This is a genomic window from Thalassospira lohafexi, assembly GCF_002844275.1.
Taxonomy (GTDB): Bacteria; Pseudomonadota; Alphaproteobacteria; order Rhodospirillales; family Thalassospiraceae; genus Thalassospira; species Thalassospira lohafexi.
The window spans coordinates 1-49,695 of the sequence record NZ_NXGX01000013.1 but is presented as its reverse complement, the minus strand read 5'-3'; the positions used below and the strand labels follow the sequence as shown (position 1 = coordinate 49,695).

General features: G+C 53.1%; 42 protein-coding genes and 1 tRNA gene. 16 read left to right on the top strand and 27 right to left on the bottom strand.

Annotated features, from left to right (window positions below):
- Nucleotide 1: 1 nt before the first annotated feature.
- A tRNA-Val gene (locus tag COO92_RS21060) sits at nucleotides 2-78 on the bottom strand.
- A gap of 234 nt (nucleotides 79-312) precedes the next feature.
- On the opposite strand from COO92_RS21060, the gene COO92_RS21055 reads away from it, so the two are divergent.
- From COO92_RS21055 to COO92_RS21045, 3 genes are all read left to right on the top strand, one after another.
- A complete protein-coding gene (locus tag COO92_RS21055; RefSeq protein ID WP_028791210.1) occupies nucleotides 313-1,179 on the top strand; it encodes an N-formylglutamate amidohydrolase in 867 nt (288 codons plus the stop codon).
- Nucleotides 1,179-1,763, top strand: coding sequence for a GNAT family N-acetyltransferase (locus tag COO92_RS21050; RefSeq protein WP_101304901.1), 585 nt, complete (start codon nucleotides 1,179-1,181; stop codon nucleotides 1,761-1,763). Before COO92_RS21055 ends, COO92_RS21050 begins: the two co-directional genes overlap by 1 nt.
- Nucleotides 1,764-1,945: 182 nt before the next feature.
- Complete coding sequence (locus tag COO92_RS21045) at nucleotides 1,946-2,215, top strand: hypothetical protein (RefSeq protein WP_133125104.1); 270 nt, start codon at nucleotides 1,946-1,948, stop codon at nucleotides 2,213-2,215.
- 887 nt (nucleotides 2,216-3,102) lie between these two features.
- On the opposite strand, the gene COO92_RS21040 is transcribed toward COO92_RS21045, so the two are convergent.
- From COO92_RS21040 to dgcN, 3 genes are all read right to left on the bottom strand, one after another.
- The gene (locus COO92_RS21040) at nucleotides 3,103-4,320 is read right to left on the bottom strand and encodes a GGDEF domain-containing protein (RefSeq protein ID WP_240626551.1); all 1,218 of its coding nucleotides are present in this window, start codon (nucleotides 4,318-4,320) and stop codon (nucleotides 3,103-3,105) included.
- Between the two features lie 391 nt (nucleotides 4,321-4,711).
- The gene (dgcA, locus tag COO92_RS21035) at nucleotides 4,712-5,692 is read right to left on the bottom strand and encodes an N-acetyl-D-Glu racemase DgcA (RefSeq protein WP_101304898.1); all 981 of its coding nucleotides are present in this window, start codon (nucleotides 5,690-5,692) and stop codon (nucleotides 4,712-4,714) included.
- 2 nt (nucleotides 5,693-5,694) lie between these two features.
- Entirely contained in the window at nucleotides 5,695-6,699 is a 1,005-nt protein-coding gene (dgcN, locus tag COO92_RS21030; RefSeq protein ID WP_101304897.1) for an N-acetyltransferase DgcN, read from the bottom strand.
- A gap of 270 nt (nucleotides 6,700-6,969) precedes the next feature.
- Here dgcN and COO92_RS21025 point away from each other — a divergent pair, with 270 nt between their 5' ends.
- The 5 genes from COO92_RS21025 to COO92_RS21005 all read left to right on the top strand — a co-directional run bounded on the left by COO92_RS21025 (nucleotide 6,970) and on the right by COO92_RS21005 (nucleotide 12,997).
- Nucleotides 6,970-8,319, top strand: a complete 1,350-nt coding sequence (locus COO92_RS21025) for a glutamine synthetase family protein (protein ID WP_101304905.1) — start codon at nucleotides 6,970-6,972, stop codon at nucleotides 8,317-8,319.
- A 224-nt stretch (nucleotides 8,320-8,543) separates the two neighbouring features.
- Nucleotides 8,544-9,650 carry a polyamine ABC transporter substrate-binding protein gene (locus tag COO92_RS21020; protein ID WP_101304896.1) on the top strand — a complete coding sequence of 369 codons (1,107 nt, stop codon included), beginning with the start codon at nucleotides 8,544-8,546 and terminating at the stop codon, nucleotides 9,648-9,650.
- Between the two features lie 412 nt (nucleotides 9,651-10,062).
- Nucleotides 10,063-11,229, top strand: coding sequence for an ABC transporter ATP-binding protein (locus tag COO92_RS21015; RefSeq protein ID WP_101304895.1), 1,167 nt, complete (start codon nucleotides 10,063-10,065; stop codon nucleotides 11,227-11,229).
- On the top strand, nucleotides 11,226-12,167 hold the full coding sequence (locus tag COO92_RS21010) for an ABC transporter permease subunit (protein WP_101304894.1): 942 nt from the start codon (nucleotides 11,226-11,228) through the stop codon (nucleotides 12,165-12,167). The genes COO92_RS21015 and COO92_RS21010 overlap by 4 nt, the downstream gene beginning before the upstream one ends.
- A complete protein-coding gene (locus COO92_RS21005; protein WP_101304893.1) occupies nucleotides 12,164-12,997 on the top strand; it encodes an ABC transporter permease subunit in 834 nt (277 codons plus the stop codon). Before COO92_RS21010 ends, COO92_RS21005 begins: the two co-directional genes overlap by 4 nt.
- Nucleotides 12,998-13,098: 101 nt before the next feature.
- On the opposite strand, the gene COO92_RS21000 is transcribed toward COO92_RS21005, so the two are convergent.
- Nucleotides 13,099-13,815: a TetR/AcrR family transcriptional regulator gene (locus tag COO92_RS21000; protein WP_101304892.1), complete on the bottom strand. Its 717-nt coding sequence runs from the start codon at nucleotides 13,813-13,815 to the stop codon at nucleotides 13,099-13,101.
- A gap of 381 nt (nucleotides 13,816-14,196) precedes the next feature.
- Between COO92_RS21000 and COO92_RS20995 the strand changes: the two genes are divergently transcribed.
- Together COO92_RS20995 and COO92_RS20990 are read left to right on the top strand one after the other, a co-directional pair.
- The gene (locus COO92_RS20995; RefSeq protein ID WP_101304891.1) at nucleotides 14,197-15,603 is read left to right on the top strand and encodes a YjgN family protein; all 1,407 of its coding nucleotides are present in this window, start codon (nucleotides 14,197-14,199) and stop codon (nucleotides 15,601-15,603) included.
- Between the two features lie 10 nt (nucleotides 15,604-15,613).
- Complete coding sequence (locus COO92_RS20990) at nucleotides 15,614-16,711, top strand: M48 family metallopeptidase (RefSeq protein ID WP_101304890.1); 1,098 nt, start codon at nucleotides 15,614-15,616, stop codon at nucleotides 16,709-16,711.
- On the opposite strand, the gene COO92_RS20985 is transcribed toward COO92_RS20990, so the two are convergent.
- A complete protein-coding gene (locus COO92_RS20985) occupies nucleotides 16,712-17,170 on the bottom strand; it encodes an Lrp/AsnC family transcriptional regulator (RefSeq protein ID WP_022730369.1) in 459 nt (152 codons plus the stop codon).
- Nucleotides 17,171-17,396: 226 nt separating this feature from the next.
- Between COO92_RS20985 and ald the strand changes: the two genes are divergently transcribed.
- The gene (ald, locus tag COO92_RS20980; RefSeq protein WP_101304889.1) at nucleotides 17,397-18,512 is read left to right on the top strand and encodes an alanine dehydrogenase; all 1,116 of its coding nucleotides are present in this window, start codon (nucleotides 17,397-17,399) and stop codon (nucleotides 18,510-18,512) included.
- A 91-nt stretch (nucleotides 18,513-18,603) separates the two neighbouring features.
- Here the strand turns inward: ald and ilvD are convergent, their stop codons facing one another.
- Entirely contained in the window at nucleotides 18,604-20,457 is a 1,854-nt protein-coding gene (ilvD, locus tag COO92_RS20975) for a dihydroxy-acid dehydratase (protein ID WP_101304888.1), read from the bottom strand.
- A 524-nt stretch (nucleotides 20,458-20,981) separates the two neighbouring features.
- Here ilvD and COO92_RS20970 point away from each other — a divergent pair.
- On the top strand, nucleotides 20,982-23,051 hold the full coding sequence (locus COO92_RS20970) for a tetratricopeptide repeat protein (protein WP_101304887.1): 2,070 nt from the start codon (nucleotides 20,982-20,984) through the stop codon (nucleotides 23,049-23,051).
- A gap of 11 nt (nucleotides 23,052-23,062) precedes the next feature.
- Here COO92_RS20970 and gmhB read toward each other — a convergent pair whose 3' ends face one another.
- The gene (gene gmhB, locus COO92_RS20965; protein WP_101304886.1) at nucleotides 23,063-23,704 is read right to left on the bottom strand and encodes a D-glycero-beta-D-manno-heptose 1,7-bisphosphate 7-phosphatase; all 642 of its coding nucleotides are present in this window, start codon (nucleotides 23,702-23,704) and stop codon (nucleotides 23,063-23,065) included.
- A gap of 189 nt (nucleotides 23,705-23,893) precedes the next feature.
- On the opposite strand from gmhB, the gene COO92_RS20960 reads away from it, so the two are divergent.
- The gene (locus COO92_RS20960) at nucleotides 23,894-24,769 is read left to right on the top strand and encodes an AEC family transporter (protein WP_022730363.1); all 876 of its coding nucleotides are present in this window, start codon (nucleotides 23,894-23,896) and stop codon (nucleotides 24,767-24,769) included.
- Nucleotides 24,770-24,774: 5 nt separating this feature from the next.
- Here COO92_RS20960 and COO92_RS20955 read toward each other — a convergent pair whose 3' ends face one another.
- Genes COO92_RS20955 through glmM form a run of 4 tightly spaced genes read right to left on the bottom strand, consistent with a single transcriptional unit; the run spans nucleotide 24,775 to nucleotide 27,945 of the window.
- Nucleotides 24,775-25,128: a hypothetical protein gene (locus COO92_RS20955; RefSeq protein ID WP_101304885.1), complete on the bottom strand. Its 354-nt coding sequence runs from the start codon at nucleotides 25,126-25,128 to the stop codon at nucleotides 24,775-24,777.
- Nucleotides 25,121-25,702 carry a DinB family protein gene (locus tag COO92_RS20950; protein WP_101304884.1) on the bottom strand — a complete coding sequence of 194 codons (582 nt, stop codon included), beginning with the start codon at nucleotides 25,700-25,702 and terminating at the stop codon, nucleotides 25,121-25,123. Before COO92_RS20950 ends, COO92_RS20955 begins: the two co-directional genes overlap by 8 nt.
- Nucleotides 25,703-25,739: 37 nt before the next feature.
- Nucleotides 25,740-26,537: a bifunctional hydroxymethylpyrimidine kinase/phosphomethylpyrimidine kinase gene (thiD, locus tag COO92_RS20945; RefSeq protein WP_101304904.1), complete on the bottom strand. Its 798-nt coding sequence runs from the start codon at nucleotides 26,535-26,537 to the stop codon at nucleotides 25,740-25,742.
- A 58-nt stretch (nucleotides 26,538-26,595) separates the two neighbouring features.
- On the bottom strand, nucleotides 26,596-27,945 hold the full coding sequence (glmM, locus tag COO92_RS20940) for a phosphoglucosamine mutase (RefSeq protein ID WP_101304883.1): 1,350 nt from the start codon (nucleotides 27,943-27,945) through the stop codon (nucleotides 26,596-26,598).
- 211 nt (nucleotides 27,946-28,156) lie between these two features.
- Between glmM and COO92_RS20935 the strand changes: the two genes are divergently transcribed.
- Entirely contained in the window at nucleotides 28,157-30,247 is a 2,091-nt protein-coding gene (locus COO92_RS20935; protein ID WP_133125103.1) for a sensor histidine kinase, read from the top strand.
- 71 nt (nucleotides 30,248-30,318) lie between these two features.
- The gene (locus COO92_RS20930) at nucleotides 30,319-32,334 is read left to right on the top strand and encodes a sensor histidine kinase (RefSeq protein WP_165792419.1); all 2,016 of its coding nucleotides are present in this window, start codon (nucleotides 30,319-30,321) and stop codon (nucleotides 32,332-32,334) included.
- 14 nt (nucleotides 32,335-32,348) lie between these two features.
- On the opposite strand, the gene COO92_RS20925 is transcribed toward COO92_RS20930, so the two are convergent.
- From COO92_RS20925 to COO92_RS20855, 15 genes are all read right to left on the bottom strand, one after another.
- The gene (locus COO92_RS20925) at nucleotides 32,349-33,101 is read right to left on the bottom strand and encodes a response regulator transcription factor (protein WP_240626550.1); all 753 of its coding nucleotides are present in this window, start codon (nucleotides 33,099-33,101) and stop codon (nucleotides 32,349-32,351) included.
- Between the two features lie 305 nt (nucleotides 33,102-33,406).
- Entirely contained in the window at nucleotides 33,407-34,522 is a 1,116-nt protein-coding gene (gene folP, locus COO92_RS20920) for a dihydropteroate synthase (RefSeq protein WP_101304879.1), read from the bottom strand.
- Nucleotides 34,523-34,535: 13 nt separating this feature from the next.
- Nucleotides 34,536-36,479: an ATP-dependent zinc metalloprotease FtsH gene (ftsH, locus tag COO92_RS20915; protein WP_101304878.1), complete on the bottom strand. Its 1,944-nt coding sequence runs from the start codon at nucleotides 36,477-36,479 to the stop codon at nucleotides 34,536-34,538.
- An 86-nt stretch (nucleotides 36,480-36,565) separates the two neighbouring features.
- On the bottom strand, nucleotides 36,566-38,023 hold the full coding sequence (gene tilS / locus COO92_RS20910) for a tRNA lysidine(34) synthetase TilS (protein ID WP_101304877.1): 1,458 nt from the start codon (nucleotides 38,021-38,023) through the stop codon (nucleotides 36,566-36,568).
- Between the two features lie 27 nt (nucleotides 38,024-38,050).
- Complete coding sequence (ybgF, locus tag COO92_RS20905; RefSeq protein WP_240626549.1) at nucleotides 38,051-39,106, bottom strand: tol-pal system protein YbgF; 1,056 nt, start codon at nucleotides 39,104-39,106, stop codon at nucleotides 38,051-38,053.
- Nucleotides 39,107-39,622: 516 nt separating this feature from the next.
- Complete coding sequence (pal, locus tag COO92_RS20900) at nucleotides 39,623-40,117, bottom strand: peptidoglycan-associated lipoprotein Pal (RefSeq protein ID WP_022730351.1); 495 nt, start codon at nucleotides 40,115-40,117, stop codon at nucleotides 39,623-39,625.
- A 129-nt stretch (nucleotides 40,118-40,246) separates the two neighbouring features.
- Complete coding sequence (tolB, locus tag COO92_RS20895) at nucleotides 40,247-41,584, bottom strand: Tol-Pal system beta propeller repeat protein TolB (protein ID WP_420823349.1); 1,338 nt, start codon at nucleotides 41,582-41,584, stop codon at nucleotides 40,247-40,249.
- Between the two features lie 74 nt (nucleotides 41,585-41,658).
- Complete coding sequence (locus COO92_RS20890) at nucleotides 41,659-42,618, bottom strand: energy transducer TonB (protein ID WP_101304875.1); 960 nt, start codon at nucleotides 42,616-42,618, stop codon at nucleotides 41,659-41,661.
- A gap of 7 nt (nucleotides 42,619-42,625) precedes the next feature.
- Nucleotides 42,626-43,081 (bottom strand): protein TolR, encoded by a 456-nt coding sequence (gene tolR, locus COO92_RS20885; RefSeq protein WP_165792418.1) that lies wholly within the window; start codon nucleotides 43,079-43,081, stop codon nucleotides 42,626-42,628.
- Nucleotides 43,082-43,083: 2 nt separating this feature from the next.
- Complete coding sequence (gene tolQ, locus COO92_RS20880) at nucleotides 43,084-43,815, bottom strand: protein TolQ (protein WP_101304874.1); 732 nt, start codon at nucleotides 43,813-43,815, stop codon at nucleotides 43,084-43,086.
- Nucleotides 43,816-43,822: 7 nt separating this feature from the next.
- Nucleotides 43,823-44,284, bottom strand: a complete 462-nt coding sequence (locus tag COO92_RS20875) for a YbgC/FadM family acyl-CoA thioesterase (protein ID WP_101304873.1) — start codon at nucleotides 44,282-44,284, stop codon at nucleotides 43,823-43,825.
- On the bottom strand, nucleotides 44,281-45,357 hold the full coding sequence (gene ruvB, locus COO92_RS20870) for a Holliday junction branch migration DNA helicase RuvB (protein WP_101304872.1): 1,077 nt from the start codon (nucleotides 45,355-45,357) through the stop codon (nucleotides 44,281-44,283). The genes COO92_RS20875 and ruvB overlap by 4 nt, the downstream gene beginning before the upstream one ends.
- Nucleotides 45,354-46,055 (bottom strand): Holliday junction branch migration protein RuvA, encoded by a 702-nt coding sequence (gene ruvA / locus COO92_RS20865; RefSeq protein WP_101304871.1) that lies wholly within the window; start codon nucleotides 46,053-46,055, stop codon nucleotides 45,354-45,356. The genes ruvB and ruvA overlap by 4 nt, the downstream gene beginning before the upstream one ends.
- The gene (gene ruvC / locus COO92_RS20860; protein ID WP_101304870.1) at nucleotides 46,052-46,600 is read right to left on the bottom strand and encodes a crossover junction endodeoxyribonuclease RuvC; all 549 of its coding nucleotides are present in this window, start codon (nucleotides 46,598-46,600) and stop codon (nucleotides 46,052-46,054) included. The genes ruvA and ruvC overlap by 4 nt, the downstream gene beginning before the upstream one ends.
- A gap of 79 nt (nucleotides 46,601-46,679) precedes the next feature.
- On the bottom strand, nucleotides 46,680-47,426 hold the full coding sequence (locus COO92_RS20855) for a YebC/PmpR family DNA-binding transcriptional regulator (RefSeq protein WP_022730342.1): 747 nt from the start codon (nucleotides 47,424-47,426) through the stop codon (nucleotides 46,680-46,682).
- Between the two features lie 484 nt (nucleotides 47,427-47,910).
- On the opposite strand from COO92_RS20855, the gene COO92_RS20850 reads away from it, so the two are divergent.
- The coding region (locus COO92_RS20850; RefSeq protein WP_101304869.1) for a methyl-accepting chemotaxis protein at nucleotides 47,911-49,695 on the top strand (1,785 nt) is incomplete at its 3' end.

The window sequence follows — 49,695 nt, the reverse complement described above, 5'->3', positions numbered from 1 at the left end:
ATGGTGGGCCTAACAAGACTCGAACTTGTGACCTCTCGCATGTCAAGCGAACGCTCTAACCAACTGAGCTATAGGCCCGCAAATCCATCTTTCGAAAGACCGCCCCTTCGGTTAAGAAGAAGTGGTCCTGCCGTTTGCGTCGGCGAGGCGGTATTTAGCCCAAGGCAGACAAAGGCGCAACCCCAGAAATGGGTTTTTGACAAAAATTCTTCATCAATTGCCAGCCAATTCCCATATGCTATAGATCAGATTGTGAGAGATCGGAGTCGGGATATAACCAAACCGCCATCAGGGATGGATGATACCAAGACAATGAACCAGTTGCCTTCGGAAATGGCCACAACCGGCCCCGCCACCGTTATTCTTCCAGCACGGCAAACCCTGCCCGTGGTCTTTGCATCACCGCATTCGGGACGCCAGTATCCGCAAGACCTGATTGCCAGCGCGCGGATCGGATCGTTTGAACTGCGCGCGTCCGAAGACGCCTTTGTCGATCAGCTGTTTGCCGCCGCCCCGCAACTGGGCGCGCCCTTGCTGTGTGCGACGTTCCCGCGCGCCTATGTCGATGTTAATCGCGGCGCGCTGGAGCTTGATCCACGTATGTTTGACGGTGAGTTGCCCGCCGATGCCGAAACCCATTCGATGCGCGCCCTGTCAGGCTTGGGATCAATCCCGCGCGTGGTCAGTGGCGGGGTTGAGATTTATAAATCCCGCCTGCCCGTCACCGAGGCATTTGATCGCATTGACACCTATTACCGGCCATATCATCGCGCCCTGCAAAATTTGATCAAGGCGACGCGTGACGCATTTGGCTACTGCATTCTGATTGATTGCCATTCGATGCCCGGTGATTCTGTCGATAGTGCCAAAAACCGCGTTGATCTGGTGCTTGGCGATTGCTATGGAAGTTCCTGCCACCCGTCATTGACGCGGTTTGTGGATGATCGCGTGCGCAATCTGGGCTTTATCCCGGCGCACAATGATCCATATGCCGGGGGCTATTGCACACGCCATTACGGCCATCCCGAGGCCAATGTGCATAGCCTTCAGATCGAGCTTGCCCGATCACTTTATATGGATGAAGCAACGATCACGCCGCATCGCGGATTTGATACCTTGCGCGAACAAATGACCCATCTGATTTCAAGCTTCCACGATCTTGACGGGAACCCGTTTTAATGACCAGCCCCGCCCATACTGATGCCAGTGTTCCCTTAATCGACCTGATCATCCGGGATGCCGAACCCGAAGATTTCGCGCGCATTACCGAAATTTATGGCCACCATGTTTTGCATGGCCTGGCTTCGTTTGAAGAACGCGCACCGGAAATCGCCGAACTGACGTCGCGTTGGCAGCATGTGCGTGAACGCGGCCTGCCCTATCTGGTTGCCGAGATTGATGGCCGGGTTGAGGGATTTGCCTATGCCGGGGCTTATCGGACCCGCCCGGCATATCGGTTTACCGTCGAAGACACGATTTATATCGCGCCTGACGTGGTTGGTAAGGGAGCGGGCCGCGCGCTTCTGGCAGAGCTTTTGACGCGCTGCACGGCCCTTGGCTATCGCCAGATGGTGGCGGTGATTGGCGATTCTGCCAATGTTGCCTCGATCGGGCTGCATGCGCGGCTTGGTTTTCGCGTTGCCGGGACTTTGCAGTCGGCCGGTTTTAAACTGGGTCGCTGGGTCGATAGCGTGATCATGCAGCGCGGGCTGGGGGATGGCGATGGCAACTTCCCAGACGGCAATCCAGAGCGCGAGAAGTGAGTATAGCCGCAATCGCGACACAGATCGCGCATCAGCGGCTGCGCATATTTGGTGCCCCACTCTGAACTGAGGTCGGAATCATATCGTCGCACAATTCCCTATCTGACGGCTTGCGCCAGCTTGGCAGCCACAAAGCATTGCCGATTGCAGTCATCGTGATTGCAGCGGTAGGCTTTTATGACATGGATTTTCTGACCACCACCGAAGACTGGCGCGAAGATCTGGCGTGTGCGGCCTATTACGAGATCAATCCCACCGCCGCGACCGAGACGAACAATGCAGAAATCTGGATTAAGCGCGCTGTTGCCAATGCATCCGAAAAGCCCAGCCCACAAAGCGAGGCCGCCATTCGCATCAAATTGCGTTATATGATCAAGGAATTGCGCGATCCGGCCCTGTCAGAAGCAGATCAGAACACTCAAATTGTCGCGCTAAAGGATAGCTGCAGCTAATTTCGACCGGCAATTGATTTGCACCGCACCATTTCGCGCAAACCGAAAACGGCCATATGCTCAAACGATGAGTATATGCCCAAATTTGACTAAATGGCTGAATTTAGACAAAAAAAAGGCCGCCTATGAAAGCGGCCCAAGTCTAGGGAGGAAACGTCCAAGAAACGAGCGAACAAGTCGCTCGCCGGAATGCACTGCGTCCTACCGCAGCGCACAAATGGAGATTACCCATTTGCCCGACAGGACGCAATAGCTTTTTGACTATTTTTTTATCAAAATTATTCCTGCACCTTTTTTCATCACAATTTCACGGAACTGACACTGTTTCGTGCTGGTTTCAGGCGGGTTTGGGTTAAATTTTGATCACCTGTGGACTCCATACACGGGTCCCACCGCCTGCCCCACTGTGCTTCGAATGCGAATCGCTTGATAAAATTTGGCTGTTTTGCAGCGATTCCACATTGAAATCATCGCAAACGAATCATTTTTGGCCAAAATTTCCACAAAAGAAGCATTCACCATCCCGCAATCCCCAAAACAACCGTTCTCCGGCATTTTACAAATGCAGGGAGAACCGTCCGCGGATCGGAGAGGGTAAAGGCATGTGCACACAGAGGTTTCGTATCGCGGCAGGCCATCATCAACGGGGATTTATGAAACGACACTGGCGACATCACCCCACCCCAGAGCGGCCGCGCTGCGGTCTAGCAGCATGCGGCGTGGCAACGTGACGGACAATGGCACGACAGTTCCACTTGATCGCGCGGGGATGGTGCGACGTCAGGCCATCAATGACGCCCGCTGGTCGACAGACATCAAATTTGATTTTGGATAGATTAGGGAAAGGATAGTTGCGGGCACTGATGGCCACAGCATCCCACCAGACACTAGTTGATTGTCTGATTGACGGCCTTGCTGTCCGCCCGACTTGATTTGCGGGCCGTGGCAGCGATCGCTGCGGCGTCAGCCGGGCGTTTACGGCCCGACATGCTTTCGGCAATCATGTCCTCATGATCGCTGCGTTTTTTTGCGTCATACATGCGTTGATCAGCAAGGTCGATCAGGTTTTGCGGGATTGAAATGGCGTCTTCGATGCGTTCTGACAGGCCGACACTGGCGCGTTGCATCTGACCGCCTTCCAGATTGGCAAGCCCCGGCCCCATGACACGCGCAAGGACCTCATTTGCCTGCGCCATTGGAAGTTCCGGCAGAAGCACAAGAAACTCTTCACCGCCCCAGCGCACCACAAGATCCGAACTGCGGAAGCGATCAACAAGGTTATTACCGACTTCTGCCAAAATCCGGTCACCATAATCATGACCATGGCGGTCGTTGATTTGCTTAAAATCATCAAGATCGATGAAAGCCATCGTATAGGGCGCATTTTTGCGCATCGAACTGTCAAACGTAACCCGGATCATTTCCATGCCAAACGCACGGGTAAAGCAGCCGGTCAACGGATCAATCGCCACCTCCTGCGCGGCAACAATCGTACGATAAAGCTGCACCAAAGAAGACAGGATTGCCAAGGGCAGCAAGACAGCCAGGATCATCTCAAGCGCAACAAACCCCGTCGCAAGCGATGCCTGCGCACCAATCACCAGCAACACCATGATCGGGGATGACAGTATCGCGGCCTCGACCAAGGTCAGCGGCATGATGGCAATCATCAACACCAGCCCCAGCAACAGGAAGCTGTGTGCGGAAAACATGCGCTGTGTGGCCAGAAGGTCATGTGCGCCAAAACCACACAAAAGACAGGCCGCAATCACCAACATCAACATCGGAAGATAGGGGAAATGCCGACGCCAGCGCGCACTGACCGCACGGTTGGCCAGAACCACAATTGCGATACCAACAACAAGAAGACGCATGATTGAAGTTTGCGACAGCCACATCTGACTGTCATACGCACCATCCCAGAACGGGACGACGGCAAGCAGCACACACATAAATACGGCGGCAAAACGGGCTGTAAGCTGGATCGACTCCTTACGCCGCAGATGCAGGATTTCTGCATGCCGAGGCGTATAGAAGAAGTCTTTGTAGCGACAACGCAGAACCCCTACGCGGCGCTTAGCATCTATGGCTGGACCAGACAGCACGCAAAACAGCTCCAACATCAAAAATTGCAGGAGCCAATTGCTCCGTAGAACTACCTATGATCGTTCCCTTATTTAACCATAGATACAACTATCCATAAGAAGGGTATGTATACATTGCGCCAGTTTTGCGCCAACAGTTCAGGTGAAATCCATCAAATAGTATATTGATAAATAAATGTATTTTCCTGAAACCGGAAAAGTTAATCAAAGAAAAATAATTTAACTTTTTATAAAGTTCAAGCGATTCGGCGTGGCCTGAGCTCACCCTCCGATACAAAAAGTGCGGCATGCCATAACAACATACCGCACAGATGATTCTTTTGATCGGAAAAAGCCCGCTTCCAGACACTTTGGGCAGGTGTCGTTTATCGAAATACGTGCCCCAAAGAAGCTAGCCCCAAAGCGCCCGGTCAGGCAGCCCCATCACGCCATTGTCAAATGTCAGACCGTGTTCACGGTCCTTGGCCATCCAGATCGGACCATCCAGATCAACAATGCGCGATTTTGCCCCAATGATCATGGCCGGTGCCATCGCAAGCGAGGTTCCGACCATACAGCCGGTCATCAGTTGCAAACCGGCCTTGGTTGCGGCCTCGGCCAGTTCAAGCGCACCAGTAAGACCACCGGTTTTATCGAGCTTGATGTTGATCATGTCATAAAGATTGGCCAGACGCGGAATGTCGGCAATCGTATGGACCGACTCATCGGCACAGAGCAAAACCGGGCAATCAATTGTGATCAGGCCATCGTCCTGCCCGGCAGGCAGGGGCTGTTCGATCATCTCGACCCCCAGCGCATCAAGCTCCGCGCCAATGTCGGCAAGAAGCTCAATCGACCATGCCTCGTTGGCATCGACAATGATGCGGGCCTTTGGCGCACCTTCGCGGACAGCACGCACCGATTCGAGCACGTTTTCGCCGTTGAGTTTGACCTTGAGCAAGGGGGCATGGGCAATCTTACGCGCGGCTTCACGCATTTTATCGGGCGTATCGATGCTGAGCGTTTCGGCCGTGACCAGACCTTCTGGCGCGTCACATTCGGCGAGTTCCCATGCACGACGGCCATATCGCTTGGCCTCAAGATCCCAATAGGCACAGTCAACAGCATTGCGTGCCGCCCCGGCCTTCATGGCATCCTGAAGTTCCTTGCGCGTCATGCCGCGTGACAGGGCGTCTTCCTGTGCCTTGATGTCGGCAATGACACCTTCAACGGTTTCGTCGTACCGGGCATAGGGAACGCATTCCCCATACCCGGTGTGTTCGCCGTCCGTCAGGGTCACCTTGACCACATGTGCCTCGGTCCGAGCCCCGCGCGAGATTTTAAAAACCTGTGCGAGGGGGAAGACTTCAGAAATCACACTGAGTTGGGGCAAGATTAAATCTCCTGGAGCTTATCGACAATCGACGCGACACCAATACGAACCGGGTCAACGGCCGGGAGGCCAAACTCGGCTTCGATATCGGCCAGAAGTTTGGTGGCGGCGGCCTCATCGAGCGACTTGGTATTGATGGCAAAACCAACAACAACGCAATCGGGATTGGTCAATTTTGCGTGCTGCAAGTTGACTTCCAGACAGGTTTTCAGATCTGGCAATTTATAGCCCGGAAGACCACGCATGTGCGTGCGGGTCGGTTCATGGCAAATCACAAGCGCATCTGGCTGCGAACCATGGATCAGGCCCATGGTGACGCCTGAGAAGGATGCGTGAAACAGGCTGCCCTGCCCTTCGATGACGTCCCAGTGATCCGGGTCGTTTGCCGGTGCAATGGTTTCAACAGCACCCGAGATAAAGTCAGAAATCACGGCATCAACCGAGATACCTTCACCAACAATGAAAATACCGGTTTGGCCGGTGGCACGGAAATCAGACTTCATCCCGCGTTTTTTCATTTCGGCATCAATGGCAAGGGTGGTGTACATTTTACCGACCGAACAATCGGTTCCCACGGCAAGAACGCGCTTACCCGAACGTTTTTCGCCGTTTCCGACGGGAACTTTGCCGTCAAAATGGCGCACATCAAACAAGCGAACACCCTTGGCAGCGGCCGCTTCGACCAATTCGGGAATCGTGCTCAGGCGGGTGTGCAGGCCGTTGGCAATGTCCATGCCCGCATCAATTGCGGCCAGAAGCGTTTCCATCCATGCCGGGCCAATGATCCCGCCACGGTTGGCAACGCCAAGCACAAGCGTTTTAACGCCAGCGGCTTTTGCCTCGGCAATCGTCATTTCGGTCAGGCCCAGATCGGCCTTGCAGCCCGGCAGGCTGAGCTGCCCAATGCACCATTCCGGGCGCCATTGCTTGATCCCGAGTGCGGTTTTTGCCGCCAGTTCATCGGGCGCGTCACCAAGAAACATAAGATAGGGATGATCGATTTTCATAATACCTCCTTGACCAGCATCCAAACGGTGCCCTTATAATCTGTGGTAACTATAGCGCAATATGGTGGACCCGTTCCAGAGATATGAATTGATATCTTCGACGATACACCCGATATTTCGACTATAATTCGACTATGAAAAGCAAAAACAAAATAAAATACAAAACTCTTTGAAGACCATCACTCTTTCTTGTGAATTTTGTCGGGAATGGCCCGAAAAACGCAAGAAAATGCAATTTTGAAGGACTGGCGTGAAAGCGCCCGACTACATATGAGCACCGATCTCACGAAGTGGCTATCTGAGCGAAAAATCGAAGAAGTCGAATGCATTGTACCGGACATGTCAGGGGTGGCCCGGGGCAAAGTTTTGCCGACACAGAAATTTCTGCGCGGGCTGGAGGCCAAAAGCCTTGCCATTCCAGAGGCAATTTTCTGCCTGACTGTGACAGGCGGCTACCCGGAAGAAACCGACGCATTCCTTGATCCGGCTGAAAAAGACGTGGTCATGGTGCCCGATCCGGAAACGATTCGCGTCGTGCCGTGGTACGAAGAACCCACCGCCCAGATCATCTGCGATTGTTATCACTTCTCGGGCGAGGAGGTTTCGATCTCGCCGCGTGGTGTGCTCAAACGTGTTCTCAAGGCCTTTGAAGAACGCGGCATGAAACCAATCATTGCACCGGAACTTGAATTTTATCTGGTGGCGAAAAATACCGATCCGGACAATCCGCTTGAGCCGCCGATTGGCCGATCAGGCCGCCCGGAGCGTGCGTCAAATGCGTTCGGGATTGATGCGATCAACGAGTTCGATCCGTTGATTGAAGATTTGTATGACTATTGCGAAGCCATGGATATCGATGCCGATACCATGAGCCACGAATCCGGTCCGGCCCAGCTTGAAATGAACTTCAACCATGGTGCACCACTGGAACTGGCTGATCAGGCGTTCCTGTTCAAGCGCACTTTACGTGAAACAGCGCTTAAGCACGGCGTCTATGGTACTTTCATGGCCAAACCGATGGGCAACCAGCCGGGCAGTTCGATGCATATTCATCAAAGCTTGCTCGACATAACCAGCGGCAAGAACCTGTTTGCCGATGATGACGGCGAAAATTCGAAGATGTTCCTGAACTATATCGGGGGTCTGCAGCGCTATCTGCCTGCGGCCATGCCACTTTTGGCCCCGAACATGAACAGTTATCGCCGTTTGCAGCCGTGGTCGGACGCGCCGATCAACATGCATTGGTCGCTTGATAACCGCACGGTTGGTCTGCGCCAGCCCAACGGTCCGCCCGCAGCCCGCCGTATTGAAAACCGGCTTCCGGGTGCGGATGCCAATCCGTATCTGGCAGTCGCGGCATCGCTTGCCTGTGGACTTTTGGGTATTATCGAAGAAATCGATCCGACGTCCCCGATCGAAGGATCGGGCTATGACCGGGCGCATTCCCTGCCCCGCCATATCCACGAAGCATTGGCAAAATTCCATCGCTGCAAGCCGCTTAAAGAGCTGCTGGGTGAGGAATTCTCAACCGCGGTTATTGCGGTCAAGGAAGCCGAGTGGGACGCCTATCAGACCGTGATCAGCGCATGGGAACGCGAGCACCTTTTGCTCAACGTTTAAAATCGATGATCGAATTTTGCGCCGGGAGATCGCGCCCGGCGCAAGATTCTTGCATTGCGCATGCCTAAATTTTCACTTGATGCGAAAAATGCACAATTTTCCATCTTGTGTTTGACAATATCCTGATCCATTCAAAGGATATTAGAAGTGTCCCTCGGTCTTGGGGAAACCAAACAACAAGACCATTAAATTTTCAAACGCTGCCACATGGGAGGCTCAGCGAAATGAAATCTCTTCTTAAAACCTCAAGCATGATTGTGCTTGCAACAGCCGTCTCCGGCTTTGCCTTTGGCGCATCCGCACAGGAAGTTCTCAACATCTATAACTGGTCTGATTATATCGGCGAGGAAACCGTTGCGAATTTCGAAAAGGAATATGGCGTCAAGGTCAACTATGACGTTTATGACAGCAACCAGTTGGTTGAAGCCAAGCTGCTTGCCGGTAACTCCGGCTATGACATCGTGGTTCCGACCCTTGCAGATGCCGAACGCCTGATCCGGGCCAAGCTGTTCCAGCCGCTTGATAAATCGAAGCTGTCGAACTATGGCAACCTTGATCCGGTCATCCTGCAGCAGCAGGCAAAATACGACCCGGACAACACCTATGCCGTGCCGTATTTCTGGGGCACCAACGGCTTTGGCTACAACGTTGCCAAAGTTCAGGAAGTCCTTGGTGATGATGCACCGGTTGATAGCTGGGCTATGATTTTTGATCCAAAATATGCCGAGCCACTATCGAAATGTGGCCTGTCGCTTCTGGATGATCCGGGCGAGATCGCGCCGCTGGTGAACTTCTATCTTGGCAATGTGCCGGAAGGCGAACCGACCAAGGAATCAATCGAAAGCTCCTTTGCGCAGCTTGATAAAATCCGTCCTTATGTGACCTATTTCCATAGCTCGCAGTACATCAACGACCTTGCAAACGGGAATACCTGCATTTCTGTTGGCTGGTCGGGCGATGTCGGTATGGCGGCCCTGCGTGCAGAAGAAGCCGGCAATGGCAACGAGATCAAGTATGTCATTCCAAAGGAAGGTACGCTGATCTGGTTTGATGCGATGATGATCCCGGAAGATGCACCGAACCCGGATCTGGCACACAAATTTATCGACTATGTGCTGCGTGCCGATGTCGAGGCTGAAATCGCAAACTACGTTGCCTATGCAACCCCGAACCTTGCAGCTATGGAGATGGTTGACCCGTCCCTTCTGGAAGATCAGGGCATCTATCCGCCGCAGGAAGTAAAAGAACGTCTGCGTTCCAAGGTCGAGCCGGATTCTCGTCTTCTACGGACCAGGACCCGCATGTGGACCAAGCTTAAAACCGGTCAGTAAGGCATCTTTGCCAATTACGATCTAACCTACCGGACGAGCAAGGGCGCGATTGCAATCGCGCCCTTTTGCTTTGCAGTATTCCACGGGTTCCCTGTCCGAGCCACCATATCGCGGACTCGCGATCACACCATCAATTCCACCCTGAATTCTCGAAGTCACACATCACTCCCACAATCGAATAATGCATATTTTCTGAACACCCAAAGGCCATTTTCTGCCGTTTACAGCGGCAGAAACCGATTGTTGTTCAAAATATCGCACACCCCTCTTTACAGATTGAAGAATTGCTTCATCCTGTTATCAGAACGGATCGACATCTTGGCGCAGGCGCAACAATCAATGATTGCGCAGCAGGTCATCAGGGACTGTCGCCCAATGAAATCGGTTCATCGTGACATTGATCAAGGGGAGAATGCTGGTGCCAGAGGCGGTTTTGGATCGTGCACATGAGGATGTGCATAAGACACAGCCTTGGAACAATCCCGATGCGGTGCCTTTCATCCGCTTTGAGAATGTGACCAAGAAGTTCGGTGACTTTTACGCTGTGGATGATGTTTCTCTCGACATTTACCGCCACGAGCTTTTTGCACTTTTGGGTGGATCAGGGTGCGGTAAGACCACATTGCTTCGGATGCTGGCCGGTTTCGAAGAACCAACATCGGGCAAGATCTATATCGATGGTGTCGATATGGCAGGTGTCCCGCCCTATGAACGCCCGACCAACATGATGTTCCAGTCCTATGCCCTGTTTCCGCATATGAATGTTGAACAAAACGTCGCGTTCGGCCTGTTACAAGATGGGGTATCACGCAGCGAAACCAAACAGCTGGTTGCCGATATGCTGGCCCTTGTGCAGATGAGCAAATTTGCCAAACGCAAACCCCATCAACTTTCAGGCGGGCAGCGCCAGCGTGTTGCACTGGCGCGATCCCTTGTCAAACGGCCCAAGGTGCTGTTGCTTGATGAACCGCTGGGCGCGCTTGATAAAAAGCTGCGCGAACAGACCCAGTTCGAACTGGTCAACATTCAGGAAAAAGTCGGCACAACCTTTGTCATGGTGACCCATGACCAGGAAGAAGCCATGACCATGGCATCGCGCATTGCCGTGATGAATGAAGGTGTCATCAACCAGACCGGCACCCCGTTTGAACTTTATGAATATCCCAACAGCCGCTATACCGCGAACTTCCTTGGTCAGGTTAATCTGGTCGAGGGCGTTTTGATTGATGATGATGAAAAATATGCCGTCATCAAATCGGACGAAGGTGGTTGCGAAATCTATATCGATCACGCGGTTCAGGGTCACCGCGGCATGACCTTCTGGGCCGCCCTTCGCCCCGAACGTCTGCGTCTGACCAAAGAACCACCAGAAAACATCAAATATAACTGCGTGTCGGGCAAGGTTGAGGAAATCGGCTATCTGGGGGGTATTTCGACCTATCACGTGCGCCTTGCCAGTGGCAAACGCATCAAGGTCACCGAACCCAACTCCACACGTCAGATTGAACCCCGCTATACGTGGGAAGACCCGGTTTGGGTATCGTGGGAGGCCGGGGCTGCTTCGGTTCTGAACAAATGACCAGTGACACACCAGAGAAGTCTCTTAGCTTAAAGCAACGATTTGACCGCTGGATGATCAAGCACGGTCGCGTGCTGGTGATTGGCATTCCTTATGTCTGGCTGTTTCTATTTTTCCTTGTGCCGTTCCTGATCGTTCTCAAGATCAGTTTTGCCATGGCGGAATATGCCCAGCCGCCCTATAGCTCGCTGTTTGACTGGATCGAAGAAGGCGTGACTGTCACGCTGAACTTCGGGAACTATCTGTTCCTGCTGTCTGATAACCTTTATGCCACGGCCTATCTCAATTCGATCCGGATTGCGGCGATTTCGACCGTCATCACGCTTCTGATCGGCTATCCGATGGCGTACGGCATTGCCCGTGCGCGCGGGTCGGTTCGCAGTATTCTTTTGATGCTGGTGATCTTGCCGTTCTGGACCAGTTTTCTGATACGTGTTTATGCGTGGATCGGCATTCTGGACCGCGAAGGATTGATCAACGCGTTCCTTCTGTGGACGGGCATCATCACCGAGCCCTTGATCATGCGCCAGACAGAGGGGGCTGTTTTTGTCGGGATCGTGTACACCTATTTGCCGTTCATGATCCTGCCGCTTTATTCCACACTGGAAAAAATGGATGTCAGCCTGATTGAGGCCGCACTTGATCTTGGCTGCAAGCCATGGAAGGCCTTCCTTAAGGTTACCCTGCCCTTATCGATGCCGGGCGTTCTGGCCGGATCGCTTTTGGTGTTTATTCCGTCGGTTGGTGAATTCGTCATCCCGGAACTTCTGGGCGGACCCAATACATTGATGATCGGGCGAACGCTTTGGAACGAGTTCTTTGCCAACCGTGACTGGCCGATTGCATCGGCTGTGGCGATTGCCATGCTGGTGTTCCTGGTCGTCCCGATCATGTGGTTCCAGCATATCCAGACCAAGCAGGAGGAGCGCCAGTCATGAGCGGTAAAAGATCTACCTTCCTGTTGTCCGCACTGGTGTTTGGTTTTGCCTTTCTCTATGTGCCGATCCTGCTGGTGATGATTTATTCCTTTAACGAGGGCAAACTCGTCACCGTCTGGACCGGATTTTCGACCAAATGGTATGTATCGCTGTTTTCCAATGACGGCATGATTGATGCCGCCTGGAACAGCCTGCGCATTGGGGTGATGTCGGCGACACTCGCCTTGGCCCTTGGCACGCCTGCCGGGCTTGTCATGTCGCGGTTTGGCCGATTTAAGGGCCGCACGCTGTTTTCAGGCATGATTGCCGCACCATTGGTCATGCCCGAAGTCATCACCGGCCTTTCGCTGCTATTGCTGTTTGTGACGCTTGAGCAAATGGTGGGATGGCCTGCAGGACGTGGTATTTCGACGATCACGATTGCCCATACAACATTCTGTGCCGCCTATGTTGCAGTTGTTGTGCAATCGCGCCTGTCGGGCATGGATACATCGGTCGAAGAAGCGGCCATGGATCTTGGGGCGAAACCGGCAAAGATCTTCTTTGTCATTACCTTGCCGATGATCCTGCCTGCCCTTTTGGCCGGGTGGCTTTTGTCCTTTACCCTGTCGCTTGATGATCTTGTGATTGCAAGCTTTGTCGCTGGCCCCGGATCGACCACCCTTCCGATGAAAGTCTTCTCATCGGTAAGGCTTGGGGTCTCGCCGGAAATCAACGCATTGGCGACCCTGATCATTTTGGCGGTGTCGGCGATGATCCTGATTTCCAGCCTGCTGATCCTGCGGTCTGAGCGCAACCGCAGCCGGGCGTCCTCGACTGAGGAAGCCTAACGCACAGCCTTTAAAAGGCCGTGATAAAACCAATAAAAAAGCAGCGCCCGTTATGTCGGGCGCTGCTTTCGTTTTAGGGGTATTTTTGTACTATCGCGACGTTACTTGACGGTCATGCCTTCGCTGGCGCGACGCATCATTTCACGGCATTTCATGCCCGGTGCAACAACCCGCCAATAGCTTACAACCGCTTCTTCTGCGGCCTCGGCAAAATCAATAATCAGGTTGTTGAGCGCGTTCTGTTCCATCAGCTTCTTGACCCGGTCGGGCAACTGCGACATTTGCCACAGGCCAATGACCAGCGCATAGGATGAGCGCATCAGCTTATTGGCTTCATCTGGCGTGATTTCATAAAGCTCGGCCAAGGCATCGGCGGTACGTTTAACCATGGATGCCAGAAAACGCCGCTGACCGACAACCATTTCATCATCAGAACCCGATTCCAGAACGCCTTGTGACAAAGATGCCAGATACAGGAATTTCTCGTTCTTCACGAGATAGTCGACAAACTGTCGCGCAACCCGCGTTGAGTCCCGGTCTTCGGGACGCCGCAAGGCTTCCTGATCAATGATATCAAGATTGTTCTCAAACCAGCCTTTCTGAAAGTGCCGAAGCACTTCAAGAAACAGCGATTCCTTGCTTGAGAAGTAAAGATACAGCGTACCTTTAGCGAGGTTTGCCTTACGCGCAACCTCGGCCGCGGACGGCAAGGTGCCGTCGCCTTCAAGATAAAGTTCGCGTGCGGCATCCAGGATATCCGCACGACGCTGCAATTTCTGTTCGTGGCTACGCGCCCGAACAAGATTTTCTTGTTCCATAAAATGTCTTCCCCCAACATTTTTCCCCTGACACATATTATTGCATATTAATTCACCTCAAAGTCAAATCACGTGACCCAATTAAATAGACAAAATTTATGAAACATCGGGAAAACAATCGCTTCGCCCCTATGACCGCACTAAAAATAAATGAATAAAGGTCATATAACATCAACCATAACGATCAAATCTGAACAAATTCATTATATCTGTCCATTTTTACGCCGAGTCGCCCTGCCAGAAGGTGTCTTTGCCTAACCTTTTGAGTGAGTGCGCCCCTCATTAAAGAGCGATAAAATGAATTTGGGGGAATAAACATCTGAAAAATCAGAGAACTTTCACGACAGCTTGAAAGACACCCAATTAGAGACCGAGGGGCATATGAGCACAGAAAACACCGGGCCGCGAAATGACGGCCCAAATAAACTTCTATCTGAAAATTCGACATCAGAACCCACCGCGAACATTTACGATGATGTCACTTCGCAGAATACTGCCAGTTCACAAGATCATCCGGTTTACATGGAAGGACCGACCACATCGGGAACTGGCGGCAATGAGCCACCCCATACAGGCCAACCGTGGGGCAACGGACCGTCAGACGGCGCACCATCGCATGGACAACCCGGTGACATCTCATATTTCGGACGCTGGCAAGACGTCTTGAAATTGTGTTGCTGGAACACGTTATGGACCATACTGACACTGGGCATTTTCCGGTTTTGGGCCAAAACACGCATGCGGCGCTATATCTGGAGCAACATCGTCATTGACGGCGACGCCCTTGAATATACCGGGCGCGGGTTGGAACTGTTCCTTGGCTTTGTCATTGTGACGCTCATTCTTGTGCCTGTCATTCTGGCCCTTAATTTCATCGGATCGATGTTGCCGGCACATCTTATGATGTTGCCGATGATCTTTACTTATATTGCTGTTGCGTTCCTGTTCTTTGTCGCAACCTATCGCGCTACACGGTATCGCTACAGCCGGACATTCTGGCGTGGCATTCGTGCACGTCTTAGTGGATCAGCATTCAAATATGCCCTGATCGGGTTTGGCACCTCAATCGTAACACTTTTGTCGCTCGGTCTTCTTGCGCCGCTTGGCTTCATTACCACCACCCGTTATCAAACCGACAACACATGGATCGGTGATACGCAGGCGCGCTTCAATGGCACGTTCGGTGCTGCTTTCAAACGCTGGCTCAAAAGCTGGGCAATATTGGTTCTGGTCGTTGGCAGCGTCCTTGCCCTAAGTGCTGTTGCCTCGGGACCTAGTATGATCTGGCTTCCGATTACGGCAGGAGTGATCGCCTATTTCGGGGTCGCTTTCATTTTCCTGAATTATAATGTCTGGCTTTTCCGGTATCAGGCCGATTGCACAGAAATGGGCGCCATTCGGTTTTCAAGTAACCTGCAGACGTCACAATACATCAATATCATCTTGCGGTTCTTGGGCGTCTCATTGCTGGTGGTGATTGTTATTGCAGTACTTGTCTGGGTTTTTGGTGGTGCATATGTGATTTTGCTATCTAATCCGACGGCTGGCCTTACCTCGCAGGAAAAGGGCATGATGATTTTGGTCCCGGCAATCATAACTCTGCTTGTGATTGCCCCGGCCCTTAACATTGCTGGGTTTACCTTCCTCGTCCATTCGATGTTGGCTGCGGACATTTCATCGATGGGTTATCAGGGGCAAATTACCGACCTTCATGCCAACGCCGAAGCCCAGAACATCCCACGTACTGGCGAAGGATTGGCAGAGGCATTTGATCTTGGTGGAATTTAGTGGATGAAACATGAGCTTTAACGTCACTGCCCGTTACTTTGACGGGAAGACATCCGCAGCCCAAAACGTCACGGTCATCATCGATGACCGTGACGTCCTGATTGACGATCCTGACGGCGAGATTTGCAAAATTGCCCGTCAGGATTTGCTTTTATGCGAGAAACCCGAAACCAACCGCCCGCTACGCCTGCGTCGCGCCCAAGATAACGGCATGCGAATTGTGTTTGATGCACAAGACGCCAGTTCGGTTGCCGACGCACTCCGACATGGTTCGCCGGCAGTTGCCGTAGACGAGGCATCGCGCAAGTCTATAACGCGCCTGATTTCTGGCATTGTTGGTTTTACGGTGTTGGTGGGGCTTACCATCTGGCTTGGTGTGCCGGTGGCGGTAAACCTTGTGGCTGATCATTATCCACGGCAGTCGGAAATCGCTCTTGGCAAGGCGGGGCGTGAGCAAATCCTGTTTGCACTGGAACAGCTTGAGGACGACTTTGCGGTCTGCACCCCCAAAAACGCGGCAGATAGGGCAGTGCAACAAATCGTTGCCCAACTCAGCAACAGCACACCATTTGAGTATGACTACGACGTCACCTTTGTGCGGAGCAATATTCCCAATGCGCTTGCCCTCCCCGGTGGTCAAGTTCTGGTATTTTCCGGTCTTCTCGACATTATGGAAAGTCAGGAAGCCTTTACCGGAGTCCTAGCCCATGAAATCGGGCACAGCGAAAAGCACCATGGCCTGCGCAACATGTTTTCCAACATCGCCGTTACCCAGTTGATCCGTCTGATCAGTGGTGGTTCGGCGATGGTCCCGGCGGAATTTATCCTGCAACAGGGATATACCCGTGACATGGAACGCGAAGCTGATCAGTTCGCATTTGAGACCATGGAGCGCGCCAACATCCGCATGACAGATACCGCGGTCCTGTTTGGCAAGCTCAACAAAACTCTGAAAGATGGAGCACACGGGCTCGACTTGCCCGAGATGTTTAGTTCCCACCCGGATATGGAAGCGCGTATCGCACAATTTGAAAATGGCCCCTCAACAGGGGCCGTTGATATCAGCGACCAAGACTGGCAGGCCCTTAAATCGGCTTGTGACGACTGATCAGACTGGCAGTTCGGTGGTGCGTTTGACTTCGCGCAGGGTGATGATGGTTTGCACCCGTTCAACACCGGGAAGTTGGGTGAGGACTTCGCTGTGGATGCGTTCGTAGTCGCTGGTGTCGCTATAGACCACATGCACGAGATAGTCGCTTTGCCCGGCCAGCAAGTAGCACTCGACAACTTCGGGCACCTTCTGGACTTCTTTTTCAAAAGTTTCCAGAGCTTCGCGGGTTTGGCGGGTGATGGAGATATTGACGAACGCGTTGCCCGGCTTACCGATGCGGGCCGGGTTGAGCAACATCGTATAATGATCAATGAACCCGGCTTCTTCGAGCAGGCGCACACGGCGCAGACATGCCGATGCTGACAGGTTCACTTTTTCGGCCAGTTCGGCGTTGCTGATGCGCCCGTCTCGCTGCAGCAGGCGCAAGATCATGCGATCACGTTCATCAATCTGCATTTCGAATATTCCTCTGATAACATGGTTATTTTTTAAAATTATCTAGCAATTATACCACCAAACTCACCATGAATTGAAGATTAATTGCCCAATTTTTAGGGTATCATGCACAAACAATAAAAAAGAAGGCGCAAAGCCTGACCCAAATAGCGCAATGCGCTAGGGGCACCGCCGGACATGCCAGCGGGAAGCCCAAGTGTCACCACATTCGTCGGGAGAGAACGCAATGCTTATTGGTGTTCCAAAGGAAATCAAAAACCATGAATACCGCGTGGGATTAACCCCGGTCTCGGTCCGGGAAATCACCACGCATGGACATAAGGTTATCATTGAAACCGGTGCCGGTGACGGTATCGGGTGCAGTGATGCGGACTATATCGCCGCTGGTGCCGAAATCATCGGGACGGCCTCAGAAATCTTTGCCACTGCCGAGATGGTGGTCAAGGTCAAGGAACCGCAAAAAGTCGAATATGAACAGCTGCGCGATGGGCAGCTGTTGTTCACCTATCTGCATCTGGCACCGGACGCGGACCAGACCGCCGGACTGGTGAAATCGGGTGTCACCGCGATTGCCTATGAAACCGTGACCGACCGTAACGGCGGCCTCCCCCTTCTGGCCCCGATGTCCGAAGTGGCCGGACGCATGGCGCCACAGGTTGGGGCCGCGGCCCTGCAAAAAGCAAATGGTGGACGCGGCATGTTGCTGGGCGGTGTGCCCGGTGTCGCCCCGGCCAAGGTGGTTGTGATCGGTGGCGGTGTTGTCGGCACCAATGCCGCACGCATTGCGGCTGGCATGGGGGCGGATGTGACGATCCTTGATCGCAACATCAAACGCCTGACCTATCTTGATGATTTGTTTGGACCGCGCATCAAAACCCAATATGCCACGATCGATGATACCGAGGCGCTGGTTTATGAAGCTGATATGGTGGTTGGTGCCGTGCTGATCCCTGGTGCCGCCGCCCCGAAACTGATCCACCGAGATCAGTTGTCAAAAATGAAACCGGGCTCGGTGATTGTTGACGTCGCCATTGATCAGGGCGGGTGCTTTGAAACATCCAAAGCCACCACCCATGCCGATCCAACCTATATCGTTGATGATGTCGTGCATTATTGCGTTGCCAATATGCCCGGTGCTGTGGCGCGCACATCGACGTTTGCGCTCAATAACGCCACCCTGCCCTTTACCCTGGCACTTGCCAACAAGGGCTGGAAAAAGGCCTGTCAGGATGACCCGCATCTGGCCGCCGGGTTGAACGTCCATGCCGGTCAGGTGACCTATCAGGCGGTTGCTGATGCGTTGGGATACAAACATCTGCCATTGGAAAACGCGCTTTCCTGATCACAAATACCCATTAACCAACAAAGCGGGGCACCAATGGTACCCCGCTTTGCTTTTACGTCCCCAAGATGGGCCGAAACTTTATCTCAGATCAAAATTCGACCTGTGTTACGTCACGGACAGCACCCTGATCAGCGCTGGTTGCCATGGCAGCATAGGCGCGAAGGGCGATTGTGACTTTACGTTTGCGCGGCTTGGCCGGACGCCATGCTTCGGGGCCTTTGGCCTCCATCGCCTTGCGACGTGCGGCAAGCACCGCATCATCGACCGCGATTTTGATCGTACGATTGGGAATGTCGATTTCAATGGTATCGCCCGGCTCGACCAGTGCAATGTCCCCACCAGCGGCTGCTTCGGGGGAAACGTGACCAATCGACAGCCCCGACGTCCCGCCCGAAAAACGACCATCGGTAATCAGTGCGCACGCCTTGCCCAAGCCCATCGACTTAAGATAGCTGGTCGGATAGAGCATTTCCTGCATGCCCGGACCGCCTTTGGGGCCTTCGTAACGGATGACAACAACGTCGCCTTCCTTGACCTCACCACCAAGAACCTTGGCGACGGCTTCGTCCTGACTTTCGCAGATCACGGCCGGGCCGGTGAATTTCAGAATGCTTTCATCCACGCCACCAGTCTTAACGACGCAACCATTGACCGCCATATTGCCAAACAGAACAGCAAGCCCGCCATCCTGACTGTAGGCGTGCTCAACGTCACGAATGCAACCTTCTTTTTCATCAAGGTCCAAGTCATCCCAATAACGTTCCTGACTGAACGCTGTCTGAGAGGGCACGCCACCGGGCATCGCACGGAAGAACTTGTGAACGGCGTCATTCGTCGTGCGCTTGATGTCCCATTTTTCAAGGGCATCGGCCATGGTTTTGGCGTGAACCGTCGAAACGTCGGTATGGAGCAAACCAGCGCGTTCAAGTTCACCTAAAATACGCATGATGCCACCAGCACGATGGACGTCTTCCATATGGAACATCGGGTGGTTCGGGGCAACTTTGGAAAGATACGGAATCTTGCGCGACAGACGATCCATGTCCGTCATGGTGAAATCAACTTCGGCTTCCTTGGCGATTGCCAGCAGATGAAGCACGGTGTTGGTCGAGCCCCCCATCGCGATATCAAGCGCCATGGCATTTTCGAACGCCTCGAACGTTGCGATGCCGCGCGGGGTCGCACCGATGTCTTCTTCTTCGTAATAACGACGTGCAAGCTTGACCGACGTGCGGGCCGCTTCAAGGAACAGTTCCTTACGCGCGCCGTGTGTTGCCAGCACCGAGCCATTGCCCGGAAGAGCCAAACCAAGCGCCTCGGCCAGACAGTTCATCGAGTTGGCGGTAAACATGCCCGAGCACGAGCCGCAGGTTGGGCAGGCAGATCGTTCAACAACGCCAAGCTGTTCTTCCGAGACATTCGGATCAGCGGCTTCGACCATGGCATCGACAAGGTCAAGATGACGTTCTTTGCCATCAATGGTAACCTTGCCTGCTTCCATCGGGCCACCGGAAACAAACACCGCAGGAACGTTCAGGCGCATTGCCGCCATCAACATGCCCGGGGTGATCTTGTCACAGTTGGAAATGCAGACCATCGCATCGGCGCAATGGGCATTGACCATATATTCAACGGAATCGGCAATGATTTCGCGTGACGGCAAGCTATAAAGCATGCCGTCGTGGCCCATCGCGATACCGTCATCAACGGCAATGGTGTTGAATTCCTTGGCAACACCGCCAGCGGCCTCAATCTCACGTGCGACCATCTGACCGAGGTCTTTGAGGTGTACGTGACCGGGCACAAACTGGGTAAAGCTGTTGACGACCGCGATGATTGGCTTGTCGAAATCTTCGTCTTTCATACCAGTGGCGCGCCAAAGGCCGCGCGCACCAGCCATATTGCGGCCATGTGTTGTTGTACGGGACCTATATTCAGGCATGGAAGGAACCTCTCTTATTCGCGGATTGCGTTTTCGTGATATGAGTGCGTTCTAGCACAGTCTTCGCGCATTTTGACAGTTTTTTGCCCGAAAATTTCGCCATATTCCATCATATGGCACGATTGATACCCAAGTGCCAGACCACCAGCCATATCATTCATCAGTACGGACGTGCATTTGATGCTCGGAAGCCTCAAGCGTACCCTCGGCCAAAACCTATCCGAAAGACCTCAAATACTATCCCATTAGATAGGCGACCTCTGCGCCATCACACCATATCTTAGTAGGTGATTATCGCCGCCAGGCGATTCTCCCACTCCCATTCTCGCCCCGGGCCGGTTCACGGTTCGGGGCTTTTTTTGCCCTAAATCCAAGAACCTCGGTCGCACCGCTTGAAACTCAATACTTTAAAGGCGATCCGGAACCATTTAATGTTTATACCACTACAGAGCAGTAGTGCGTGAGCGCCGACTCTCTCACATAGATTATTTTACGATCAAAGCAAGGCGGAGCAGCCCCCACCCATGTCCGACCAACTCAAGACACTGTTGCGACGCGGACTGAGTGCGCATGAAGGCAATCGCGCCGAAGAAGCAGAAGAAATCTATCGGCAGGTTCTTGATATCGCGCCAGGTAACCCAGAAGCAGAACACCTTCTGGCGACACTTTTGACAAGTGTCGGGCGGTACGGCGAAGCACTTGATCTGTTTGAAAGCTGCCTTGGCCGGTTTGGTGCCAATCCGGCAGCGCGGTGCAATTATGCCATCGCACTTGAAAGTGCCGGACAGCTTGAAAAGGCGATTGATCAGTTCAAACAGGCCATCAGCTATCACGGTGATTTCCCCACCGCCCTTTATCATCTGGCCCGTCTGGAATTACCGCGCGGCCATCTTGGCCAGTCGGTTGATCTTTTGGGGCGGTTGCTGGGGCTTCAGCCAGATCATTTTGAAGGGCTTCTTCTGTTTGGCGAAGCGCTACATGCGCTTGGTCAGGAGGAAGCGGCGTTAAAGTCCCTTGAGCACGCCGCCGAGGCCGCGGGCATTACGCCGATCATGATTGCCCGTGTCGGGGCAATGTTATTGCGGCTTGGCTATCCCAAACCAGCACAGAACCTTTATCAACGCGCCCTTAGCATTGATGCAAAGTTTGTTCCGGGTCTGCGCGGACTGGGGCAGGCACTTGCCCATCAGGGACAATATGCCAAGGCAATTGCCCTTCTTAGAACCGCACGGCAATTGACCACGGATACGGTCGATATTGACCTTGTGCTGGCCGATATCATGCTGAAATGCGGTGATTTACCCGAAACCATCGCAATCCTTGAGGCCGTTCTTAAAAAGCATCCTGACAATGTTAATGCGGATAGCATTCTTTTGCGATCACTGGCCAAACAGTCGACCACGGATGGTGTGACCTTAAGCAAGGCTGCGAAAAACTGGGCCAAACATCACATGCCCATCGCAGCCCTGCCTGAATTCACCAACAGCAAGCAAACCGATAAACGATTGCGCATCGGCTGGATTTCGCCGTTCTTTTGTGACCATCCGTCGTTCAAGCTTCTGGGCGCACTTGCACGGCATTTGAACCGTAACGACGTTGAACTGTTTTTATATTCGGCAACACCACGCCCCGATCAGGTAACCCATGCGTGGCAGGTGATGGCCGATGGCTGGCGTGAGGTATATGGTCAGGACCCGATGCATATCGCCAACCGCATTCGTAAGGACAAGATCGATATCCTGATTGATCTGTGCGGCCCGCATCCAGCCCAACCGATTGAGGTTTTCGCGCTGCACAGTGCGCCGGTGCAGGCCAGCATGGCGGCAAACAGCACCGGCATGTCACAGATTGATTATCTGATCGGGCATAAGGAATTGTTCAGCGGCAAGCTTGCGGCCAACAAATTGCTTTCTGAGCAACCACAAATCTTGTCATTCGGGCCGTACCTGCCCGGTGAGTTTGATGACACAATACCGGTGTCGCCCCTGCCCGCGGCGTTTGGCGATGTGATCCGGTTTGGCTGTATTGACCGGCTTTCTCATATCAGTGATGAGACGCTGATGTGCTTTGCGCGGATCCTTAACAAGGTCAAAAACAGCCGCATTGTTGTTCAGGACGAAGTTCTTGAAGATGCCTATGCGGCCAAGACGTTTCTGGATCGTGCACGACAGGCCGGGATTAAACGCGACAAGCTTGATCTTGCCGGGCGCATTGAACAGCAAGACCGCGCCACCCTTTATGCCCAGATTGACGTTGGATTGGCACCATTCCCAGCCATCTGCCTTGAAAACCATTTCGAGATGCTGTGGCACGGGGTTCCGTTTGTGTCATTGGCCGGTGAGTTGACCGGATCGCGGATGGGTCTTGGCCTTTTGAGCGATATCGGGCTTGGTGCGCTTTGTGCACATACGCAAAAGGGCTATGTCGATAAATGCATCATGCTGACAGCAGACCTTTCTGCCCTTGGCAGCATTCGTGAAAACATGCGCGAGCGCCTGCAAAACAGCAAAGCCCTGCATGCACCCGCTGTTGCGCGCGAATTTGAAGATGCCTGCCGCGAGATGTGGCAGAACTGGTGCATCAAGCAGCCTTAAGATCGACGGACTTAACGGCCAATGACGGATGTCAAAATATAATCAACGGCAGCCGCCAGATCATCGACGATCACATCGGCCTTGGTCGCATCGGGAAGTGCGGCTTCCTTCGCGCCGTGCCCGGTGCGCACCATAATGGTTCGCGTGCCCGCCGCATGCCCGGCACGCAGATCATTGATCCGGTCCCCGACCATGACGCTATCGGTCAGGGAAATTGCAAACTCCGCCGCGGCTGCCAAAAGCATGCCGGGTTTTGGTTTGCGACAGGTGCTTTCGCGGCGGTATTCGCCGTCACCATCCTTATGAAACGGGCAATAGTAAATGCCCTGCAAGGCGGCATGTTCGCGCGCAAGCATGGCAATCATTTCCTGATGGATATCGCAAAGCTGATCTTCGGTAAGGTAGCTGCGCGCAACACCCGACTGGTTTGTCACGACAATGACCGGAATACCGGCATCGTTTAAGCGCGCAATGGCACGCGCCGAACCGGGGATGAGTTTCAGGTCTTCAATCCGCGACAGATAATGAACTTCTTCGTTGATCACCCCGTCCCGATCCAGAAACACCGCAGGAAGCAGATTGCGCTGATCGCGAAAACGCGGTGCCGGATCAATGAAGTGACGTTTGACGGGTTCTGTTGACGTATCGTTCATGCGGGACCTGCTGATTATGCGCGTTTAACAACAATGCCGTATCCGCATGACCAAAGACAAGCGCGGTAACACGCAAACTGCGACTTTATGCACATACCGAAAAATTGGTATTACCATTATTTTCTTGCAGAATTACTGCGTCACATGACAATTTGGGCGCAAATCGCTTTCTTGGGGACCGTTTGATCAATGTTTGCCGATATTTTTGCCATTTTGGCACCTGTTTTCATTACCACCGGGCTTGGCTATTTCTGGGCCCGTGCCGGCAAACATTTTGACACCAATCTGGTCACATCGATTGTCACATATTTTGCGACACCTTGCCTGACCTTTGCCGCCCTTGCGACGGTGGAGCTTGGTGGTGATACCCTGATCTCGATGGGGACCGCCGCACTTGCTGCCAACGTCATTTTCGCCCTGATCGGCTGGCCGATCCTTAAGGTGTTTAAACTTTCCCCGCGCACTTATTTGCAGTCGCTTACCTGGCCAAATGTTGGCAATGTCGGCTTGCCGCTTTGCATGCTGGCATATGGCCCCGAAGGACTGGCGTTATCGGTTGCGTTTTTTGCCACTTACGTCGTGATCCAGTTAACGATCGGGGTGGCATTTGTATCGGGCAGTTTTTCGCTTCGGTCTTTGGCCAAAATGCCGATTATCCCCGCGACCCTGATCGCGACGGGCTTTCTTGCCACCGACACCACCGTTCCTGACTGGCTTTACAATACCACCAACCTGATTGGTCAGCTGACCATTCCGTTGATGCTGTTTACCCTTGGCGTGTCGCTTGCGAAACTGCGCCCGGTCAGCCTGGCGCGTAGCACGGCATTAAGTGCCTTGCGTCTTGGTATGGGGTTTGGGGTTGGTCTTGGACTATCAGAAGTGATGGGCCTGACCGGGGTCGAACGCGGCGTTGTGATTTTGCAATGTTCGATGCCGGTTGCAGTATTTTGCTATCTGTTTGCCCAGCTGTATAACCGCGACCCCGAAGAAGTCGCCGGTGTTGTCATCAGCTCAAGCTTCCTTGCGGCCATCGCCCTGCCCGCCTTGCTTTGGTATGTGCTTTAAGGGATCTATTGCAGCATCAGGCGATAATCGCCCGTGACGCCATTGTCTTCTTGCTGCACATAGAATCCGATTGCGCAATCGTAGCGACCTTTTTTAAGGTCGGGGTCGTCGTGCTCGACAGCCAGATTGTGGATATGGGCACGACAGGATTCAAGATCGGCAAATTGCGCATCTGAAACCAGAACATTGTTTGGCTTTGATGTATCGGGCACATAAACAGCCGTCACCTTTTCCCACGGTGCGGCATCATCGGTCCAGATCATGTCGGCAATGTAGCGTTCCGGGCTGCCATAAGTTGCCGCGGCCAAGATCGCGATCCCGCCAGCAAGGATGGCACGGCGGATCATTGTTTTATTCATGGTTATCCTTATAGACCATAGCAGCCGATAATCCGGCGACATTCCAACCCAAAGCAGTGAAGTCACTTTTGCGAAATTCGGCACCGGATTCAAGATGATATTCATCAAGTTGCGGTGGCGATTGTGTTGTTTCGCACAGCATCGCATGGATCTGCCCACGATGATGGGTTTGATGAACAAACAGATGTGACAAAACCGCTGAAATGCTCTCACGGACCATCACATCATCGGGTCTAACGAGGGTTACGTCGCGCACCACATCCTTGTCATCGAGTTTTTCACAAAAGGCCATCAGCCTGACATCGGCATTGCGCTGAGCCGCGCCAAACGTCTCGATGGTGATAAATGGCATCTGGTTGGCAAAACAATCCTGCCCGCGCCCACCTTTGATCAGGGCATCCAGATAATACCAATCGACAATCAGGCTGTGATTAAGGGTTTGTAAAATTGATGGCATGAGAGACGCACGGCGCGCACGAAGTTCTGTGGCGGTGAGTTTTTGACATGCCCCCAACAGGCGATGATTGGACCAGGCGTTGTTACGGGCCTGATGAAAAAACGACGTTCCCGGCATACCACGACATCCTAGATTGGCGCGTCCTGCCGTGTTTTTATCCGGTGACAGGGTGCGCGTGGTTTAGCGGACCGTTTCCTTTGCCGTAATTCGGGGCGGTGCGGATGGCTTCGCGAACATAGGCCCGTGCACGCGCCACCGCGTCACTCAGCCCCATGTCCTGTGCCAGCCCAGTTGCAATCGAACTTGCAAGCGAGCAGCCCGTACCGTGATTATTTTCAGACGGGATGCGATCACCTTCAAACCCTTCGATGTCCCCGTCGCGACGCCAAAGAATATCAACAATCTTATCGCCCTCGGCGTGACCACCTTTGATCAACACCGCCTCTGCGCCCAGCTCTCCGATTTTGTGCGCTGCAGCAATCATATCACCTTCGCTGGAAATATTCATGCCCGATAGCACTTCTGCCTCTGGAATATTCGGGGTCAGGACCGTGGCGAGGGGGATCATAAGGGTTATCAAGGCTTCGACCGCGTCTTCCTGAAGCAACCGTGAACCGCTTTGAGATACCATCACAGGGTCAATTACGATTGGAATACCCGAACATTTTAATTTGATAAATTCCGCCACAGCTTCGATCACCGGCACACTATGGAGCATTCCGGTTTTAATCGCGTCCGCACCGATATCATCAATAGTCACGGTCGCCTGATGAACAATCATTTCAGGCGAAACCCCCAAAACGTCGAAGACTCCGGTGGTGTTTTGCACCGTCAGGGCGGTGATTGCCGTTGCGGCGTAACCACCAAGAGCCGTCACCGATTTGATATCGGCCTGAATACCGGCCCCGCCAGAACAGTCCGATCCAGCAATAATCAAGACACGACCCTTCATGATCATCCTCCCCAACGCAATGTAGCCAAAGTAAGTATCTTGCAGAATTCGCTGTTGATCAGCCCGCAACAGCGGTGATTTCAGCCACGATACCATCGACAATCTGTTCGACTTTTACCGCATCATCGCCCTCGGCCATGACACGGATCAGCGGTTCTGTCCCGGATTTACGGATCAAAACCCGTCCATCTCCGTTAAAGGCCTTCTCCGCCGAAGAAATGGCGTCAATCACGCGGCTTTGCGACAATGGATCGGCCCCGGCGGTATAGCGCACGTTTTTAAGGATTTGCGGCAACGGTTCAAACACGCGGCTCATTTCAGACACCGGTCCGCTGCGCGATGCCAGAACTGCCAAGACCTGCAGCCCGGCCAGAAGACCATCGCCGGTTGAGGCAAAATCAGACAGAACAATATGCCCCGATTGTTCACCGCCGACATTGCAATCAAGTGCACGCATCTGTTCAACCACATAGCGGTCACCCACCTTGGTGCGGATTAGACGCAGGCCATTGCTTTCAAGATAGCGTTCAAGCCCCAGATTGGACATCACGGTCGCCACCAGCGCATTGCCGCGCAGTTGACCGGTTCGTTTCCAGTGGGTGGTTACAAGCCCCATCAACTGATCACCGTCGATCAGATGGCCTTTTTCATCGCACATCTGAATACGATCCGCATCCCCATCAAGGGCAATCCCGACGTCGGCCTTTTCAGACAGGACCCGATCACACATGGTTTTGGTGTGGGTCGAACCACATTGGTCATTGATGTTAAGACCGTTGGGTTTCGTGCCGATTTCAATCACTTCGGCACCAAGTTCGCGCAGCACCTTTGGCGCAACGGAATAAGCCGCACCATTGGCACAATCAAGAACGATACGAAGACCTTCAAGCGTGACACTGCCCGGAAGCGAAGATTTCACAGCTTCGATATACCGTCCCGGTGCATCATCAATACGCTGCGCCCGGCCAAGCGCATTTGCCGGAACAAGTTTATGAGACAGATCACTGTCCATCAGCGCTTCGATTTCAAGTTCCACCTCGTCAGACAGTTTGAAACCGTCCGGGCCAAATAGCTTGATGCCATTATCCTGAAACGGATTGTGGGATGCTGAAATCATCACACCGATATCGGCACGCATCGATTTGGTCAGCATGGCAACAGCGGGGGTCGGCATAGGCCCGACCAACATCACATCCATGCCCATGGACGTAAAGCCCGCCACCAACGCTGGTTCAAGCATGTAGCCAGACAGACGCGTATCCTTGCCGATCACAACTTTGTGGCGGTGATCACCACGGGTGAAGTAGTTGCCCGCGGCCATACCGACCTTTAGTGCGACTTCGGCGGTCATGGGTGCGGTATTGGCGGTTCCGCGAATGCCGTCGGTGCCAAAATATTTGCGGCTCATGCTTGTGTTCTCTGTCTGTGTGCCGGTTTTAACGCCCGGTCCATAAATCCTGACTGCCGGTTATATCAAAGTGACGTTTCAATGCTACCGGCAAGTGACACATTTTAACGCCTCGTTGGCGACCATTCCGTTAACACGCGCCCATCAGACTATTCTGATAAAACCGATGACCTGACCAAAAAAAAACGCTATCAAAAATAGACTTGTTTAATTGTCTGAAATTGGGGGCGCTTTGCGCGATTTTCGCCAGATGTTGACTTGGCGCGACGTCATAAGTGTCCTGACGATTGCCCTTATCGCATCCATCACATGGTTTTCGCCGCCCGCATCGGCACGGACCGACATGGCACACCTTGTGTTGCCGGCAAATGGCGCGACAACAAGTATCGATCTAAACCGGTTTATGGAGCGCCTGACATCTGATCGCAACGTCACCGATCCTGCCCAACTGATTGATATTCCGTCTTCTGAATTTGAACCCGTCGCCAGCACCGCAGGGCCCGGTTACACCCCACGCGTTATTTGGTATCGGCTGGCCTTTTCGCTTACCACGCCGCAAGGCAATGATATTTCACGGGCCTTCATCGAATTGGGAGAGCCGTATCTCAACGAGATCCGCCTGACCGTGATTGACGATGAGACGCGCAATGTCATCTGGAAAAATGTTGTTGGTGACCGGATCCCCAACACGAAAGACAGTTTGATCAGCCTCCGGCATTTATCAGAATGGCCGGATTTACCATCAGGACACTATTGGTTGATGATCGGTGTGCGCACCAACAGCGCCCATGTTTTCCATGCCAAACTATACCCCGAGGCGGAGCTTGTTTCCGACACCGAGGAACATAACCTTGTTGAAAGCAGCTTTCTGGGTGTCCTGCTGATCGGGTTTGGTGTCTATCTGACCTTTGGCATCATATCACGCGACAAATCGGTGCTGTGGTACAGCGGATATGTTTTATCTGTCTTTCTGTTCAACCTTGGTACGTCAGGATATGCCCAGCTTCTGCTAAAGGGGATTTGGCCACTTGCCAGCGACCTTATTACCGGAACAGGAACCGCGTTTGCCGTTGGCGCCAGTGTCGCGATGTGGACCCATATCGTCAGACTTGATCACTATAACCCGGTTCTGTTTCGGGTGATGATGGCCTTTTCCATAGTGGCGATGATCGGTTCGGTCACTGCGGTATCGGATGCCTATATCTATTTCACGCAGATCTTCTTTGTTCCCAATGTGATTTTGCTGTTCACGCTTTTGATGTATCTGATTTACGTCAGCTATCGTGAAAGGCGTCTGGCATCGAACAGCTTCTTTTTCATCGCACTTGCTTTGCCAACCCTTGCGGCCAACATCCATGTTTTGACACTGCTGGGTATCCTGCCGATCACGGCCTTCACAACCAAGGTCTACCCGCTTAGCTCGTCGATACATCTTGTGATGGTGGCAATTGCGATGGCCTACCGCACCCAGAGACTGACCTACAATTGGACTGATGCGCATCAAACCAATGCGCGGGCCGATCAGCTTGCTGGCGAACAGCGGACTTTCATAACCATGCTGTCGCACGAATTTCGAACACCACTGGCGATCATTCAGCGATCAGCAGAAATTCTCGGCCTGCATTTGAGCAATGAGCCTGCCCCTGTTCACAGCCGTCTTGCCACCATTCGTGGGAATGCCGGTCAGCTTTCGGGATTGGTCGATGCCTTTTTGACCAAGGAGACGCTCGACAGTGCGAATTTCACAACATCCTTGCAGCCAACCAACATTGATCAGTTGCTACGTGATTTGATCAATCGACGGAACCGTGAAATCCCGGACCAGAAAGTCAGCTTGAAAAATATCGATTTTGCCATTGTCGATATTGACCGCATTCTGTTTGAACGCGCGATCATCAACTTGATCGACAATGCCCGTAAATACGCCCCCGACGCTCCAGTCTGGGTCGCATGCAATCGGTCGTCTAACGGATTTGTCTATATCCGTGTTATTGATGCCGGACCGGGCATTCCCATTGACGATCTGACGAATGTATCCAACGCGTTTTACCGAGGACGCGACGCAGGTGTCACACAAGGTGTTGGTCTGGGCCTGCATATCACCAACCGCATTGTGCAATCCCATAACGGATCAATGTCGATCAGTGTCGGCGAGACATCCGGCACAACGGTAATGATCAAAATTCCCTATAACCGGGAAGAAACGGTCAAAGCGTCCCGTCAAAACTTCTTTGGTTTGGCCGCCCCCCATGTATCGCGAAAAAAGCCCCGAACACAAGATGACAATGGTGCGCCGTCATGACCGCCTTTGCATCATTCCGCCGTCATATGTGGACCATATTAACCGCACGTCAAAACGTGGGCCGAACGCCCGTGGCCACCTTGATACGCACCAAGTTACCGCGCTTTTTGTTCATCTTGTTCGTCGCCCTGATCGTCGCAATGATTGGTGGGTCCAATGGTGCGCGCGCGCATGGGACTACGCCACCAACCACCGGGCACACCGATAAAATTGTTTTAAACGGTGATCTTCCCGGCAAGCTTGATCTGACACCCTATCTTTCATGGTATGTCGACCAAAGCCAGCAGATGTCACTTGATGAAGTTCGGCAACTGCCGTTTGACGACTTTCAGCAAAGCGCATCAATCCCATCGTTTGGGTATACGTCAGATATCATCTGGTACAGGATCGATTTCAGCGTCTATCAGATGTTGACCGCCCCCCCATACATTGAGGCCAATCCAAGCTATCTCAACCATATAGATCTGTATCTTTTTAAGGATGTCGCAACGGCCAAGCTTTCCGATGCCATTTGGCAGGAAAGCATGGGCGACCGCGTTCCTGCGCGCAAGCGTCCCTTTACCAGCGGCACGCATGTCGCATCCTGGCCGAAACTTGATGCGGGTGCGTATCACCTGTTTATCCGGGTACAAAGTAACAGTACGAACTTGCTAACTGTCACCCTTTGGCAGGCCCAAGACCTTATTTCATCAATGACGCTTCGTAATCTGGCAACAAACATCTTCTTTGGGGTGTTTCTCACCCTTGGCATTACGTATTTCAGCCTTGGGCTTATTGCCCGCGATGCGGTTGTTGTCAGCTATGGCATCGGGATTGCGTGTGCGGGCATGCTCATTTCACTTGTAAATGGTGTCGGATTAAGTCAGCTGCGCTCGGAAATCCCGTGGATGAATGATTTTCTCATTGGGACCACCAACATCGTTTCACAGGCTGCCGTTGTCTTTTTATGGATACATATTCTTGAATTTCGCCAACGCACACCAATTTTGTTTTGGCTCGGATGTGCCTACTGCATCGTCATTTTAAGTTTCCTCATTGGTACGACCAATGAACTCTATACCGTGTTTGGCACCTATATCGTTCCGTCTGTCGCACTTTTCATGGCCTGCGCCTGTTTGGTTCTTGTCAAAAGGCTTGCCGCAGATATCAGAAACAAGACGCTTTGGGCGTATTTGATAGCCCTTGCCTTGCCTTGCGGCCCTGCCATCATGTTGCAATTGGCCCATGCCGGACTTATCGAGGTCACCCCGATACGCATCGGCCTCCATCAATTCACCTTCATTTTCCACATCATCGCGATGGGCATATTGATGGCCATACGTCTGACCCAAATGGACCGGGAACAGGTGTTTGCATCGACCAGAGCCGAAGAAACAACATCGCTTGTCGGTGAACAGCGCAAGTTGATTTCAATGCTATCGCATGAATTCCGAACCCCGCTTGCGGTTATTCAACGTTCGTCAGAAATGCTGATGCTCCGTTTACAAGATCACAGCGATGATATTCAGAACCGGCTAAAACGCATTGAGCTTCAGGCCAGAAAACTTGCCCGTCTGGTTGATATTTTCCTAAGCAAGGATGGTATTGACGACAAGGAATTCTCGTTGGCGCGTGAGCTTGTCGGGCTGGATCATTTCATGAATGATTTCGTCGCCAATACGACACGCGACGATGCCGAAATTCTGGTGACCTGTACGGGAACCAACGGTGTTGAAGCCTATATCGATGAAACACTGATTGGTCTGGCGATGACCAACCTGGTCGAAACGTCACGGCGTTTTGCCCATGGAAAGCCAATCCATATTACCGCGCGCGCGCAAAGTAACTGGCTGGCGGAAATATCGATCCCCTGTCAGGGCGAAGGACTTGATAGCGATGAAATCCGCTTGATTGGAAATGCGCTGTTTCGCCGCGAGATGGAAACAAAGGCCCTGCGCAGTGCGCTTGGCCTGCATATTTCACAACGCATTGTTGACGCGCACGGCGGCTCGATCAAATTACGTGATCTGGGGCCGACGGGAATTGCGCTGTGTGTGCTGCTACCGTGTGAAACTTCCAATCAGGACAGCGCGGCACTACTTGCGTGATGGCGCACCAAACGTCAAAGGTTTTCTGCTTCACCGGAAACGGCACCAAGCGATGTGAAGGCATAGCCACGACCATATGCTGTGCGTACCGGAAGCTCTTCACCAATTTCCTTGAGAACCTTCTGGCGCACACGCCGGATTGCCGTATCAAGGTTGCGGCAGTTTTCAGCTGTATCGGCCTTACCCAGAGCGATAACGATTTCCGGCCGGGTCAACCATGCCCCGTTCGCGTCAATCAATAACTTGATGATTGTCCGTTCGGTTGCGGTCAAGGATGCCGACTTTCCAAGCGGATTAACCAATGTCCAATTGAGCAGATCAAGAACCCAGCCCGCTTCCATACCAGCGGCATCAGCTCCCTCATCGGCGTCACTGTCTGCACGCGAGGAACGGCGCAATAACGGCTGCAAAGCGGCTTCGATTACCGACAAAGGACTGTCTTTGGTCAAATAGACGTCTGCACCTGACTTGTAGCCTGTCAGGTGATGATCCATGCCTGACAGGGACGTCAGCATCATGATGCCGCAATCAATGTTCTGGCGGACGTATTTGGCAAGATCATAGCCATCAGCATCGGGCAGCATAATATCAAGGATGACCGCATCAGGCTGTTTGGTTTTAAGCGCGCGAAAAAAGCTCGCACCGGTTTCGCAACCAACCACGTCAAAGCCACACATCTCAAGATACTCGCACAGATCCTTATTAAGATCGGTGTTGTCTTCGACGACAAACACACATTGCGCCGTCAGACTTCGACTTGATGTCATACTTTTGTTTCCGACCTCGGTCAGGTCAACAATTCCGTTCATATACAGACCTTTGCAGCTGCTCGTTTATTCAACCAATAAGCGTGACTTTGCGCCACTTTGTTTATTTCACTCTTTGGTATGTGGTGCGGCTTGCAAATGCGCAAGCCTCAACCGCAAAAGGTCAGAAAATGCCAGATTCCAAATATAAAAAAAGCAAGACCCAACCAAAAGGATATACATTCCCAAAATGTTGAATGGTCTTGCTTTTAATCAATCGGGCGAAAATGACAACCTATACAGGAAGCAAAGGTCCGCTGAGCTTCCTATACCAGAGACGTCGAACTTGCGACCGAGATGGCCTGAACAGTTTCCTGAACATCGTGAACGCGCATTATCTGCGCCCCGTGCCGCCATCCATTGACGGCAGATGCAATTGATCCACCGAGCCTTTGTTTTGGATCCGCTTTGGGGTCAATTTTCCCGATAAACGACTTGCGCGACGTTCCAAGTAAAATCGGGCATCCCAAACCGTGGAAAATCGCCAGCCGCGACTGTAACTCAAGGTTATGTGACAGTGTCTTGCCAAATCCGATACCCGGATCAATACAAATCTTGTCGCGCGATATCCCGGCCCGTTCGCAACTTTCGATGCGATCGAGCAGATAGTCGTACACATCAAGAACGGCACAATCATATTGCGGATCGACCTGCATGGTGCCGGGTTCGCCCTGCATATGCATCAGCATTACAGGTGCCCCCAAACGTGCAGCCACCTCGAGCGACCGTTCATCGCCTTCAAGGCCAGTAACATCATTAATGATGGCAGCACCGGCATTGATCGCGGCCTCCATCACATTGGCGTGGCGTGTATCGATTGAAACCACATGTCCCTTCTCAGCCAAGGCACGGATCACGGGCACGACACGATCGATTTCCTCAGCCTCGGTAACGTCATCCGCCCCCGGACGGGTGGATTCGCCGCCGATATCAAGGATTGATGCGCCAAAGTCGGCCAGTTCACGACCCCGGGCAATCGCCTGGTCTGTCGTGTTGTAATCCCCGCCATCAGAAAAGCTGTCAGGTGTCACATTAACAATGCCCATGACGTGGCATGAAGCCATATCAAGTCCGGCAAAATCGGCGCGCTTGGTCATCAAACGATCAAGCACATTGTTAATTTCATCAACACGCCCGCTATTTTGAACCCAGCCTTCAAGGGCAAGGAGTGGCAGGATCATGCTTTCGGCACCGCCGCCTTCACGGCGACGAATAATTTCAAGGGCCGAAAAGCCGCGGCGCGATCCAGCCAGCGGGAGTGTATTGGGATCATCGGCATGGTCGATGAAACCGGTAGGTGCATAATAAAGCGGTCCGTCAAAATCAGCAAAGCCCCGCACATCGGCGGGGCTTCGCAGGACCGATCGGGTGATCTTGTCCATCAGTCTCTTTCTGTTAGCTGCCCGGCTGCGGCTCAGGGGACATATCCCCGCCACCTTCATCCGGGCTGTCTTTACGTGCAGCGCCCGAGCTTGGCACGGTGGAGCGACGTCCACCAGAATCCTTGCCGTTACTGCCACTTGAATGGCCAGAACGGTTGATTTCCTCGCCACGCAGAAGCGCGTCGATTTCTTTGCCCGACAGGGTTTCGTATTCCAAAAGCCCTTTGGCAAGAATGTGCAAATCATCGAGATATTCGGTCAAAACCCGCTTGGCGAATTCATAGGCCTCATCAGAATAACGACGGACTTCGTCATCAATCAGCTGAGCGGTTTTTTCCGAAATATTCTTGTGCTGAGCAACGCTATGGCCAAGGAACACTTCTTCCTGGTTGTCGGCATATTTGACGTTACCAAGAACATCCGAGAAGCCCCATTCGGTCACCATCTTACGCGCATATTGCGTCACCATATTGATGTCCGAAGACGCACCGGTTGTGACCTTGTCCTTGCCAAAGATAAGTTCCTCGGCAACACGGCCCCCCATGGCAACAGCCAGATCAGAAATCAGCTGTTCATAGGATTTCGAAACCTGATCACGTTCAGGCAAACGCATCACCATACCCAACGCACGACCGCGCGGAATGATGGTTGCCTTATGGATCGGATCGGATGCCGGGGTATGGAGTGCGACAAGTGCATGACCGCCTTCGTGATAGGCTGTCAGCTTTTTCTCGTCATCCGTCATGATCATGGAACGGCGTTCCGCCCCCATCATGACTTTATCCTTGGCATTTTCAAAGTCGGCCATCGTGACAACGCGCTTGCCAAGACGGGCGGCAAGAAGGGCAGCCTCATTGACAAGGTTTGCAAGATCAGCACCCGAGAAGCCCGGAGTGCCACGTGCAACCGTGCGCAGATCAACATCCGGACCCAGCGGAACTTTACGCGCGTGCACACCAAGAATGCGTTCACGGCCTTCAAGATCGGGGTTCGGCACAACAACCTGACGGTCAAAACGGCCCGGACGCAGCAATGCCGGATCGAGAACATCCGGACGGTTGGTTGCGGCAACAAGGATCACACCTTCGTTGGCCTCAAAACCATCCATCTCGACCAGAAGCTGGTTGAGCGTCTGTTCACGTTCATCGTTACCACCACCAAGACCGGCACCACGATGACGACCGACAGCATCGATCTCATCGATAAAGATGATGCAAGGAGCGTTCTTTTTGCCCTGTTCGAACATGTCGCGTACACGAGATGCACCAACACCAACAAACATTTCGACAAAGTCCGAACCCGAAATGGTGAAGAACGGTACGTTTGCTTCGCCTGCAATTGCACGCGCCAGAAGCGTTTTACCCGTACCCGGAGGACCGACCAGCAACATGCCTTTGGGGATTTTACCGCCAAGACGCTGGAACTTCTGCGGATCGCGCAGGAAGTCGACAACTTCTTCAAGTTCGTTTTTGGCTTCTTCGATGCCAGCGACGTCTTCAAAGGTAACCCGACCGGATTTTTCGGTCAGCATTTTCGCCTTTGATTTGCCAAAGCCCATGGCTTTGCCGCCGCCGCCCTGCATCTGACGCATGAAGAAAATCCAGACCCCGATGATCAGCAGCATCGGCAACCAGCTGATCAGCGCACTCATCAGCGGCGACAGGCTTTCTTCCGGTTTTGCGATAATCCGAACACCCTTTTCGTTGAGTTTTTCAACAAGGTTCGGGTAATCGGGGGTGTAAACATTAACAGAGCGACCATCGCGCGTTTGCGCACTCAGGGTGTTACCCTGAATTGTGACTTCTGAAATCTGGCCGGTATCAACTTCTGCCAGGAAGTCCGAAAACGCCATCGACGATTGACCGGACTGTCCAGAAGGCGACTGAAACAGGTTAAACAAGGCCACCAAGAGGATGGCTATGATAACCCACAGTGCGAGATTTTTTCCCATATTCATTCCAAGCTACTGGTCGCAAAATATTTCTACCGTCGCGCACAATATTCCTGCGCAAGGCATGGCTAACAAATAGTCAAAAGCCTCGGCTACGCAAGTAGGCTGACGGGTTTCGGTAACGATTTGAACCCACTTTCCCACAAAGGGGTACGTGGTGCAAACCGCCATCGCCCATCAATTGCATTTTCTCCCCTATTCCGGGGCATCACACAACCGGCGGCGGATAATACGTCGGAAAGTGCCGAAACCTCAAGCCCGCCAACGGATCGCAAGCCTTCTTTATCGTAGAGAGCAGGCATGGATGCAAGGGCTGCGCGGGGTAAATCAGCAATAAATCCGACTATTTCCCCAAATGCGGCGCGAAATGCCTTCGTGTGAAACACATCACAAAGCACAAGCGGCCCAATCCATATCCCTGCCAACGGGGGCAAAACAGGCGATAAAGCGGCCCATTCAAAGCGATTATCCCACCGCACACATCCACCAGAACGCAAAACGTCGGGGTCAATGACCATCGGAGTTTTATCCATGCGGCCAACTTCGCGGAAGATATAAATCCGGTCTGATTTGCGATGAATGACACATCCGCCCAAACTGCTGCGGTGTGACGCATCATTATATGTGGCGTCGAGCAGGTTGGCTAAGGCATCAAAAGACGGCATATACGCCGCCCCACCGATGGTTCGAATGACCTGACCAAGGGCATAGCAGCGGACATCGCGGTCCTGAGAGCGATAAATTCCCGCCGTATCAACAACCGCAATCCCAACCGGCAGGATCATCACAGATCGGGCCAGAACATTGGCAATCGTTTCTTCGAGCGTAAGACGGGTCTGCATCGCATCAGATGGAATGGCTTCCTGATCCGCGGCAACCGTGATCCTTGTATCTTTACGAATCCGTACGCGTTCAAATTTCGGGTTCTGATTGGACGGATCTTCGACCCAGTCCTGCCCGCGTGCCTTCAGTGTAGCAATCAAATCGTTTTTTGCTACGGACAAAAACGGACGCAGCAACCGCACGGATTTTAGAAAACGACGCGAAGACATGCCCGCACGTCCCATCGGTTTCGTCCCGTGGGAATCGCGCATGGCAATGGTTTCGATTTGATCATCAAGATGGTGGGCAACCAAAAGATGAAGAATGCCATGTGTGGCGCAGGCCTGATCAAGCAAGTCATAGCGGGCAATACGTGCGCGTTCTTGCACCGCGCCGCTTGGCTTATCGCCCAACCACGGCAGAACAATGTGGGCAATGCCGTTTGCGCGCAATGCATGTCCAACCCATTTAGCTTCATCAGCAGAATCTAACCGCAGGCCATGATCCACTGTCATTGCGACAATTTTACCGCCCCGCGTTTGCGCCCATTCATGCGCCAACAGAGCCAAGGCCATGCTGTCAGCCCCTCCAGACACCGCAACCGCCAAAACAGGGGCGGTTTCAAATGGCGCAAAGCCGTCTATCAGATGCGCAAAAGCAACGGCGTCCAATGGTGTACCATCGGACGCCGCGCGATCATCTGTCGTTGGCTTATCGGGATTGCTCATAATGCCGCATTCTTGGGGGGTTGAACCTTATGAACACCCACGACTTTTGCGTTCCTGACGCGCGCGATCAAGGACAACTGCCGATGCATTCGGGAAGTTATCGATCAGGTGCCCAAAGGTCGTGCAGGCATCTTCATTCTTGCCAAGATTGGCCAGCGACATGCCGAGCTTGAGAAGGTTATCGGGTGCCTTCGTGCTATCGGGATAGGTCTGGAAACCTTCGGTAAAGGCGATGGCAGCATTTTCAAATTCGCCTCGCACATAATAGGTTTCACCCAACCAATATTGCGCATTACCGGCCAGCGGATCGTTGGGATGATCTTTAACAAAGGTCGAAAGCGCGCTTTCGGCTTCGGAAAACTCCTGACGGCGCAGCAAGCCAAAGGCATTGCGATATTGTTCTTCTGGCGTCACGCCAGCAGCCGCACTTTGCGTCGCGGTCGCCGCCGCCCCGGCAGATGCACCCGCAGCCGCACCGGATGGAATTTGCGGTGGTTGACCCTCATTTTCGATTACACCAAACAGTTTGGTACCACGATCATTAAGAGGTTCGCCCGAACCGGCCGAACCGTTATCAGAGGTGCCACCTGTGGATCCTGCGGTCTGGCCCGCAGCACTACCCGCAAGCGGTTCTGCCGATGCGCCGTTGCCATTATTGGCAAGTGGCGCACCAGAACCGGCACCCGAACCGTTTTCAAGCTGTGTCAGGCGAAAATCGATGTCGGAGACCAGCCGTTCAAGGCGGTCTTCCATTTTGCGGATTCGAAAATCAAACTGTTCGATCTGTCCGGTCAACTGGGTTGCAGAGCGTTGCAGATCATTGATCTGTACTTGCTGACGGGCAGCCGCCGGGGTCGATGGATCACCACCGGTTACCGCCGAGGCAGCATCACCTGCGGGCGGGCCTTCGCGGTAAACATAACGCTGCAGCAAATCGAGATCCTTGCGCAGCTGTTCGACCTGCCGACCAACGTTTGCATCCTGAGCAAAGGCCGAAACCGATCCGAGGGACGTCATCCCCACCAGAGCGCCAATCGTCAAAGCGACCAACAAGCCAGGACCTTTGCGAACAGATTCAGCCACTTTTCCACGGCCGGTTAGGCAGGAAACGGCTTCAGCGCGATTTGCCGACTCCACGATTTCCTGTGTTTCAGTGGTTGACCGAACTCGGATCATCATCAGAGCCTGGTGCATTTAATCTGCTCCATTTTGTTTGTTTTTTGGCGTGTCGTTTGGCAAAGCACTGCGTGCAGGATGATGCGGCGCATCGGCGAAACAATATAACGCAGCGAAACGCCGCGAAAAGCAAACCCTTCGGACCGGGATGTCTTTCTGCATTGGTATGTCACCCCTTGTAACCATAGTCACGCTGCGCTTCTACGGACCTTATCCTCGCAGTATCGCAGGATGCGTCTGGCAAAAAGGGACAAATTAAATGCAACAACCTCTCGGTCCTTTGTCGTCAATGCAATATTACCAAATGCCGATTTGAACAGGGCACGACTACATTTTCAAACATTTTCAGGCGGCAAAAATAAGGCGCCTGCCCCAAACGGGACAGGCGCCTTGATATTCAGTCAGGCTTTAGCCCACACGCGCTTAACGGATAACCGATACAGAGCGGCGGTTTTTGGCCCAGCTTTCTTCGTCATGGCCAAGAGCAACCGGGCGCTCTTTGCCATAGGAAATGGTTTCAACGCGCGACGGGTCAATGCCCAGAGCGATCAGATAGTCTTTGACCGAGCTTGCGCGACGTTCGCCGAGTGCAAGGTTGTATTCACGGGTGCCGCGTTCGTCGGCATGACCTTCAACAACAACTTTGTACTGCGGATATTTTTTCAACCAAGCAGCCTGCAGTTCGAGGGTGCGACGTGCTTCACCGGCCAGGTCATATTTGTCCAGGCCAAAGAATACGCGGTCACCAACGTTAACAGCAAACCACTCAGGGCTGCTTTCGGAAAGCGAGGTGCTGGTAGACGGCTGGTTTACAGTCGATACACCTTCGCCACCGGTGGTAGCTGAGCTATCAGGAGCAGTTTCACATGCAGCCAAAAGGGCGGCAGCAGCAAAGACGCTGAGAATACGAAGTTTCATTCTAAAATTTCCCCTTAACACCGGACGCATTCGCCCGAGTTGGTGTTTTCCATGTCTCGCGACACCGAAAATGCCCGCGATTTAAGCGAATCGCATTCAGTGCTTCACGATGACTATACTCTTGAGATATCAGGGAATCAAGGGTGACCATGCAGGATCCGACCCATCCGCAGGTGTAACGATCTCTCGCTCGTTATAACCTGTCAGATCAATCGAATACAAACGAAAGCGATCCTTGGTTCCGTCCTTGGACGGATGCTGGCGATGATACATCAACACCCGGCCGTTCGGCGCCCATGTTGGGCCCTCTACGAGGAACCCTTCGGCCAGCAGTCTTTCTCCACTACCGTCTGGCCGCATTACGCCGATATAGAACCTTCCTCCTTGCGATTTCGTGAATGCAATCAGGTCTCCGCGTGGCGACCAGACCGGGGTGGAATAAAGCCCACCACCGAAACTGATGCGCTGTACGCCGCTACCGTCGGCATTCATCACATAGATTTGTTGTGCGCCGCTGCGATCGGAGTTGAACGCAATGCGCGACCCATCTGGCGAGTAGGATGGCGACGTATCCACGGCAGGATGTCGCGTAAGCTGACGTTTTTCACGGGTACGAAGATCAAGTTCATAAACTTCGCTGTTACCGTCTAACGCCTGCGACATCACAACCGAGTTGCCGTCTGGTGCGAATCGGGGCGCGAAAGTCATCCCCGGAAAATCGCCCAGCAATTCCAACTCGCCGGTATCAATATCCAAAACATACACGCGTGGCTTGTCGTTAAAGTACGACATATAGACCACTTCCTGTGCTGTCGGCGAGAACCGCGGGTTCAGCACAAGGAACCGACCATCGGACAGGAACCGGTGGTTTGCACCATCTTGGTCCATGATCGCCAACCGCTTAATGCGTTTGTCAGCCGGACCTGTTTCCGAAACATAAACAATACGGGTATCGAAATAACCGCTTTCGCCTGTGATCCGCTTATAGATTTCATCAGCGATCTTATGGGCAATGCGCCGCCAGTTGTTGGGCTGCGTGCGATACGCAACACCCGCCATCTGGTTTTCAGCCAACACATCCCACAGGCGGAACTCAACACGCAGCAGACCGTTTGCTTCGGTAACCACCCGCCCATTCACCAAGGCCTGCGCATTGATCGCGCGCCATTCGGCAAAGTTCGGGTTCACCGCAAGCGACGCGGCACTTTGGATAAACGCCTTTTCATTGATCGGCGAAAACAGCCCCGAACGTTCCAGATCAGCACTGATGACCTGGGTCATGTTCTGACCGATTTCCGTTTCGGCAACGCCCTCGCCCGGGAACCGGGCGACAGCAATTGGCATCGGTTTAAGCTCACCTCTGGTGATATCAATCCGAAGTTCTGCCTGTGCCGGCGCAATGAAACCAAAATTCAGGCCAGCGACGACAGCAAGCGCGCACAACCCTGCCAGGCCGCGGCTCACCATATTTCGTGTTCGTACGTTGGTCTTGATCGTCATCCTGCCTCGCTATTTTCCACGCGTGTTCAAGAACTTATAACTCAAAGGCCCAGCATTTCACGCATGTCAAAATTGAACGTGAATGTGCGCCACATTTCGTATTTATCCAGCGGCAGTTTCAGAGGGCTGCATTGCGGATTTAGCACAGCTCGAAGTGCACTTTCCGCAATTGTTCGACGTGATGCGTCACCCTGAATATCGCTCAGGTTGCTGATTCGCGCCTGTCGAACAGTCCCGTCCGGGTTTGCGCTGACATGGATTTCCACCGCAAACGCGCCTGCTTCCTTCGCCCCAGCCGGTGGGCTCCAGCATTTTTCAATCTGACGTTTGACCGCATCAAGTTCGCTCATGGTCAGATTCGCATCAAGCCGGGTTGCCACCACTTCGCTCGCATTGTCTTCCGGGGTTTCCTCGGGCTGCGGCTCTGTTGGGCTGGCTTCTGATGTTTCCTTAAGCTTGCGAACGTCCTTTAGGATATTGTCCAGAAGGCGCTTTTTCGGCTCCTCCTTCTTGGGCTCTTCCTTTTTCGGTTCGGTCTTTTTGACCGGTTCAGGTTTAGGTGGCGTCGGTTTGCTTTGCGGCTTTACTTCGGCCAACTCCTTAACCGGTTGTGGTTCCGGTGTCGGTTCCGGCTGTTTTTTTACCTCGGGCGTCGGAACCGGCTCGGGCTTGGGAACCGGTTTCGGTTCTGGCTTCGGCTCGGGCTTGGGTTCTGGTTTTGGCTCAGGCTTTGGTTCCGGCTTCGGTTCTGGTTTCGGCTCAGGCTTCGCCACCGGTTTTGGTTCGGGCTTTGCCACTGGCTTGGGTTTCGGCTTTTCTTTGGGCTCGGGTTTTGGCAATGCCTTGGTCGGTGCTGCGGAAAATTCATCCACCGTCACAACTTCGACCGAGATCGATTGCAAATCCATTGGCGTTTCTTCGAACAGGTCGGGCAAGCCCAACCATGCGATCAAAAACAGCGCAAGATGCAAACCAAACGATATGAGAGCGTAGCGCAGCATAATCTCGTTACGAACCCTTTTTGGGCAATTCAGCGATCAGGGCGACCTTGGTAAAGCCGGCATCCTTGATCAGTCCCATCACTTCCATCACACGGCCATAATCAATGGCCTTGTCACCGCGCACAAAAATACGGGTTTCCTGTTTGTTGTCGGTGATGGCATCAAGTTTTTCGGTCAGGGTTTCCTGCGCGATTTCACTGTCCATAATATAGATGGTGCCTTCGCGCGAAACCGATACCACAAGCGGCTCATCCTGCCCGGTCATCGGGGCAGCACTGGTTTCAGGCAGGTCGACTTCGACACCAACCGTCATCAGCGGAGCCGCGACCATAAAGATCACCAGCAGAACCAGCATCACGTCCACCATCGGTGTGACGTTGATGTCGCTCATGGCGGCACGGCGGCTGTTACGACGCCCGCGACGTCCGCTGCCACCTGATCGGGATGAAAGCTGTGCGCCCATGATCAGTCTCTCGCGTCGTCAAGTTGGCGCGACAGGATCGAAGTAAACTCATCAACGAATGCTTCGAGACGGTTGTTATACCGGTTCAGGTCGCTAGAAATCTTGTTGTAGGCCACCACAGCAGGAATAGCTGCAACAAGGCCCATTGCGGTTGCCAAAAGTGCTTCGGCAATCCCCGGCGCGACCACCGCAAGCGATGTGTTTTTCGACGCGGCAATCGCCTGGAACGATACCATGATGCCCCAAACGGTTCCGAACAGACCAACAAACGGCGCGGTTGAACCGACCGATGCCAGGAACGTCATATAGCGTTCCACCCGGTCCATTTCACGACCAAGCGTCGTTTCCATGGTTCTTTCAAGGCGCTGTTGCAAACGTGCGCGCATTGTATCGCCCTTGATCCCACGGGCATTCGACCGGCGCCATTCGCGCATGGCCGAGACAAAAATCGCGGACATCGGATCGCGCGGCTTATCGGCAATCCGGTCATACAGATCTTCGAGCGAACCGCCCGACCAAAAGGCTTCTTCAAAAGTACCAGCCTGCGCGCGCAACTTGTGAAGGCGCAGCATTTTTTCAATAACGATAGCCCATACCCAGACCGAAGCCATTAACAGTCCGATCATCACAACTTTGACGACCAGCCCAGCCTGCATGAAAAGCCCCCACAGAGACATGTCATGCGACATGACCGACTGCCCCAGCGTTACCGCGTCGACCACTTGATTTTCCATATTCTCTTTAGTCCTTGTCCACATCCAGATAGCGATTGAACGCCGTTCTCAGTTCATCAGGCAATCTTTGTGCCCGAAGTTCTTCAAGCGACATGCAGGCGAGATATATCTCGATCACCACAAGTTCTTCATCGTCGCGCATCACCTTTTGTTCAAAACCGAGCGACGCGCCCCCAAGCTTTATCACACGGCTTTCCACCGTAAGGCGGTCTTCCAACCGGGCCGCACGACGAAAATCGAGCGTACAGTGTCGAACAGCTATGGCAACTTTGTGGCGTTCTGCAACATTACGATTGGTAAAGCCCAACAGGTTAAGCATCGCTGAACGTGCGCGCTCGGCAAATGCAAGATAGTTGGCGTGATAGACAATACCGCCCGCATCCGTATCCTCGTAAAATACAATCAACGGATAGATATGCCGGTTGCCATCAAGATAGCCCAGCAACGCGTCATGATCGTTTTGTGTCATTCCGATTGATCCCCCGCCGGGCCATCAACCTGACCATCAAACAGATCAGAAAGTGGTACGCCCCCTGCTTCACGCGGCGGTGTCAGACCAAGGTGCTTAAAGCCCTTAATCCCAAGCATACGGCCACGTGGCGTGCGTTGGATCAACCCTTGCTGCAGCAAATAAGGCTCGATCACGTCTTCGATTGTATCGCGTTCTTCAGACAGGGCAGCAGCAAGCGTATCGACCCCGACAGGGCCGCCGCCATAGTTCCCGGCGATACAATTAAGATAGCGCCGGTCCTGACTGTCCAGACCAAGGTTATCGACCTCAAGCCGGATCAAAGCCGCATCGGCAATAAATTTATCAACCGGTGATTTTTCTGCCACAGAGGCGAAATCACGCACCCGGCGCAACAAACGACCGGCAATACGCGGTGTTCCGCGCGACCGGCGTGCGATTTCCATGGCCCCTTCGCGGGTCATGTCGAAATTCAAAAGTTTCGCACCACGTGCAACGATGGTGACGAGTTCTTCGGGTTCGTAGAATCGAAGACGCAGCGGAATACCAAACCGATCACGCAGCGGTGTGGTCAAAAGCCCCGAACGTGTTGTCGCCCCGACAAGGGTAAAAGGGGGTAAATCAATCCGTACAGACCGTGCGGCCGGACCTTCGCCAATGATCAGATCAAGCTGGAAGTCTTCCATTGCCGGATACAGAATTTCTTCGACGGCCGGGTTCAGACGGTGAATTTCATCAATGAACAGAACATCACGTGGCTGAAGGTTTGTCAGCAAGGCGGCAAGATCACCGGCCTTGGAAATGACCGGCCCCGACGTTGCGCGAAAGCCAACACCTAGCTCACTGGCAACGATTTGCGACAAGGTAGTTTTACCAAGACCGGGCGGACCAAAGAACAGAACATGGTCCATGGCTTCTTCGCGGGCCCGGGCAGCCCGAATAAAGACATCAAGGTTTTCACGCACTTCTTTCTGGCCGGTAAAATCGTCCAACCGACGCGGACGCAACGATCCATCCTGTTGATCTTCGTCGCGACGCTCGCCACTGAGCAGACGGTCTTCTTCCTCGCTCACGCGCTAAGCTCCTTTAGTCCCAGGCGGATCAAAGTATCAATCGATTTGTCATCACCGGCCAACTGAGCGGCCTTGCCGACCGCACCAAAGGCCTCGGACCGGCCATAGCCAAGATTGACAAGGGCGGATACGGCATCGGCCAACACCACACCATCATCGACAATCGGCTCAACACTTGCTGTGTCGGCACTCACATCATCGGATGATTTTGACGTTTTCTTTGATTTTGAGGCTGATTTGGCTGGCGCAGCGGCCTCTGTGACAGGTGTCGGGGCGGCAACCGGGCCAAGGTTCAGCTTGGCGGCCTTGTCTTTAAGCTCACCAACAATACGTGTGGCGACCTTGGGGCCAATGCCCGGCGCACGGCAGAGTGCCGTTGTATCCTGTGCGGCCAAGGCGCGCAAAAGATCGGTCGGGCTCAAAACAGATAAAAGGGCCAAGGCGACTTTCGCACCAACCCCCTGCACCGTGGTCAAAAGCGAAAACCACTGTTTTTCGGCGTTGTCGGCAAATCCATACAGATGAATATGATCTTCACGGACATGAGTTTCGATCATCAAGCCTGCATCACCGCCCTTTGCAGGCAGCATCGACAGGGTCCGACGGGATGCAAAAACAAGATAGCCAACTCCATTCACATCTATAATGACGCTGTCTTCGCCGATGAAATCGATAATTCCACGCAGTTTCGCGATCACCTGTATTTTCTCCCATTCCCTGCTGGTCTGCCGTTGCCTGTCGGTTTGGCTGCCATGGTTGCGGCAAGGGCGCGGTTTCCGGCATGTTGCGCGTGACAAATAGCAACGGCAAGCGCATCGGCGGCATCGGCCCCGGCAATTTCACACCCCGGCAGCAAGGTCGACACCATCATTTCAACCTGTTGTTTGGCTGCGTGACCGGCACCGACCACCGTCTTTTTGACGGCATTGGGTGTATATTCCGTTACCGGGATGCCACTTCGTGCCGGAGCAAGCAAGGCAACACCGCGTGCCTGACCAAGTTTTAGCGTTGAAACAGGGTTCTTGTTCACAAAGGTTTCTTCGACCGCGGCCTCGTCAGGGGTCCATGTTTCGATCACTTCCATCAATCCGGTATGGAGCTGATCAAGACGTTCGGCAAGCGACAGCGACTGGGTCGAGGTCACAACCCCGTTGGCAACATGACGCATGCGGTTGTCCTGAAGGTCTATCACCCCCCAGCCAGTACGTTGAAGACCGGGATCAATCCCGAGGACTCTGACCACAGTGTCACCCTATAATTTACCGATTAGATACAAAACACCCGCCATTCAAAAGCGAAAGGCGGGTGTTGGCAAATACTAATTAGTTATCGAGGCCAGCGACAATTTCGTCGGTCCAAGCAACGTTGGTCCAGACATTCTGAACGTCATCGTTGTCTTCAAGAACATCAACAAGCTTCATGATGCTTTGGGCCTGATCGATTGTGACATCTGCCTCGGTGACGGCCCGGAACACCATTTTGGCACTTTCCGGATCACCGAATTTTTCGGTCAAAGCTTCGCGTACCGTGTTGAGGTCTTCGAGTTCGGTATCAACGATATGGCTGTCATCGTCAGACTCAACATTGGCAGCGCCAGCTTCAAGTGCGGCTTCAAAGATTTCGTCAGCACCGGCAACATTCGCCGGATAAACGATTTCGCCAAGGCGGTTGAACATGAAGCCAACTGAACCGGTTTCACCAAGGTTACCACCGCTTTTGGTGAAAGCAGCACGGACCTCGGACGCGGTACGGTTACGGTTATCGGTCAACGCTTCGACGATGACGGCAACACCTGCGGTGCCGTATCCCTCGTAGCGGACTTCTTCGTAGTTATCGCCTTCGCCAGCACCGGTCGCCTTTTTGATGGCGCGTTCGATGTTGTCCTTGGGCATGTTTTGAGCACGCCCTGCGGAAATTGCCGCACGAAGACGCGGGTTGCTGTCGATATCGTCACTGATTTTTGCAGCAACGGTAATTTCGCGCGCAATCTTGGTGAAGATCTTGGCGCGTTTTTTATCCTGGGCACCTTTGCGGTGCATAATGTTCTTAAATTGGGAATGGCCGGCCATAACCTACAACCTGTATTCATTGAACTTCATGTGGATCGGTGCCGACTGGCACCACGCTGGCCCTATGAGCATGCCCCATTCAGGCCAGCCTGTCCGGGCATTTGCGGATACAATAAAGTGCGGTATCTGCAAAACGCGCGAACGAAAATTTCGACCGCTCCTATAGCCTGTTTACCCTGCAAGGTCCAGCCATGCTTAGCGAAACGACAGATCGAAAACCATGTTTGCCATCAGATAACGATGTTGCACCGGCTCGCACACACAAATTTCCATTGAGTTTTTTATGCGACTAAAGGTTAAATGTTGCAGTCGCGATAATATTCTTCCATTAATGGGTATCGCTTAGGCAATAAACAAAAAAGAACTCTTAGGGATTGTACGACTGCCCACAAAATCAATGGGTTCACCCACCCGGGCGGTTACAAGAACCTCGACGGACGCAGAAGCTGTCAGGGAAAAGTCAGGAAACAAAAAGGTAGAAAGAATGGGAACTAAATTCGGGGTCCAAAGCAAATTATTGATTTCGTTTGCTGTGGTTGGATTGATGGCTGTCGTTTCGGCTGTTGTCGGTGGCGTATCATTTACCAAATTCGGTGATGCGCTTACGACCATCACCGAGGAAAAACTTCCACCAATTGCCGCCGCACAGCGACTGGCAACCGGTAGTGCAGAAATTGTTGCCATCGCACCACGTATCGTTGCCGCGGCAAATACCGAAGAAGAAATTGCCATCAATGATGAACTTGCTGTTCGTCTTTCGGCACTGGTGACTGACATCAACGAAATTGAAGCCACCGGCTTCATGCCAGAAGTGATCGCCAGCATCAATGACAGTCGCAACCTTCTTCAGGGTACGCTTGAGCAGCTTCATACAGTTACTCAGGAACGGTTTTCCGTCTCCAATGAAAAAACCGAGAAGCTGACAGAATTCCAAAACCTGGCAAAGCGATATGCCGATACTTTGAAGCCAGTTCTGTCCTATACCCAGAACGACATTTCCCAAGGTGGTCAATATGCAGCGTCATTCGCGGAGGACTCCTCGCGCCAGTATAGCGAGAGCAAGGAGCAAATCCTTGAGACCTTCCTGAAACTGGCATCTGCGATTGATACGCGCACGCCGATCCTTGAGATCGAGCGTCTTGGCTCTGCTGCGTCGAACATGATTATTGCCAGCACAACGGAAACACAGGCCGTTCGTCTTTCGATCATTCCTGTGCGTATTCGTGGTGTTTATACAGATGCACTCGACAAGCTGGAGGCGCTCGACAACGATCGTCTCAAAACATTCTATGTCGATCTGATCGACAAGATGCAGGCGCTTTCGATTGGCGACGACAGCCTTCCCGATCTTCGCAAACGTGAACTTGCCGCGACCGAAAGCAGTCAGGCACTGGTTGTTCAAAGTGCCGAATATGCCACCGCGATGCGCAATAGCGTAAATGAGCTGGTCACGGCCCTGAACGCCGAAGTCGATGCTGCTGCTGCCGAGGCAAATGTTGTCCAAAAGCAAGGCCTGACCGCATTGTTCGTGGTTGCAATTGCTGCGATCCTGATTTCGCTTGCGATTTATGTGCTCTATGTTCGTGGCAACGTACTGCGCCGTCTCGGCGGTTTGCAGAAAACCATGGTTCAGCTGGCGGACGGCAACCTTGAAGTTGCGGTACCGTCCAAAGGCAACGATGAAATCAGCGCCATGGGCCGTGCAGTTGACGTGTTCAAAGATAATGCGATCAAGGTCCGCGACATGCAGGCCGAAGAAGAACGCCTTAATCATGAACGCAACGAAGCGCTGCGTGATGAACTTCTTGGCCTTGCCGATACGCTTCAGAACGAAGTCGAAAGTGCTGTGAATGAAATCGCAGCTCTTGGTGATCAGCTGCAAGGTGTGTCGGGGCAGATGACCTCAAGTGCCGAACTGGTTTCGGGTCAAACCGAAGAAGTCGCCAACTCGGCGCAAGAAGCCACCGGCAACGTTGAAACAGTTGCCGCAGCGACCGAACAGCTGTCGGCATCGAACGCGGAAATCAACCGTCAGATGGCGGAATCAACGCGGATTTCCGGCGAAGCATCGACCCGTGCACAGGAAACCAACGAATTGGTGGTCAGCTTGTCACAGTCGGCAGATCGCATTGGCGAAGTCATTGCGTTGATTACCGACATTGCCGAACAGACCAACCTTCTGGCACTGAACGCAACGATTGAGGCCGCCCGTGCCGGTGATGCTGGCAAAGGCTTTGCCGTTGTCGCCGCCGAGGTCAAAAACCTTGCT

Excerpts from the sequence above, each read along its gene's own strand:
- COO92_RS21055 (WP_028791210.1), top strand. The coding sequence starts at position 313 with ATGAACCAGTTGCCTTCGGAAATGGCCACAACCGGCCCCGCCACCGTT.
- COO92_RS21050 (WP_101304901.1), top strand. The coding sequence starts at position 1,179 with ATGACCAGCCCCGCCCATACTGATGCCAGTGTTCCCTTAATCGACCTG.
- COO92_RS21045 (WP_133125104.1), top strand. The coding sequence starts at position 1,946 with ATGGATTTTCTGACCACCACCGAAGACTGGCGCGAAGATCTGGCGTGT.
- dgcN (WP_101304897.1), bottom strand. The coding sequence starts at position 6,699 with ATGAAAATCGATCATCCCTATCTTATGTTTCTTGGTGACGCGCCCGAT.
- COO92_RS21025 (WP_101304905.1), top strand. The coding sequence starts at position 6,970 with ATGAGCACCGATCTCACGAAGTGGCTATCTGAGCGAAAAATCGAAGAA.
- COO92_RS21020 (WP_101304896.1), top strand. The coding sequence starts at position 8,544 with ATGAAATCTCTTCTTAAAACCTCAAGCATGATTGTGCTTGCAACAGCC.
- COO92_RS21015 (WP_101304895.1), top strand. The coding sequence starts at position 10,063 with ATGCTGGTGCCAGAGGCGGTTTTGGATCGTGCACATGAGGATGTGCAT.
- COO92_RS21010 (WP_101304894.1), top strand. The coding sequence starts at position 11,226 with ATGACCAGTGACACACCAGAGAAGTCTCTTAGCTTAAAGCAACGATTT.
- COO92_RS21005 (WP_101304893.1), top strand. The coding sequence starts at position 12,164 with ATGAGCGGTAAAAGATCTACCTTCCTGTTGTCCGCACTGGTGTTTGGT.
- COO92_RS21000 (WP_101304892.1), bottom strand. The coding sequence starts at position 13,815 with ATGGAACAAGAAAATCTTGTTCGGGCGCGTAGCCACGAACAGAAATTG.
- COO92_RS20995 (WP_101304891.1), top strand. The coding sequence starts at position 14,197 with ATGAGCACAGAAAACACCGGGCCGCGAAATGACGGCCCAAATAAACTT.
- COO92_RS20990 (WP_101304890.1), top strand. The coding sequence starts at position 15,614 with ATGAGCTTTAACGTCACTGCCCGTTACTTTGACGGGAAGACATCCGCA.
- COO92_RS20985 (WP_022730369.1), bottom strand. The coding sequence starts at position 17,170 with ATGCAGATTGATGAACGTGATCGCATGATCTTGCGCCTGCTGCAGCGA.
- ald (WP_101304889.1), top strand. The coding sequence starts at position 17,397 with ATGCTTATTGGTGTTCCAAAGGAAATCAAAAACCATGAATACCGCGTG.
- ilvD (WP_101304888.1), bottom strand. The coding sequence starts at position 20,457 with ATGCCTGAATATAGGTCCCGTACAACAACACATGGCCGCAATATGGCT.
- COO92_RS20970 (WP_101304887.1), top strand. The coding sequence starts at position 20,982 with ATGTCCGACCAACTCAAGACACTGTTGCGACGCGGACTGAGTGCGCAT.
- gmhB (WP_101304886.1), bottom strand. The coding sequence starts at position 23,704 with ATGAACGATACGTCAACAGAACCCGTCAAACGTCACTTCATTGATCCG.
- COO92_RS20960 (WP_022730363.1), top strand. The coding sequence starts at position 23,894 with ATGTTTGCCGATATTTTTGCCATTTTGGCACCTGTTTTCATTACCACC.
- COO92_RS20955 (WP_101304885.1), bottom strand. The coding sequence starts at position 25,128 with ATGAATAAAACAATGATCCGCCGTGCCATCCTTGCTGGCGGGATCGCG.
- COO92_RS20950 (WP_101304884.1), bottom strand. The coding sequence starts at position 25,702 with ATGCCGGGAACGTCGTTTTTTCATCAGGCCCGTAACAACGCCTGGTCC.
- thiD (WP_101304904.1), bottom strand. The coding sequence starts at position 26,537 with ATGAAGGGTCGTGTCTTGATTATTGCTGGATCGGACTGTTCTGGCGGG.
- glmM (WP_101304883.1), bottom strand. The coding sequence starts at position 27,945 with ATGAGCCGCAAATATTTTGGCACCGACGGCATTCGCGGAACCGCCAAT.
- COO92_RS20925 (WP_240626550.1), bottom strand. The coding sequence starts at position 33,101 with ATGACATCAAGTCGAAGTCTGACGGCGCAATGTGTGTTTGTCGTCGAA.
- folP (WP_101304879.1), bottom strand. The coding sequence starts at position 34,522 with ATGGACAAGATCACCCGATCGGTCCTGCGAAGCCCCGCCGATGTGCGG.
- ftsH (WP_101304878.1), bottom strand. The coding sequence starts at position 36,479 with ATGAATATGGGAAAAAATCTCGCACTGTGGGTTATCATAGCCATCCTC.
- tilS (WP_101304877.1), bottom strand. The coding sequence starts at position 38,023 with ATGAGCAATCCCGATAAGCCAACGACAGATGATCGCGCGGCGTCCGAT.
- pal (WP_022730351.1), bottom strand. The coding sequence starts at position 40,117 with ATGAAACTTCGTATTCTCAGCGTCTTTGCTGCTGCCGCCCTTTTGGCT.
- tolB (WP_420823349.1), bottom strand. The coding sequence starts at position 41,584 with ATGGTGAGCCGCGGCCTGGCAGGGTTGTGCGCGCTTGCTGTCGTCGCT.
- COO92_RS20890 (WP_101304875.1), bottom strand. The coding sequence starts at position 42,618 with ATGCTGCGCTACGCTCTCATATCGTTTGGTTTGCATCTTGCGCTGTTT.
- tolR (WP_165792418.1), bottom strand. The coding sequence starts at position 43,081 with ATGGGCGCACAGCTTTCATCCCGATCAGGTGGCAGCGGACGTCGCGGG.
- tolQ (WP_101304874.1), bottom strand. The coding sequence starts at position 43,815 with ATGGAAAATCAAGTGGTCGACGCGGTAACGCTGGGGCAGTCGGTCATG.
- COO92_RS20875 (WP_101304873.1), bottom strand. The coding sequence starts at position 44,284 with ATGACACAAAACGATCATGACGCGTTGCTGGGCTATCTTGATGGCAAC.
- COO92_RS20855 (WP_022730342.1), bottom strand. The coding sequence starts at position 47,426 with ATGGCCGGCCATTCCCAATTTAAGAACATTATGCACCGCAAAGGTGCC.